The organism is Pseudomonas sp. Irchel s3a18 (assembly GCF_900187535.1).
In the GTDB taxonomy this organism is placed as follows: domain Bacteria; phylum Pseudomonadota; class Gammaproteobacteria; order Pseudomonadales; family Pseudomonadaceae; genus Aquipseudomonas.
Map to the genome: position 1 here is coordinate 173015 of NZ_FYDV01000003.1, position 56365 is coordinate 229379.

Consider the following 56365-nt stretch of genomic DNA (forward strand, 5'->3'; position numbering starts at 1 on the left):
CCCCCGCAACGATCAGCCGTGAACCCGGTCAGGCCTGGAAGGGAGCAGCCGCAGCGGTGACATTGTGTGCCGGGGTGTGGCTGGTGGGGTCGCCACCTTAACGCCAGTTCGTTCTTCAGAAACGGGCTGATCCTCGAAAAATCCTCAAAATAGAACGCCATCGCAGTTGACCCAAACGGGCCCGTGCGAAAGTCTGCTCGTTGCAAACGTCTTCTTTGTCAGTCTCCCTACTGATTGCCCTCTGAGCGCTCCTTGGTTCAAGGTGTCTGCTGTTGTCAATGCGTTCTCGTTATTCCCCCCCCCGGTTGGAAAAAACTGCATCTATCAACAGGCATCTGATTGAACTCTTTGCGCCGGCGGGTTGCCAGTCGCGCGCCCAGGTGTTCGACGATGACGACTCACCGAGGCTGCCAATTCCGGGTCATGGTTTTTCGGGTGCGCTGGTTTCCAGGGGCAATCAAACAAAACAGGCGGGCAACGATCAGTCGTTACTCCGCCTGTTTCTGTTTCTGTTTCTGGCTCTAAGGCTTGGACAAGGCTTGATCTACCGCTGCGATCAGCTTTCCCAGATCCTTTGGGGGGGCTTTGTGTATGACACCGAAGAGATAGGCGCGCTGCTCTTCTTCGTCGCCCAGGTCGGCAAAGAACGCCTTGGGCTTCACGCCCAGTACGTCGGCAAAGCTGAACAGGGCTTCGACGCTGGGGGCGTAGGTGCCGGTTTCGAAGCGGCTGATGGTTTTGGGGTCAAAACCGGTTTTTTCGCCAAGTTCAGCCTGAGTAAGCCCGGCTACCTTGCGGTAGCGTTTGATGGCTGGACCCAAACTTGAAATGTGCATCGCTCGATTCCCATTTAGAATCAAGAACTTAACGACAGTTTTTCGCATTGAACAACTGCATGATTCATCACCTTGCTTTTAAAAACGTGATGTATTTCGTAGAATTGGCGTTTGGCTCGCGTATTGGCCGGCCTGGTGTCAGGCGTTCGGGTGATGCGAAACGGCCATCATTGCGTCAGCCCTGAACCTGTCTGGAGGGCGTGTCGATGACACCCGGGGCCGTCGAACCTTGCCAGAACCGGACGCTCGTCTGAGTGTCGCGAGGTCTTCAAGACTAGTCGATCTTTATATGTCACGGGGCCATCACCTGCTGTTCATGGAGTTTTAAAGTGCATCTGAATTTGCTGGTCCGCACGCTTGCAAGGACGTTACTCCCGCCGCTTCAAAGGCTGCACGATCCCCGGCATCGCACCTCCTACTCCTTCATCTCTGCCAGGCATTGCGCACTGGTCGAGCGGTGCAGCCGCTAGATGGGGCACGCTCATGGATGAGAAATACCGCAGGGCAGTGGATGCTGCCGCCATATTTTCCGAGACCGACCTGAGTGGGCGGATTATTCACGTCAACGACCGGTTCTGCGCGATATCGGGCTATAGCCGTGAAGAGTTGCTGGGCGCCGATCATCGCCTGCTGAACTCGGGACTGCACCCTGGCGATTTCTTCGCGACCATGTGGCGCACCATTGCCCTGGGCAAGGTCTGGAAAGGGGAAATCTGCAACCGGGCCAAGGATGGGAGCCTGTACTGGGTCGACAGCACCATGGTACCGGTGCTGGATGAAGTGACCGGCCGGGTGATGCGCTATGTGTCCATTCGCTTCGATGTCAGTGAAAAGCGCCAGTTGCTGCACTCCCTGGAGTGGCGGGTGGGACATGATGTGCTGACCGGCTTGCCCAATCGGGCGTTTCTCTTTGATTTGCTCGACCAGGCCCTGACGTTCTCTCGTGCGGAGGACGTCCCGCTGGCGGTCTGCATGCTCGATCTCGATGGCTTCAAGGCCGTCAACGACGGCTATGGTCATGCCTGTGGCGACTTGTTGCTGGTGGAAGTGGCCAAGCGCCTTCGCGAGATTGTGCGGGGCGAGGATGTGGTCGCGCGGTTGGCCGGGGACGAGTTCGTGCTGATCTTGCGCTATGTGAGCGACGTGTCGGAGTTGCGTGCGGCCCTGAACCGGGTGCTGGGGGTGATCTCGGCGCCGTATTCGATCCTGGGCAAGGAGCTGCATGTGTATGCCAGTGTCGGCGTCACGCTGTTCCCGGTGGACAACGAAGACGCAGAAACCTTGCTGCGTCATGCCGACCAGGCCATGTACGTGGCCAAGCAAAGCGGGCGCAATCGGTTTCACTTGTTTGATGTGGTGCATGACCGCGAGGTCAAGGCGACCTACCAGACCGTGGCGCGGGTTCGGCAAGCTTTGCTCAATCACGAGTTGCGCCTGCATTTCCAGCCCAGGGTCAATATGCGCAGCGGCACGGTGGTGGGCTTTGAGGCGTTGCTGCGCTGGGAGCACCCGGAGAGGGGCGTGGTGCCGCCCAGGGAGTTTTTGCCGTGGGTGGAGGAGACGGACCTGATCGTCGACATCGGCGAGTGGGTCATGGAGCAGGTGCTGGTGCAGTTGTCCCGGTGGCAGCGGCTCGGGTTGCAGTGGCCGGTCAGCATCAATATCGCGGCACGACACTTTCAGCGTGCCGACTTTTTCGAACGGCTCAAGGGCGTGCTCCAGTGTCACGCCAGCGTCTCCCCGCGGCTACTCGATCTTGAGATTGTCGAGTCGGTGGCAATCGAAAACATCCAGCATGTCAGCACCTGCCTGCGCGCCTGCCAGGCGCTGGGCGTGAGGTTCTCGCTGGGGGATTTTGGCACCGGTCACTCGTCGCTCAGTTACCTCAAGCGCCTGCACACCCAGACCATCAAGATCGACAAGTCGTTTGTGCGCGACATTCTGCATGACCGTGACGACCTGGCGTTGACCACTGCCGTGATCGGCCTGGCCCGGGCCTTTGGGCGAGAGGTGGTCGCCGAAGGCCTGCACAGTGTGGAGCACGGCCAGTTGTTGCTGCGCCTGGGGTGTGAGGTGGCGCAGGGGTATTTCATTGCCCGGCCGATGCCGGCCAGCGAGGTCCCGGGCTGGGTTGCAGGGTTCGCCGCTCCGATGCAGTGGCAGGCGCTGGACCAGGTGGTCTGAGGTTCATGGCGAGGGGGAGGCCAGGACCGGTTCGCGGGTGCCGGTGTAGAGTTGGATGATGTCGTCGATTTCCCCGGACATTTTCATTTTGAGCAAGGTGCCTAGAATTCGTTGTACCGGCACTTTCGGGTCATTGCGCACGTAGCAGCCGACATTCAATTCCTGCAGCACCGTGGCGGTGTGCAATTGCTGGTCGGGCATCAGCCGTTGATTGAACCAGTCCAGGGTCCATTGATTGCTCACGGCATACTGATAGCGTCCGGCCTGCAGCTTGCGCAGGACCTGGTCCTGGTTGCGCGCATCGTCGCGTTGCAGCTGCCCGCTGTCGAACAGTGGCTGCAGGGTCGGGTAGTAATACCCGAGTACGGTGCCGATGGGCTGCGCGGTGAGGCGGGCCGGGGCCACTGGGGCGGGAGTGCCGGGCCGGGCGATCAACAGGTCGCGCTGGAGCCACAACGGGACACTCCAGATGTAGTTTCCGGACTGGTCGGGCAGCCAGGCCTGCGCCGCATAACAGCGGACATCGATTTCCCCGTGTTCCATGCTGCTTTGCACGCGTGCGCGGGCCAGCACCTTGAACTCGGCCGGCACGCCGACCTGGGTGGCCAGGCTGAGCATCACGTCGTACAAAATGCCCTGGATGGGGCGGCCGCGCTCGATCTGCGCCATGGGCATGGCCCAGCTGTCGGTGATCGCGAAGCGTATTGGTGCGGGCGCGGCAATAGTGCTGGCGCTGATCAACAGCAAAGCCCCCAAGGCTGAACGCATAAATTCTCCAGCAGAATGCCGCCAGACACCGATTAAAGCATCCCCAAAGACCAGCTTAGACAGATTAGCCGAGCACACCGGATGCAATTTTGCCCTTGCTCCGCTAGCATTAGCCGCTTCAGCTTCCTTCGTTGCGACGGTTTTCGATGAGTTATCAGGTTCTTGCACGTAAATGGCGTCCGCGCTCGTTCCGCGAAATGGTCGGCCAGACCCATGTGCTCAAGGCTCTGATCAATGCCTTGGACAGCCAGCGGCTGCACCATGCCTACCTGTTTACCGGCACCCGCGGTGTGGGCAAGACCACCATTGCGCGGATCATTGCCAAATGCCTGAACTGTGAAACAGGTATCACTTCGACGCCGTGCGGCACGTGCTCGGTATGCCGTGAAATCGATGAGGGGCGCTTTGTCGACCTGATCGAGATCGACGCCGCGAGCCGGACCAAGGTCGAGGATACTCGCGAGTTGCTCGACAACGTCCAGTACGCGCCGAGCCGTGGGCGCTTCAAGGTCTACCTGATCGACGAAGTGCACATGCTCTCCAGCCATTCCTTCAATGCGCTGTTGAAAACCCTCGAAGAGCCGCCGCCCTACGTCAAGTTCATCCTGGCGACCACCGACCCGCAGAAACTTCCAGCAACGATTCTTTCCCGGTGCCTGCAGTTCTCGCTGAAGAACATGACGCCGGAGCGCGTGGTCGAGCATTTGAGCCACGTACTGGGTGTCGAGAATGTGCCGTTCGAAGACGATGCACTCTGGTTGCTGGGGCGTGCCGCGGACGGTTCGATGCGTGACGCCATGAGCCTGACCGACCAGGCCATCGCCTTCGGTGAAGGCAAGGTCATGGCGGCTGACGTACGGGCGATGCTGGGTACCCTGGATCATGGGCAGGTCTATGACGTCCTGCATTCGCTGATCGAGGGTGATGCCAAGGCATTGCTCGAAGCAGTGCGCCATCTGGCCGAGCAGGGTCCGGACTGGAATGGCGTGCTGTCGGAAATCCTGAACGTGCTGCACCGGGTGGCGATTGCCCAGGCTTTGCCTGAGGGCGTGGACAACGGCCATGGCGATCGTGATCGGGTGTTGGCGCTGGCCCAGGCCTTGCCGGCCGAAGACGTACAGTTTTATTACCAGATGGGCCTGATCGGTCGCCGCGACTTGCCGCTGGCGCCGGACCCGCGTGGTGGTTTCGAAATGGTCCTGCTGCGAATGCTTGCCTTCCGGCCGGCAGACACCGCGGATGCACCGAGGCAGCCGCTAAAGCCAGTGGGGATCAGCCAGGCCACAGTTGATTCCGCGAACTCGGTGGCTGGCGCGCAGCGTGTTGCGCCGGTAGTGGCGGCTGCTCCTGTCGTTGAGGCTGCAGTGCGGCCTGTTGCCGAGGCGGTAACGCCTGCACCTGCTCCGGTTGCGCCCCAGGTGGTGCCTGCGCCGGTGGTTGAGGCCGTGGCAGCAACCGCGGCCATTGCCGAAGAGGTTGTCGACCTGCCGTGGAACGACCCGGTAGAACCGGCTGTCGTGCAGCAGCCGGCTGCCGAGCCCGTGCTGGAAACGACCGCCGAACAGCCTGACCTGACGCCGATGCCAGTGCCGGTTCCAGACAGTGTCGTGCCGGATGCGCCGGCCTGGGCTGCCGAGTCGATTCCCGAGCCGAGCGTGGCGCAGGTCGATGCCGCCACGCCGGGCATGGACCTGGACGACGAGCCGCCGCTGGATGAGGACTATATCGAGCCGGACCAGGATTCGGCCTACAGCTACCTGGATGAGCTGGCCAGTGAGCATGCCGCGGAACCGGCGCCGGAGCCTGAGCCGGAACCCGCTGCGATGCCGGCCACCGGTCTGGCGCTGCAATGGCTGGAGCTGTTCCCGAAGCTGCCGATTTCCGGCATGACCGGCAGCATCGCCGCCAACTGCACGCTGATTGCCGTTGATGGCGATCACTGGCTGATGCACCTGGACCCGGCCCACAGTGCGCTGTTCAACGCCACCCAGCAACGCCGGCTCAACGATGCGCTGAACCAGTATCACCAGCGTACCCTGACGGTGAGCATCGAACTGATCAAGCCCGAGCAGGAAACCCCGGCCCAGGCAGCCTCGCGTCGACGTGCCGATCGCCAGCGCGAGGCCGAGGATTCGATTCACGGCGATCCGTTCATCCAGCAAATGATGCAACAGTTCGGCGCGGTGATCCGTAACGATACTATTGAACCTGTCGAGGCTCTGGCCAGCCAGGGCTAATAACTGAAGGCGCTCGGCCCGGTTGGCCGGGCGCTGTTTTGATCCAAGTACTTTTGAGGTGATTCCCATGATGAAAGGTGGCATGGCCGGCCTGATGAAGCAGGCGCAGCAGATGCAGGAAAAAATGGCCAAGATGCAGGAAGAGCTGGCCAACGCCGAAGTCACCGGTAAAGCCGGTGGCGATATGGTCACCGTGGTGATGACCGGTCGTCACGACGTCAAACGCGTGACCATCGATCCAAGCCTGGTGGAAGGCCTGAGCGAAGACGACAAAGAGATGCTCGAAGCCGTGTTCGCCGCCGCCGTCAACGACGCGGTGCGCAAGATCGAAGCCAACAGCCAGGACAAGATGTCCGGCATGACCGCAGGCATGCAATTGCCACCGGGCATGAAACTGCCGTTCTGATTCGCCAAGGCGCTTCGGATGGGCTACAAAAAATGCCAGGCATCGCGCCTGGCATTTTTGTTTTTGCGGCACACTGATCGTTCCCATGCTCTGCGTTGGAGCGCCGCCACGGACGCTTCGCGTCTAGACAGGCACCGGCCCTGAGAAACATCGAACGCCAGCCCCTGGCCACGGTCTGCTCTCTATACCACCGAACTCATCGTCAAGGAGATGCTCACATGCCACACGCATTGACCCTCAACCAACGTATCGTCCTGGTGTCGCGGCCCACGGGGGCGCCGGTACCGGAGAACTTTCGCCTGGAGCGGGTGGCGCTCCCGGAGCTGAGCGAAGGTCAGGTGCTGCTCAAAACCCTCTACCTGTCGCTCGATCCCTACATGCGCGGACGCATGAGCGATGCACCGTCCTATGCAGCGCCCGTGGCGCTCGGCGATGTGATGACCGGTGGTGCCGTCAGCCGGGTCGAGCGTTCGCTGAACCCGAAATTCCAGGAGGGCGACCTGGTGGTGGGCACCACGGGCTGGCAGAGCCATAGCATCAGTGATGGCCGGGCGCTGGTCCCCGTGCCGTCGGGCTGGCCGAGTCCTTCCCTGGCACTGGGTGTACTCGGCATGCCGGGGATGACCGCCTACATGGGCCTGATGGACATCGGCCAGCCCAAGGCCGGCGAGACCCTGGTGGTTGCCGCAGCGTCCGGTGCCGTGGGTTCGGTGGTGGGGCAGGTGGCTAAAATCAAGGGCCTTAAGGTCGTGGGGGTTGCAGGGGGTGCCGACAAGTGCCGTTACGTGGTCAGGGAGTTGGGCTTCGATGCCTGCATTGATCACCGCAGTCCGACCTTTGCCGATGAGTTGGCGCAGGCCTGCGGCGACGGCATCGATGTGTATTTCGAAAACGTCGGTGGCAAGGTGTTCGACGCGGTCTTGCCGCTGCTCAATCCCAAGGCGCGGATCCCGGTGTGCGGCCTGATTGCGCAGTACAATGCCCAGGAGCTGCCACCCGGCCCGGATCGCTTGCCACTGCTGCAACGCCTGCTGCTGACCAAGCGTGTGCGGATGCAGGGCTTTATCGTCTTTGACGACTACGGTGATCGGCAATCGGAATTCATCAAGGCGATGGCACCCTGGGTACGCGAGGGTAAGGTGAAGTTTCGTGAGGATGTCGTCCTCGGTCTGGAACAAGCACCCGAGGCATTTATCGGGCTGCTGGAAGGACGCAACTTCGGCAAGCTGGTGGTGCGGGTCGCTGAAGACTGACGCCTGGATGAGTATTTGACGCTGGCCAGAGGCGCGGGTATAAACCGCGTCTCGTTGATTTGTCGGACCTTTCTACCATGAGCTTCAGCCCTTTGATTCGCCAACTGATCGACGCCCTGCGTACTTTGCCCGGTGTCGGTCAGAAAACCGCCCAGCGCATGGCGCTGCAACTGCTCGAGCGTGACCGTAGCGGCGGTTCGCGGCTGGCATTGGCGTTGAGCCAGGCGATGGAAGGGGTTGGCCATTGCCGGCTGTGCCGCACGCTGACTGAAGATGACTTGTGCCCGCAATGCTCGGACACTCGGCGTGACGACACATTGTTGTGTGTGGTTGAAGGGCCGATGGATGTCTATGCCGTGGAGCAGACCGGTTTTCGCGGTCGTTACTTCGTGCTCAAGGGCCATTTGTCGCCCCTTGACGGCCTGGGCCCCGAAGCCATCGGTATCCCGCAACTGCTGGCGCGGATCGAAGAGGCGGGCACCTTCACCGAAGTCATTCTGGCAACCAACCCAACCGTGGAAGGCGAAGCCACCGCGCACTACATCGCCCAGTTGCTCAGCAACAAGGGCCTGATCGCTTCGCGCATTGCCCATGGCGTGCCTTTGGGTGGCGAGTTGGAACTGGTAGACGGCGGTACCCTGGCTCATTCCTTTGCGGGGCGTAAGCCGATCGCTCTGTAGCGTCTGGCTTGACGTTTCTGGCCTCTCGCTTCGCCGTCTTCGCTGAAGACGCTTGAAAACCAAGCAAGCGCTCGGTTAACTTCGCTGAACCTTCAGTGGAGTTCGCCGATGCCTGCCTTCCAGGAATACTTCGACCCAAGCCATGAATTGGTCCGTGACAGCGTGCGACGCTTCGTCGAGCGCGAGATTCTTCCGGACATTGATCAGTGGGAGGAGGCCGAGGGCTTTCCCCGTGAGCTCTACCTCAAGGCCGGCGCGGCGGGCATCCTCGGCATCGGTTACCCCGAGGCGCTGGGTGGCAGCCACGAAGGCGATCTGTTTGCCAAGATCGCCGCCAGCGAAGCCTTGATGCGCTGCGGTTCCGGCGGGCTGGTGGCAGGGCTCGGCTCGCTGGACATCGGCCTGCCGCCGATCGTCAAGTGGGCCAGGCCCGAGGTGCGCGACCGGGTGGTGCCGCACGTCCTGAGTGGCGAGAAAATCAGCGCCCTGGCGGTCACCGAACCCGGCGGCGGTTCGGATGTCGCCAACCTGCAGACCCGCGCTGTGCGTGACGGTGACCATTACCGGGTCAATGGCAGTAAAACCTTTATCACCAGCGGTGTGCGTGCGGATTTTTATACCGTTGCGGTGCGCACCGGTGAGCCGGGGTTTTCCGGCATCAGCCTGCTGTTGATCGAGAAGGGCACGCCGGGATTCACCGTCGGTCGCCAGTTGAAGAAAATGGGCTGGTGGGCGTCGGACACGGCCGAGCTGTTTTTCGACGACTGCAAGGTGCCGGTGGGCAACCTGATCGGTGTCGAGAACATGGGCTTTGCCTGCATCATGGGCAACTTTCAAAGCGAGCGCCTGGCCCTGGCGCTGATGGCCAATATGACCGCGCAACTGGCACTGGAAGAGAGCCTGAAGTGGGCGCGGCAGCGCGAAGCGTTCGGCAAGCCGATTGGCAAGTTCCAGGTGCTCAAGCATCGTCTGGCGGAAATGGCCACGGCGCTGGAGGTGTCCCGGGAGTTCACCTATCGCCAGGCCGCGAAAATGGCGGCGGGCAAGAGTGTGATCAAGGAAATATCCATGGCCAAGAACCTCGCCACCGACACTGCCGACCGCATCACCTACGACGCGGTGCAGATCCTCGGTGGGCAGGGTTACATGCGCGACAGCCTGGTGGAACGGCTGTATCGCGATAACCGGATCCTCTCCATTGGCGGCGGTACCCGGGAGGTGATGAATGAAATCATCAGCAAGCAGATGGGGCTATAGATTGCGGTATGGCGGCTGACGTGCCCGCTCCCACTGGGGATTGTCGCGAGACACAAATCTTGTGTGCGAAACAGATCCCTGTAGGAGCGAGCGTGCTCGCGATGGTCGGCAACGATAACGCGTGCTGCCTGACACCCCGCGTCGCGCTCACGGTCATCGCGAGCAAGCTCGCTCCTACATGGGCGCCGCCTGCATTGCCCTGTAGGAGCGAGCGTCGGGCGGTGTTCCGCTTGCCCGCGAAGGCGTCAGTGCAAGCGCTTACTTTTCGGACAGCGCAAACTGCGTCAGGCAGAACGTCGGGATGCCCATGTCTTCCAGGCGCTGGGAGCCGCCCAGTTCCGGCAGGTCGATAATGGCCGCGGCCTCGAAGAGGCTGGCGCCCATGCGTCGCACCAGATTGGCGGCGGCGATCAGGGTCCCGCCGGTGGCGATCAGGTCGTCGAACATCAGCACCGAGTCCCCTTCACAGAGGCTGTCGGCGTGGACTTCGAGGAAGGCTTCGCCGTACTCGGTCTGGTAACCCTCGGCCAACACGTCGGCCGGCAGTTTGCCTTGCTTGCGAAACAGCACCAGTGGCTTGTTCAGTTGGTAGGCGAGCACCGAGCCGATCAGGAAACCACGGGCATCCATGGCACCGATGTGGGTGAAGTCGGCCTCGACATAGCGGTGCGCAAAGCTGTCCATCACCAGGCGCAAGGCCTTGGGCGACTGGAACAGCGGGGTGATGTCGCGGAAGATTACGCCCGGCTTCGGGAAGTCGATCACGGGGCGGATCAGGGATTTGATGTCGAAGGAGTCGATGACCATCGTCGGGATGTCCTGGCAGGCTACAAACGCGACAGTATAACCGTGGCTGAGCGGGGCCGCTCAGCCACCTGCGGATCGTCAGCCTTCGACTGAACCACCGGCCAGCGCGCACAGCTGGATCGGGTCGAGGATGTGCACTTCCTTGCCTTCGGCGGCGAGCAACTCGTTTTGCTGGAAGCGCGTGAACACCCGGGACACGGTTTCCACCGCCAGACCCAGGTAGTTGCCGATTTCGTTGCGCGACATGCTCAGGCGGAACTGGTTGGCCGAGAACCCGCGAGCGCGGAAGCGTGCCGACAGGTTGACCAGGAAGGTGGCGATGCGCTCGTCGGCGGTCTTCTTCGACAGCAACAGCATCATTTGCTGGTCGTCGCGGATTTCACGGCTCATCACCCGCATCAATTGACGGCGCAATTGCGGCAGTTGCAGGGCCAGTTCATCAAGGCGCTCGAAGGGGATTTCGCAGACCGAGGTGGTTTCCAGCGCCTGGGCGGACACCGGATGGCTCTCGGTGTCCATGCCGGACAAGCCGACCAGTTCACTCGGCAGGTGGAAGCCGGTGATCTGCTCTTCGCCGCTGTCGCTCAGGCTGAAGGTTTTCAAGGCGCCCGAGCGTACTGCAAAGACGGAATCGAAAACGTCGCCCTGGCGGAACAGGAATTCGCCTTTTTTCAGTGGGCGGCCACGTTTGACGATGTCGTCCAGCGCATCCATGTCTTCCAGATTCAGAGAAAGTGGCAGGCAAAGTGGTGCCAGGCTGCAATCCTTGCAATGAGCCTGGTTATGAGCGCGCAGTTTAACTGGCTCGGACATTTCTTAGATCCTTGTGGGAAAACACACATAAGGCGTAAGGGTAACCTACGCAAGGACCTTGAAGCCAGTCTGCGGCAACATGGCGCAACCTCGTGGGTGCGCCCAGTGCTTTAAATAACCCGAGAGAAGCGTTGGCGGTTCTGCTGCTCCAGATAGGCATCGAACACCATGCACACTGAACGCACCAGCAGTCGCCCGGCGGGCAGGACCAGGATTTTTTCACGGTCGAGTTCGATCAGGCCATCCTCGGCCATGGCCTGCAACTGTGGCCAGAGCTGTGCGAAGTAGCCGCGAAAATCGATGTTGAAGTCCTGTTCGATGGTGGCGAAGTCCAGGCGGAAATTGCAGATCAGTTGCTGGATCACCGCCCGGCGCAACCGATCGTCCTGATTGCACAGCAGGCCACGGCTGGTGCCGAGCTGGGAACTGGCCAAGGCGTTCTGGTACTCGTTCAGGTCGCTGCTGTTCTGGCAGTACAGGTCACCGATCTGGCTGATGGCCGACACGCCGAGGCCGATCAGGTCGCAATGGCCGTGCGTGGTGTAACCCTGGAAATTGCGTTGCAGGGTCGATTCTTCCTGCGCGATGGCCAGTTCATCGTCGGGCAGGGCGAAATGGTCCATGCCGATGTAGCGATAACCGGCGGCGGTCAGTTGCTCGATGGTGCGCTCAAGCATTTTCAGCTTTTCGGCAGGCGCCGGCAGGTCGTCGCTGTTGATTCGCCGCTGCGGCATGAAGCGCTCGGGCAGGTGGGCGTAGTTGAACACCGAAAGGCGGTCGGGCTGCAGGCTGATGACTTCTTCGACAGTGCGGGCGAAGTTTTCGGCGGTTTGCTTGGGCAGGCCGTAGATCAGGTCGATGTTGATCGAGCGGAACTGCAAGGTGCGCGCGGCATCGATCACCGCTCGGGTTTCCTCCAGGCTTTGCAGGCGATTGACCGCCCGTTGTACCGCCGGGTCGAGATCCTGCAGGCCGATACTGACGCGATTGAAGCCCAGTTCGCGCAGCAGGCCCATGGTCGACCAGTCCGCTTCCCGGGGGTCGATTTCGATGCCGTAGTCGCCCGAATCGTCATCCAGCAGGTTGAAGTGCTTGCGCAGTTGCGCCATCAACTGGCGCAGTTCGTCATGGCTGAGAAAGGTCGGGGTGCCGCCACCGAAGTGCAGTTGTTCGACTTTCTGGTTCGGGTCCAGGTGGCAGGCGACCAGCTGGATTTCCTGTTCCAGGCGTTGCAGGTAGGGCTGGGCGCGGCCGCGATCCTTGGTGATGACTTTGTTGCAGGCGCAGTAGTAGCAGATGTTCGCGCAAAACGGCACGTGCACATACAGCGAGAGCGGGCGCCGGGCCTTGCGGCTGTCGCGCAGGGCGTGGAGCAGGTCGAACGTGCCGACCTGGCTGTTGAATTGCACCGCGGTCGGGTACGAGGTGTAGCGTGGTCCCGCCAGGTCGTAACGGCGGATCAGGTCTGTGTCCCAACGAATGGCGTCGAGCATGCGGGCGTTCCCCCGGATAGGCTGGCAGTGTCAGCGAGTCTAGGGGGTTGCCACGAGGGGAATCTTGATTTGTATCAAGAGTGTACGGGTGTACACCGTCGAGCCGGGGTAAATGCCCTGTATGCGGTTACATGGGGGCTCTTCAAGCCTTCAATCGCGGCGGCCCTAGTGCCCCATGAGCCAATGCTGGTGTGGCCCGGGCAGGGTCCAGATACCGAACAGGATCACCAGCAGGCCGCCGGTCATGCGCACGCTGCGTTGGCGTAACAGCGCCGTGACGCGTTCGGCGGCGAGCCCCGTGGCCAACAACACCGGCCAGGTGCCAAGGCCAAAGGCGAGCATCAACAGCGCACTGTCGATGGCATCGCCCTGGCTGGCGGCCCACAACAGGGTGCTGTAGACCAGGCCACATGGTAGCCAGCCCCACAGCGCGCCCAGCAGCAAGGCGCGCGGTACGCTCGATACCGGCAGCAGGCGGTTGGCAACGGGCTGGATATGGCGCCACAGGCCGCGGCCCAGGCTTTCGATGCGGGTCAGGCCGCTCCACCAGCCCGCCAGGTACAGCCCCATGGCGATCAGCAGCAAACCGGCAAGCACGCGCATGAACATCGCCGCCGGACTGTTGGCCAGGGCCCAGCCGGCGAGGCCGATCAGCAGGCCGGCGGTGGCGTAGCTGAGGATTCTGCCCAGGTTGTACGCCAGCAGCAGGCGAAAGCGTCGGCTGCGTTGTTCCTTGGGGATCGCCAGGGTCAGTGCGCCCATCAACCCGCCGCACATGCCCAGGCAATGACCGCCACCGAGCAGGCCCAGGATCAGCGCTGACACCAGCAGGGGTGCCAGCTCAAGCATCGGGTGGCGCCTTGTCGGTTGGCTTGGCCGGATCCGCTGTTGGCTGGCCGTCGGCTTCGTCGATGGCAGCCTTGTGGTTCGGGTCCTGGTCGTCGAACAGGATGCTGTGGGCCGGCCCGTCGAGGTCGTCGTACTGGCCGCTGTCGACGGCCCAGAAGAAGATGTAAATGGCGATGGCGACGATCAGCAGCGCCGCCGGGATCATCACGTAGAGAGCTGGCATCTTTACTCCATGCCCGCGCGGCTCAGGCCGGCAGCGGGCGGGTTTCTGGCGTGGTGCCGGTGCCCGGAACACTCGGCATGCGAGTCAGGCGCAAGGCATTGAGTACCACGGTCAACGAACTGATGGACATGCCGACCGCGGCCCACACCGGAGTGATCCAGCCGAGGGCGGCAAACGGCAACATGAGGCCATTGTACAGCCCCGCCCACAGCAGGTTCTCGATGATTACCCGGCGGGTGCGGCGGGCCAGGCTGAAGGCTTGTACCAGGGCATCCAGGCGGTTGGACAGCAGCACGGCATCGGCGCTGGTTTTCGCAAGGTCGGTGGCCGAGCCCATGGCCACGCTGATGTCGGCCGCGGCCAGTACCGGCACATCGTTGACGCCGTCGCCAAGCATCAATACTTTGCGACCTTCCTGGTGCAGTTGCTTGAGCACCTGCAGTTTGTCGTCCGGACGCAATCCGCCACGGGCTTCGTCGATGCCCAACTCTGCCGCAACGCTGGCCACCATCGGCGAACTGTCGCCCGACAGCAACAGGGTGCGCCAGCCGCGTGCCTGGCAGGCGGCGAGCAGGGCCGGTGCGTCGCTGCGCAGGCGGTCGTCGAGGACCAGCCAGGCCAGTGCGCCGTTGCTGTCGCCCAGCAGCAGCCATTGACCGGCTTCGTCGGGCATCGGGGGGACGGCGCAACCGCTGAGTTCGCAGACGAATCCCGGCTGGCCGATGCGCAGGCGCTGCGAGCCGACCAGACCTTCAAGGCCCAGGCCGGGGGTGCTCAACACTTCTTCGGCGGCCACGGGGGCTCGACCAAAGGCCCTGGCAATCGGGTGTTCCGAGCGGTTTTCCAGGGCGGCGGCAAGCGCCAGGCACTGGTTGCTGTCGAGGGCTGCCAGTGGGCGGATCGAGCGCAACGCCAGCCGACCTTCCGTGAGGGTGCCGGTCTTGTCGAAAATCACCGTGTCGATCTGGTTCAGGCCTTCCAGCACATGGCCTCGGGTCAGGAGCAGGCCGAGTTTATGCAGGGTGCCGGTGGCGGCGGTGAGGGCGGTGGGAGTGGCCAGCGACAAGGCGCAAGGGCAGGTCGCGACCAGCATGGCCAGCACGATCCAGAACGCACGGGACGGATCCAGCTCCCACCAGATCAGGCCAATGACCGCCGCGGCCACCAGCGACAGCAGCAGGAACCATTGCGCCGCGCGGTCGGCGATTTGTGCCAGGCGTGGTTTCTCGGCCTGGGCGCGGTCCAGCAGGCGGACGATGGCTGACAGGCGTGTGTCCTGACCCAGCGCCAGCACTTCGACGGTCAGCGCACCCTCGACGTTCAGGGTGCCGGCGGTGACGGCATCGCCAGCGGTGCGCGGTTGTGGCAGGTATTCGCCCGTCAGCAGCGACTCATCGATACTCGACTGGCCGTCGAGGATCTTGCCGTCGGCCGGCAGGATGGCGCCGGGATGGACCAGCACCCGGTCACCCAGGCGCAACTCGCTGAGCAGAATGCGCTCGCTCTGGCCGTCCGGGCTTAATCGCAGGCACGATGCGGGCAGCAGGTTGACCAGTTGGGCGGTGGCGGCAGCCGTGCGTTCGCGGGCACGGCGCTCCAGATAGCGACCGGCCAGCAGGAACAGGGCGAACATGCCGACCGCGTCGAAGTACAGCTCGCCGGTGCCGGTGATCGAGGTCCAGATGCCGGCCAGGTAGGCGCCACCGATCGCCAGCGAGACTGACACGTCCATGGTCAGGTGACGGGTGCGCAGGTCGCGCATTGCCCCTTTGAAGAAGGGTGCGCAGCTGTAGAACACGATCGGGGTGGTCAGGAACAGCGCGACCCAGCGCAGGATCGCATGCAGCTCGGGGCTGAGGTCGATGTTGAACTCCGGCCAGGTGGCCATGGTTGCCATCATCGCCTGGAACCACAACAAGCCCGCCACGCCCAATTGGCGCAAGGCCAGGCGGTTTTCGCTGGCCAGTTGCTCGCTGGCGCGGTCCGCTTGATAGGGGTGGGCGGCGTAGCCGATGTGGCGCAGCTCGCCGAGCAGCTGGCTCAACGGCAGCTGGCTGTCGACCCAGCGTACGTGCAGGCGATGGTTGGACAGGTTCAGGCGCGCCTCCGCCACGGCGGGCAGGTTGCGCAGGTGTTTCTCGATCAGCCAGCCACAGGCGGCGCAGCTGATGCCTTCCATCAATAGCGTGGTTTCGGCCAGCTCGCCTTCGTGGCGTACAAAGGGCTGTTGCACGTCGGCGCGGTCATACAGCGCCAGTTCGTCCACCAGTTGCACCGGCAAGGCGTCGGGGTTGGCCGAGGCCTCGCTGCGGTGGCTGTAATAGTGTTCCAGGCCACCGGCGACAATCGCTTCGGCCACCGCCTGGCAGCCCGGGCAGCAGAGCTCGCGCGTCTCGCCAAGGATGACGGCGGTGAACCGGCTGCCGGGTGGGACGGGCAGGGCGCAGTGGTAGCAGGGAGTTGGGGTGGTGGTCATGGAGTAATCACTAGTACCGCTGGATCTCTATCGTCGGATAGGGCCTCTTCGCGGGCAAGCCCGCTCCCACGGGGATCGTTGGTGAACTCAGGTGCTATGTACGACCCTGATCAACGGTGGGAGCGGGCTTGCCCGCGAATGCGCGAAGCGCAGTCTTTACTGCTTCAGGTCTTCGGCGCCTTGCAGCGGTTCGTCACCCAGCAGCAGGTCTTTGTCGTGGCTGACCTGTTCTTCTTCGAACATGCGCCAGATGTGGTCGTCCTGGGTGCCCAGCAGCTCGACGAAGCGGCGACCTTCAATCTTGTCGTTCACCTGGCCGATGTAGCGGCCTTGTTCGGTTTCACTGCGGGTCAGGATGATCTTGCGGTCTTTCTCCGGCTGGGTGGGCGAGATCAGGTTCAGCTCCAGGGTCTTCGGCTGGCTGTTGCCGGTCAGGTGCAGGTCGACTTCACCGGTCACGCCGTCCAGGTGCATGCTGGCGCGCATCAGCAGGGTCTGGGCCAGCAGCTCACGGTCCAGTGAGCGGTTGATGCCCTTGCCAGCTTCGTAGTAGTTGTCGTTGACCAGGTTGTCCGGGTTGTTCACCGCGATGGTCACCATCGACAGGGTCAGCGTTACCGAACAGGCCAGGATAGCGATGATGATCCATGGCCAGAGGTGCTTGTACCAAGGGCTGGTGGCAGTTGCTGCGGGCATGATGACTTCTCTCAACGAATTTGTGGGCCGATGAATCGGCTCTTGGCTTCAACGTGGACGCTGTCGTCATCGGCATCCTTGAGGATGAATTTCACCTCGTTGGTGCTCGACGGCAGTTGGTCCGGTGCGCTCGACAACTCGACCGGCATGCTGAAAATATCACCCGCGGCTACCTTGATCTCACGCTTGCCTTGCAGCTTGAGGTCGGGCAGGCCGGCGGCGTCCAGCACGTAGGTATGGTCGTGCTGGTCCTTGTTCATGATTTTGAGGCTGTAGACGTTCTCGATCCGGCCTTCGGCGTTTTCGCGGTACAGCACGCGGTCCTTGCTGACGTCGAAACCCACCAGCGAGCGCATGAAGAACGCGGTGACCAGCAGGCTGATCATGGCCAGCAACACCAGGGCGTAACCGATCAGGCGCGGACGCAGTTTATGGGTTTTTTGCCCGGACAGGTTGTGCTCGGTGGTGTAGCTGATCAGGCCGCGAGGGTACTCCATCTTGTCCATGATGCTGTCGCAGGCGTCGATGCAGGCCGCGCAGCCAATGCATTCGATCTGCAGGCCGTCGCGGATGTCGATGCCGGTCGGGCAGACCTGGACGCACATGGTGCAATCGATGCAGTCGCCCAGCCCCAGGGCCTTGTAGTCAGCGCCTTTCTTGCGCGGACCACGGCTTTCGCCACGGCGCGGGTCGTAGGAGACGATCAGGGTGTCCTTGTCGAACATCACGCTCTGGAAGCGTGCGTAGGGGCACATGTAGATGCACACTTGCTCGCGCAGCCAGCCGGCGTTGCCATAGGTGGCGAGGGTGAAGAAACCCACCCAGAAGTAGGACCAGCCATCGGCTTGCCCGGTGAAAAACTCGATCACCAGCTCACGAATCGGCGAGAAGTAACCGACAAAGGTCATGCCGGTGACGAAGCCGATCAGCAGCCACATCGTGTGCTTGCTGAATTTGCGCAGGAATTTGTTGGCGCTCATCGGCGCCTTGTCGAGCTTGATGCGTTGGTTGCGGTCGCCTTCGGTGACCTTCTCGCACCACATGAAAATCCAGGTCCAGACGCTCTGCGGGCAGGTATAACCGCACCAGACGCGCCCGGCGTACACGGTAATGAAGAACAGGCCAAAGGCGGAGATGATCAGCAGGCCCGACAGCAGGATGAAATCCTGTGGCCAGAAGGTGGCACCGAAGATGAAGAACTTGCGCTCCGGCAGGTTCCACCAGACAGCCTGGTGGCCGCCCCAGTTGAGCCACACCGTACCGAAATACAGCAGGAACAACCCGGCACCGCCCATCATCCGCAGGTTACGGAACAGGCCGGTGAAGGCGCGGGTGTAGATTTTCTCTCTGGAGGCGTAAAGGTCGACGCTGTTGTTCGCGTTCTTGGTGGGCGGGGTGACGTCGTGTACCGGAATCTGGTTGCTCATCATTGCATCCCACGGCAGTGGAAAAATGCCGCGGTCAGTACGTGCCGACCGCGGTCAAAAAGGGCTGTAACAGTGGCGCAATGATACGCCTGTCGCTCTAGTTCAAGGGTGCGACCTTTGGTCGCGTTGGGGAAAAAACCTGGATGGTGTAGCAAATGTAACAAATCGTGATGCAGGTCAATTGACTATAGCCGATTCCCCTTTTTCCTTGGCTGCCTGCGCATGATCTGGTTCGGGGAGGGGTATGCAGCGGGCTGGCGCGGCACACCGGTTACTTGCGTAGTTCACTCCGATGATGCGCTGGCGTCAAGGAGGGTTGCCGCCTCCCGGGGAATCCCGCCCACCGGTACGGCGTATTCAAATAACCGGGAAATGCAAACGGCCCCGCCAATTCTCATTGGCGGGGCCGTTTTTTACTGCTTCAAGCGTTTGCCTTACTCGGCGTCCGCTGCCTTCTCACCGTGAGACAGGCTGTAGACGTAAGCGGCCAGCAGGTGAACCTTGTCGTTACCCTGCATTTGCTCTTGCGCAGGCATCTGGCCCTGACGGCCGTAACGGATGGTCTGCTGCAGTTGAGCGAAGCTCGAACCGTAGATGAACGCTGCCGGGTGGGTCAGGTTAGGTGCGCCCATTGCCGGGGTACCTTTGCCTTCCGGACCGTGGCAGACCGCGCAGTTGGTGGCGAACAGCTTCTGGCCGGCAGCCGGATCGGCTTTCGCGCCTTCTGGCAGTTTGCGGCCATCGAGGTTGGTCAGGACAAATGCAGCCACGTCGCTGACGCCTTGCTCGCCGATCACGTCGGCCCAGGCTGGCATTACCGCGTGACGACCGGCCATGATGGTGGCCTTGATGTCTTGCGGTGCGCCGCCCCAGCGCCAGTCGGCGTCGGTCAGGTTAGGGAAGCCATAAGCGCCCTTGGCGTCGGAGCCGTGGCAGACCGAGCAGTTGGAGGCGAACAGGCGGCCACCCATCTTCAGGGCTTGCGGGTCCTTGGCGACTTCTTCAATCGGCATGGCGGCGAACTTGGCGAAGATCGGACCGAACTTGGCGTCCGACTTGGCCATTTCCTTTTCCCACTCGTGAACACCGGTCCAGCCAGACTGGCCGTTGGCGAACTCGGTTTTCTTGTCGTTATCCAGGTAGGCGTAACCTGGCAGCAGACCTTTCCAGTTGCCCAGGCCCGGGTACAGGACCAGATAGCCGAGGGCGAAGACGATGGTGCCGACGAACAGCATGAACCACCATTTCGGCAGCGGGTTGTCGTACTCCTCGATCCCGTCGAAGGAGTGGCCAACCTTCTCATCTGTCTGTTCGCTGCGCTGGCCCTTGCGGGTCGACAGCAACAGCCAGGTCAGGGCGAAGATGGTACCCAGACTGAGGACTGTGACGTACAGACTCCAGAACGTAGTCATTCTTTGTTACTCCTAGAAGCTTGCTCGACGTGCTTGATGGCTTCGGGATCATCCGCGAAAGGCAGCAAGGTCGCGTCTTCAAACTCGGACTTGCGCTTGGGGCTGAACACCCACAGGGCCAGACCGATAAAGGCAACCATCACGACAACGGTGCCCAGGCCACGAATCATCCCGATATCCATCTAAATCACCGTTTGCTTTTGATGATGGTGCCCAGGCCTTGCAGATAGGCCACCAGCGCGTCCATTTCGGTTTTGCCCTTCACTGCGTCTTTTGCACCGGCGATGTCTTCGTCGGTGTAAGGGACGCCGAGCGTGCGCAAGACTTCCATTTTCTTCGCGGTGTCTTTGCCGTCGAGCTTGTTTTCCACGAGGAACGGGTAACCCGGCATTTTCGACTCGGGTACAACGTTGCGCGGGTTGTACAAGTGCGCACGCTGCCAGTCATCGGAGTAACGACCGCCTACGCGGGCCAGGTCCGGACCGGTACGCTTGGAACCCCACAGGAACGGGTGGTCCCAAACGCTTTCACCGGCTACCGAGTAGTGGCCGTAACGTTCGGTTTCAGCGCGGAACGGACGGATCATCTGCGAGTGGCAGCCGACACAACCGTTGGCGATATAGATGTCACGGCCTTCCAGTTCAAGGGCGGTACGAGGTTTCATGCCCTCGACCGGCTTATTGGTGACGTCCTGGAAAAACAGCGGAACGATCTGGGTCAGGCCGCCAATGCTGACGGCGATGACCATGAAGAAGGCCAGCAGGCCAATATTCTTCTCGACTGCTTCATGCTTCATCAGTGAGCTCCAACTACGGCAATCTGTTCGGCGGCTTTGGCTTCAGCCGGGTTCGAGGCGCGTACGGTACGGAATACGTTGTAGGCCATGAACAGCATGCCGGTGGCGAAGAATGCACCGCCCAGGGCGCGGACGATGAAGCCCGGGTGGCTGGCTTGCAGCGCTTCAACGAACGAGTAGGTCAGGGTGCCGTCGTCGTTGATTGCACGCCACATCAGGCCCTGAGTGATGCCGTTTACCCACATCGAGGCGATGTAGAGCACGGTACCGATGGTCGCGAGCCAGAAGTGGGTGTTGATCAGGCCGGTGCTGTGCATCTGCTGGCGACCGAACAGTTTCGGGATCATGTGGTAGATCGCGCCGATCGAGATCATCGCTACCCAGCCCAAGGCACCGGCGTGTACGTGGCCGATGGTCCAGTCAGTGTAGTGAGACAGCGAGTTGACGGTCTTGATGGCCATCATCGGGCCTTCGAAGGTCGACATGCCGTAGAACGCCAGGGATACGACCAGGAAACGCAGGATCGGGTCGGTGCGCAGCTTATGCCAGGCGCCCGACAGGGTCATCATGCCGTTGATCATGCCGCCCCAGCTCGGTGCCAGCAGGATGATCGACATCGCCATGCCCAGGGACTGAGCCCAGTCCGGCAGTGCGGTGTAGTGCAGGTGGTGAGGACCGGCCCAGATGTACAGGGTGATCAGTGCCCAGAAGTGCACGATCGACAGGCGATAGGAGTAGATCGGACGCTCGGCCTGTTTAGGCACGAAGTAGTACATCATCCCCAGGAAGCCGGTGGTCAGGAAGAAACCTACCGCGTTGTGGCCGTACCACCACTGGATCATGGCATCGGTCGCACCGGCGTAGGCCGAGTAGGACTTGAAGAAGCTGACCGGCAGGGAGGCGTGGTTGACGATGTGCAGCATCGCCGTCACGACGATGAAGGCACCGTAGAACCAGTTGCCCACATAGATGTGCTTGGTCTTGCGCTTGACGATGGTGCCGAAGAACACCAGACCGTAGGTGACCCAGACGATGGCCAGCAGAATGGCAATAGGCCATTCCAGTTCGGCGTATTCCTTGCTGGTGGTGTAACCCAATGGCAAGGAGATGCCTGCACCGACAATCACCGCTTGCCAGCCCCAGAAGGTGAAGGCCGCGAGGCTGTCGGAAATCAGTCGCGTTTGGCAGGTTCGCTGCACGACGTAATAAGAAGTGGCAAACAATGCACATCCACCGAAGGCGAAAATCACCAGGTTGGTGTGCAGTGGGCGCAGGCGTCCAAAGCTCGTCCACGGCAGGTCGAAGTTCAACTCCGGCCAGACCAGTTGCGAGGCGATGAAGACACCGAGCCCCATGCCAAGGATCCCCCAGACCACCGTCATGATGGCGAACTGGCGGACTACCTTATAGTTATAAGCAGTCGGACTGATTGCTGTGCTCATTCTAAGGTTCCACGGTTTGGGTGTTTTATTAGGGATAAAAATCGGCCGCAAGTATGGAGAAAGCGGGGGGTCATTGCAACGCGCCATGACCTGGGTCAATGCTTTCAAAAGCTGATTCTGCGGCCTTTCCATGCGCCGCGTAGGGACAAAATTGCCTGGGGGCAAAATGTCTCGGCGGACGAAAAAGGCGAGGGGGGTCGGGTCGGTTGTAACTGGGCGTGTTCAAACGAAGCGCGCAGGTGACAGACGGCAACTTGCGCGACAGCCGGTAACTACCAGCCTTTGCGGCCTGTCATCGAACAGATTCGTCGAACGCATCCGGTACGGTTGACCTGTGACCGGCTGTTGCCAGTCCGCTTCGGAGCAAGCTTAGACGTGAATTCAGAGAATCGAAAGGAGGGGGTGCGCGGGGTGCGACAATGGGTCGCAAAGGGGCAGCTGCAAGCTTCAAGCTGCAAGCTTCAAGAGGGGGTCTTGTCGCTCGCAGCTTTTGCTTTTGCTTTTGCTTTTGCTTTTACTTGCGGCTTGTAGCTTACCGCTTGCTGTCACTGCTCTCGCTTGTAGCTTGAGGCTTGGCGCTCAGGCTATACACATAAGCGGCCAGCAGTTGCACCTTGTCGTTGCCCAGCAGTTCGTTCTGCGCCGGCATGTGCCCCTGGCGACCATGGCGAATGGTCTGTTGCAGCTGGGCCAGGCTAGTGCCGTAGATGAACGCCGCCGGTTGTGTCAGGTTGGGCGCGCCCATCATTTCCATGCCCTGGCCTTTTGCCCCGTGACACGCTACGCAAGTGGTGCTGAACGCTTGCTGTCCGGCGACAAGGTCGGCGCCGCTGTCTGCCGGCAGCGGCAGGCCGGCCAGTTCGTGACGAACATATGCCGCGACGTTTTTCACCCCTGCATCGCCCAGCACTTCACCCCAGGCTGGCATCGCTGCCATCCGGCCACCCATGATGGTGGTCTTGATGGCTTCGGCACTGCCGCCCCAGCGCCAGGCGCTGTCGGCCAGGTTAGGGAAGCCGAACGCACCCTTGGCGTCCGAACCGTGGCACACCGAGCAGTTGGAGGCGAACAGGCGACCGCCCATTTTCAGTGCTTGTGGGTCTTTTGCCACTTCTTCCACGGGCATGGCTGCAAACTTGGCGAAGATCGGCCCGAACTTCGCGTCGGCCTTGGCCATTTCCTTTTCCCACTCGTGGGCGCCCGTCCAGCCGTTCTCGTAACCGGGCAAGATGCCTTTCCAGTTACCCAGGCCCGGATAGAGGATCAGGTAGCCGACGGCAAACACCAGGGTGCCGGCGAACAACAGGAACCACCATTGTGGCAATGGATTGTCGTATTCCTCGATGCCGTCGAAGGCATGGCCCATGGTCTGGTCGACACTGCCCTTGGTTTCGCCCTTGCGGGTGCCGATCAACAGCCAGGTCAGGCCGATCAGGCTGCCGATGGTCAGTACGCAGATCCACGTACTCCAGAAGGTCGTCATGGCCGAATGCTCCTTGTTGCAGGCTCTTGAGAGTGAGCGTCATCTGGTTGAATCAGCGGCTCGTCGGCGAACGGCAGCAGCCGTGCCTGGGCGAACTCCGGATTGCGTTTGCTGTTGAACACCCACAGCGACAGGCCGATGAAGGCGATCATCACCACCAGCGTACCCAGGCCGCGGATCATTCCTGTATCGAGTTCAAAACCCATGGCTCACCTCTTGCTCTTGATCGCAGTGCCCAGCACTTGCAGGTAGGAGACCAGTGCGTCCATCTCGGTCTTGCCCTTGAGGGTCGCGACTGAGCCTGCGATGTCTTCGTCGGTGTACGGAACGCCAAGGGTGCGCATGACCTTGATCTTGGTTTCGGTGTTGCTGCTGTCCACCGGCTGGGTGACCAGCCACGGGTAGGCGGGCATCTTCGATTCCGGTACCACGTTGCGCGGGTTGTACAGGTGCGCGCGGTGCCAGTCATCGGAGTAGCGGCCGCCGACACGGGCCAGGTCCGGACCGGTGCGCTTGGAACCCCACAGGAACGGGTGATCCCAGACGCTTTCACCGGCCACCGAGTAGTGGCCGTAGCGCTCGGTCTCGGCGCGGAACGGGCGGACCATCTGCGAGTGGCACTGTACGCAACCCTCGCGGATGTAGATGTCACGGCCTTCCAGTTGCAGGGCGGTATAGGGTTTCATGCCGGCGACCGGCTTGTTGGTGACGTCCTGGAAGAACAGCGGGACGATCTGGGTCAGACCGCCGATGCTCACCGCAAACACCATCAGCAGCAGGAGCAGGCCGACGTTTTTCTCAATCGTTTCGTGTTTCATGGCGGACTCCTCAGGCCATCTGCGCTGCGGCGGCGATTTCGGCTGGTTGTGCCTCACGCACGGTGCGCCAGGTGTTGTAGGCCATCAGGAACATGCCGCTCAGGAAGATAGCGCCACCCACCAGCCGCACGATGAAGCCAGGGTGGCTGGCCACCAGGGTTTCGACGAAGGAGTAGGTCAGCGTGCCGTCTTCGTTGATCGCGCGCCACATCAGGCCCTGGGCGATGCCGTTGACCCACATCGACGCGATGTAGAGCACGGTGCCGATGGTGGCGAGCCAGAAGTGCGCGTTGATCAGGCCGAGGCTGTGCATCTGCTGGCGGCCGAAGATTTTCGGGATCATGTGGTACAGCGCGCCGATGGAAATCATCGCTACCCAGCCCAGGGCGCCGGCGTGTACGTGGCCGATGGTCCAGTCGGTGTAGTGGGAGAGGGCGTTGACGGTCTTGATGGCCATCATCGGGCCTTCGAAGGTCGACATGCCGTAGAACGCCAGGGACACCACCAAAAAGCGCAGGATCGGGTCGCTGCGCAGCTTATGCCAGGCACCCGATAGGGTCATCATGCCGTTGATCATGCCGCCCCAGCTTGGTGCCAGCAGAATCAGCGACATCACCATGCCCAGGGACTGGGCCCAGTCCGGCAGGGCGGTGTAGTGCAGGTGGTGAGGGCCGGCCCAGATGTACAGGGTGATCAGTGCCCAGAAGTGCACGATCGACAGGCGATAGGAGTACACCGGGCGCTCGGCCTGTTTCGGCACGAAGTAGTACATCATCCCCAGGAAGCCTGCGGTCAGGAAGAAACCGACCGCGTTGTGGCCGTACCACCACTGCACCATCGCATCGGTTGCACCGGCGTAGGCGGAGTAGGACTTGGTCAGGCTCACCGGCAGTTCGGCATTGTTGACGATGTGCAGGATGGCGACGGTGATGATGAAGGCACCGAAGAACCAGTTACCGACGTAGATGTGCTTGGTCTTGCGCTTGATCAGCGTGCCGAAGAACACGATGGCGTAGGCAACCCAGACAATGGTGATCAGGATATCGATCGGCCATTCCAGCTCGGCGTACTCCTTGGAGCTGGTGTAGCCCAGCGGCAGGGTGATGGCCGCCAGTACGATCACCAGTTGCCAGCCCCAGAAGGTGAACGCCGCGATTTTCGGCGCGAACAGCTGGGTCTGGCAGGTGCGTTGCACGGAGTAGAACGAGGCGGCAAACAGGGCGCAGCCGCCAAAGGCGAAGATCACCGCGTTGGTGTGCAGCGGGCGCAAGCGACCGAAGCTGGTCCAGGGTAAATCGAAGTTCAGTTCGGGCCAGACCAATTGAGCTGCGAGAAAAACCCCGAGCCCCATGCCGACGATGCCCCACACCACCGTCATAATGGCGAATTGGCGGACCACCTTGTAGTTATAGGCGGTACTTAAAGAAGTGTTCATGGTTCCCCATCCACGGTTCAGCCGAAGTGAAGCGTCCGCGCAAGGCGATGACGCTCCCTTCGCCTGGAGTTATAGGCAGATTAAAAGCGAGGCAAGCATGGACAAAGAGCACGGGGCCAGTATTGACGGGGATCAATGGGCGCAGTGTGTGCGAGAGCAGGGATGGCTGTGGAATCGCGCCTGCGGACCGCTGCCGGACGCGGCGCCGACCCTGATCCTGGCCCATGGCGCGGGCGCGCCGATGGGCAGCGATTTCATGACTGACATCGCTGCGCGCCTTGCTGCCCGTGGCGTCAACGTACTGCGCTTCGAGTTCCCGTACATGGCCCAGCGACGTATCGACGGCGGCAAGCGCCCACCCAACCCTGCACCGAAACTGCTGGAGTGTTGGCGCGAGGTGTATGCCGTGGTGCGACGCCATGTCACTGGGCGTCTGGCGATCGGTGGCAAGTCCATGGGCGGGCGGATGGCCAGCCTGCTGGCCGATGAATTGGGCGCGGACGGGCTGGTGTGCCTGGGCTATCCGTTCTATGCGGTGGGCAAGCCGGAGAAACCCCGGGTGGAGCATCTGGCCGAGCTCAAGACCCCGACCTTGATTGTGCAGGGGGAGCGGGATGCGCTGGGCAACCGCCAGGCGGTGGAAGGCTACACACTGTCGCCGAACATCGAGCTGATGTGGCTGGTGGCGGGGGATCATGACTTGAAGCCGTTGAAGGCTTCGGGGTTTAGCCATGAGCAGCATTTGGAAGCGGCGGCTGCGAAGGTCGCAGGTTTTTTACAGGGTTTGTGATGATCGTTCCCACGCTCTGAACTGACCCCCAAAGGTTGGACACAACCTTTGGGGGGTGACAGGCCTAGCGGTTAAACCGTTCCACCAGCGAGTACTGGGTATTCGCTGTCCTGGTCAGCTCTTCACTCAACAGTGCCGAGCTCTGTGCCTGTTCCGAGGTGTGGTCGGCCAGTTGGGAAATGTTGCTGATGTTACGGCTGATCTCTTCGGCAACCGCGCTCTGCTCTTCAGTCGCGGCGGCGATCTGGGTGGTCATGTCGGTGATGTTGGCCACCGCTTCACTGATGCCGACCAGCGCCTGGTCTGCTTCCAGGACCCGTGCCACACCTTCTTCAGCCTGACGGTGCCCGGCTTCCATGGTCTGTACCGCGGTGCTGGCGGTTTGCTGGAGCTTGGCGATCAGGTTGTGGATCTGCCCGGTCGATTCAGCGGTGCGTTGTGCCAGTTGTCGAACTTCGTCGGCCACTACCGCAAAGCCACGTCCCATCTCGCCGGCGCGAGCCGCTTCGATGGCGGCGTTCAAGGCCAGCAGGTTGGTCTGGTCGGCAATGCCTTTGATCACATCGACCACGCCACCGATTTCGTCGCTGTCCTTGGCCAGTTGGGTGACGGTGAGGCCGGTCTCTCCCACCACCGCCGACAGGCGCTGGATGGCGTCGCGGGTTTCGCCGGCGATGTCACGCCCGCGCCCGGTCAGGCGGTTGGCTTCCTGGGTGGCGTCCGCCGTGCGCTGCACGTGGCTGGCAACTTCCTGGGTGGTCGCGGCCATCTGGTTGACGGCAGTGGCCACTTGTTCGGTTTCGACGCGCTGGCGCTCCAGGCCGCTGGAACTGTTGTGTGCCAGGGTATCGGACTGGCGCGCCTGATCGGTCAGGTGCTCGGCGGTGTCCTGCAGACGGGTCAGGCAGGTCCTGAGGCGAGCTTCCTGGCTGAGGATCGACATCTCCAGGCGCGCCTGGGCGCCGCGGCTGTCGGTGTACATCTGGGCGATCAGCGGGTCGGAGGTGGTCTGTTCGGCCAGGCGCAGCAGGCGCTTGATGCCGCGTTGTTGCCAGCTCAGCCCCAGCAGACCCAGCGGCACGCAAAGGCCGGCGGCCAGGGCAAAGCCCCATTGCGAGTTCAGCGTGGCGCCGATCATGAAGCTCAACTGGCTGACCAGAATGAACGGAAGCCAGTCCTGCAACACCGGCAGCCATGTGTCGCGTTTAGGGATAGCCGACTTGCCCTGGTTGATGCGTTGATAGAGCGCTTCGGCGCGGCGGATCTGTTCGGCGGTGGGCTTGACCCGCACCGACTCGTAACCGACCACCTGATTGCCGTCGAACACCGGTGTGACATAGGCGTTCACCCAGTAGTGGTCACCGGTCTTGCAGCGATTCTTGACAATGCCCATCCATGGCAAGCCTTGTTTCAGTGTGCCCCACATGTGCGCGAACACCGCTGCCGGAACGTCAGGGTGACGGACCAGGTTGTGCGGTGCACGGATCAGCTCCTCGCGAGAAAACCCGCTGATCTCGACGAAGGCGTCGTTGCAGTAGGTGATCACGCCCTTGGCATCGGTTGTGGAAATCAACCGTTGCTGAGCCGGGAAGGTCCGTTCGCGTTGTGTAATGGGCTGGTTATTACGCATGGCTTTTTCAATCCGCAAGGCTTTGACAGGGTGTCGGCATGGCGGGCGAATTATTGAAAATTTTTTTCAATTGTTGGCACTGCGTCGCAAAACGACCGATGCGTCAGCGGGCGAGCATCGGGTAGCTGAACAGACCGAAATGCAGCAGGTTCAGGCCAAAATGCGTGGCGATCGCAGCAGCCAGTCCGCCGAAGCGGTAGGCCAGGCCATAACCGACGCCGGCCAGGCCCGCGAGCAGCACCCACTGCCAGCCCGCGCCCAGGTGCGCCAGGCCGAACAACAACGAGGCGAGCAGCAACGCCAGGTGCTCGCCATAAGGCAGGTGCTTGAAGTGCCGGCTCAGGCCACCTTGAATGTAGCCACGAAACAGGGCTTCCTCGACCAGGGTCACCAGCAACAGATTGTTGAGCACCCACAACCAGGCCTGGTCTGGCCATTTTGGTGCCCAGTTGATCATGCCCAGCAACAGTGCGCCGCCAAGACCCAGCGTTGCGCTCAAGATCAATGCCGCGGCTGTGGCGCGAATGGCCTGGGGCAGCGAGCGCCGGCCGAGGATCCACGGGCAGGCCAGCAACAGCCAGAAGCCGATCAGTGGCTTGTCCAGATTCAGGTACAGGACGAAGGTGACGGCGTCGTCCGTGAAGCGCTGCGGGTTGATCCCGCGGCCATTGTAGAAACCGGGCAGCCAGTGCAGCGCCAGCGCCAGGGTCATCACGATGAACAAGGCGTGGCCCAGGTAGCGACCGATGAGCACCTGTCGCTGATGTACGGCATAACCGGCGAACAGCAACAGGCTGAAGGAGATGACGGCCAACCCGCCGAGTCGACCATAGGCCAGCGCCATGCCGTAACCCATGGAGAGGAGTGCCAGGTACGTCCATGGCAAGGCAAGCATGTGCAGTCCTTACGCGCCTACGGGGCGGGGGTGTTTGCGGGGGCGCAATTATAAACAGCGAACCTACAAAAACACCGCCCTGAGGCGGTGTCTTTGTGGGAGGGGTGTTATGAGGCAATCAATTGTCGCAACACGTAGTGCAAAATCCCTCCGGCCTTGAAGTATTCCACTTCGTTGAGGGTGTCGATCCGGCACAGCACTTCGATTTTTTCGCTGCTGCCGTCCTCACGGGTGATCACCAGGGGCAGGTTCATTCGTGGCGTGAGCTCGACCTGGCTCAGGCCCTCAATGCTGAATGTCTCTTTGCCCGTGAGGTTGAGGCTCTTGCGGTTCTGGTCGAGCTTGAACTGCAGCGGCAGGACGCCCATGCCCACCAGGTTGGAGCGGTGGATCCGCTCGAAGCTTTCGGCGATGACCGCCTTGACCCCCAGAAGATTGGTGCCCTTGGCGGCCCAGTCGCGGCTGGAGCCGGTGCCGTATTCCTGGCCTGCGATTACCACCAGCGGGGTGCCCTCGGCTTGATAGCGCATGGCGGCATCGTAGATGGCCAGCTTCTCGCCACTGGGAATGTGCAAGGTGTTGCCGCCTTCTTCGCCGCCGAGCATTTCGTTGCGGATCCGGATATTGGCGAAGGTGCCGCGCATCATCACCTCATGGTTGCCGCGCCGTGAGCCATAGGAGTTGAAGTCTCGCGGCTCCACGCCTTGTTCGCGCAGGTAGTGGCCGGCCGGGCTGTCGACCTTGATGTTGCCAGCGGGGGAGATGTGGTCGGTGGTTACCGAGTCGCCGAGCAGGGCCAGGACCCGGGCGCCGCTGATGTCCTGAATCACCGGCAGGGGGCCGGCGATGTCGTCGAAGAACGGCGGGTGCTGGATGTAGGTCGAGTCCTTCTGCCAGACATAAGTGGCGGCCTGCGGCACCTGGATGGCTTGCCACTGTGCGTCGCCGGCAAAGACTTCGGCGTACTCCTTGTGGAACATGGCGGTGTTGACCTGATTCACCGCGTCGGCAATCTCCTGGGTGCTGGGCCAGATATCCCGCAGGTACACCGGGTTGCCGTCCTTGTCATTGCCCAGGGACTCGCTGCTGATATCGATGCGTACGGTGCCGGCCAAAGCATAGGCCACCACCAGGGGCGGGGAGGCCAGCCAGTTGGTTTTCACCAGCGGATGCACCCGGCCTTCGAAGTTGCGGTTGCCGGACAGGACCGAGGCCACGGTGAGGTCAGAGCTCTGGATGGCTTTTTCAATCGGTTCGGGCAGCGGTCCGGAGTTGCCGATGCAGGTGGTACAGCCATAGCCGACCAGGGCAAAACCCAGTTGGTCGAGGTACTGGGTCAGGCCCGCAGCCTTGTAGTAGTCGGTGACCACCTTGGAGCCGGGGGCCAGCGAACTCTTGACCCAAGGTTTGCGCTTGAGGCCTTTTTCCACGGCCTTTTTTGCCAACAGGCCTGCCGCCATCATCACGCTCGGGTTGGAGGTGTTGGTGCAGGAGGTGATGGCGGCAATCACCACGGCGCCGTTTTTCAGGCGGTGGGTGTAGCCCTCAAAATGGTAGTCAGCCTCACCGATCAGGTCGGCATTGCCCACGGCAACGCCACCGCCGCCTTCGCTCTCCAGGCGACTTTCTTCCTTGCTGGTGGGTTTGATCTGTAGCCCGAGGAAGTCGTTGAACGCCTGGCCGACATTCGGCAGCGACACCCGGTCCTGTGGACGTTTCGGCCCCGCCAGGCTGGCTTCGACGCTGCCCATGTCCAGCGCCAGGCTGTCGGTGAACACCGGTTCCTTGCCCGGCAGGCGCCACAGGCCCTGGGCCTTGCAGTAGGCCTCCACCAGCTTGACCACCGCCGTGGGGCGGCCGGACAGGCGCAGGTAGTCCAGCGTCACCTCGTCCACCGGGAAGAATCCGCAGGTGGCGCCGTACTCCGGGGCCATGTTGGCGATGGTCGCGCGGTCGGCCAGCGGCAGATCGGCGAGGCCGTCACCATAGAATTCGACGAATTTGCCCACCACGCCTTTCTTGCGCAGCATCTGGGTGACGGTCAGCACCAGGTCGGTGGCGGTGATGCCTTCCTTGAGCTTGCCGGTGAGTTTGAAGCCGATCACTTCCGGGATCAGCATCGACACGGGCTGGCCGAGCATCGCCGCCTCTGCCTCGATGCCGCCCACGCCCCAGCCGAGTACGCCGAGGCCGTTGATCATGGTGGTGTGGGAGTCGGTGCCCACCAGGGTGTCCGGGAAGGCATAGGTGCGACCGTCTTCGTCCTTGGTCCACACCGTGCGCCCCAGGTATTCCAGGTTCACCTGGTGGCAGATACCGGTGCCGGGGGGGACCACGCTGAAGTTGTCGAAGGCACTTTGCCCCCAGCGCAGGAAGGCATAACGCTCACCGTTGCGCTGCATCTCGATGTCGACGTTCTGTTCAAAGGCGCGGCTACTGGCAAACTTGTCGACCATCACCGAGTGGTCGATCACCAGGTCAACCGGCGACAGTGGATTGATCCGCTGCGGGTCGCCACCGGCCCTGGCCATGGCGGCGCGCATGGCGGCCAGGTCGACCACGGCCGGGACGCCAGTGAAGTCCTGCATCAGGACCCGTGCGGGGCGGTACTGGATTTCCCGGTCGCTGCGGCGTTCCTTGAGCCAGTCGGCGAGGGCCTTGAGGTCGGCACCGGTGACGGTCTTGTCGTCCTCCCAGCGCAGCAGGTTTTCCAGCAGGACTTTGAGCGACATCGGTAGTTTGTCGAGATCGCCCAGGCTCCTGGCGGCGTGCGGGAGGCTGAAATAGTGGTAGGTCTTGTCGTCTATTTCCAGTGTCTCAAGGGTTTTCAGGCTATCGAGGGACGGCATTGAAATGACTCCTTTGGGTCCGCACGGCTACGGACTGACGGAACGGACAGAGCTTTAAACCTAGCCCTGTTTCAAGTAGCTGGCTAATAACCGGACTCTATGGGCAGGTCCAGCGTTGCGAAGTCAGCTATCATGCGCCGGTTTTCGTGACAGGCTTTGCTACAGGGCAAGTTTGCGCGCATTTGCCCAGGAGATTTAATGAACATCCTCTTTATGCATTGCCGGCCAGGCTTCGAAGGTGAAGTCTGCTCCGAGATAGCCGAGCACGCCGCGCGCTTGAACGTGGCCGGTTATGCCAAGGCCAAGACCGGTGCTGCGTGCGCCGAGTTTGTCTGCACGGAAGAAGACGGCGCCGAACGATTGATGCGCGGCCAGCGTTTCTCGCAGTTGATCTTTCCACGGCAATGGGCCCGTGGGATGTTTATCGACCTGCCGGAAACCGACCGCATCAGCGTGATCCTGGCGCACATGGCGGATTTCCCGGTGTGCGGCAGCTTGTGGCTGGAAATGGTCGACACCAACGACGGCAAAGAGCTGTCGAACTTCTGCAAAAAGTTCGAAGTCCATCTGCGCAAGGCACTGATGGCCGCCGGCAAGCTGGTGGAAGATGCCCAAAAACCGCGTCTGTTGCTGACTTTCAAAAGCGGTCGTGAAGTGTTCATGGGCCTGGCCGAGTCCAACAACTCGGCCATGTGGCCGATGGGCATTCCGCGCTTGAAGTTCCCCCGTGAAGCGCCAAGCCGCTCCACCCTGAAGCTGGAAGAGGCCTGGCACCACTTTATCCCGCGTGATCAGTGGGACGAGCGCTTGCACAGTGACATGACTGGTGTCGACCTGGGTGCCGCCCCTGGCGGCTGGACCTGGCAACTGGTCAACCGCGGCATGCTGGTGACCGCCATCGACAACGGCCCGATGGCCGAAAGCCTGATGGACACCGGGCTGGTGCAGCACTTGATGGCCGACGGTTTTACCTTCAAGCCCAAACAGCCGGTGGACTGGATGGTCTGCGACATTGTCGAGAAACCGGCGCGCAACGCGGCGATGCTGGAAGAGTGGATCGGCGACGGACATTGCCGCGAAGCGGTGGTCAACCTGAAGCTGCCGATGAAACAGCGTTACGCTGAAGTGAAGCGCCTGCTCGAGCGTATCGAGGAAGGCTTCAAGGCACGTGGCATCAAGGTCGACATCGGCTGCAAGCAGCTGTACCACGACCGTGAGGAAGTGACCTGTCATTTGCGTCGGCATGATGTGAGCAAGCCGAAGAGACGCTGATTTCCGCGGACCAGGCTTTTGTGGCGAGGGGAGCCAGCTCCCTCGCCACAGGTACAGTTTGCATGCGCTGTTAACGCATCCGGTTTTGCGCGACAATGCCGGCCAGTTTCAGGAGTTAACCATGAGTGAAATGATCAATGCGCCGGTAGACGGCACCCTCGACGCCACTGGCCTCAATTGCCCGGAACCGGTGATGATGCTGCACCAGCACATCCGCGACCTGGTGCCTGGCGGCCTGCTCAAGGTGATTGCCACTGATCCGTCGACCCGTCGCGACATCCCCAAGTTTTGCGTGTTTCTGGACCATGAGCTGGTCGGGCAGCATGAAGATGCCGGGACCTTTCTGTACTGGATTCGCAAGAAGTCCGTTTAGCGAGCGCTTGTAGGGCTGTCAGTCAGACGTGTAGGAGCGAGCGCGCTCGCGATGGACGTCAACGATAACGCGTATTTTCTGGGTAAACGCGTTGCTCTGGAGTTCATCGCGAGCGCTCGAACGTCGACCGGCTGCTCCTACAAGGGTCAGCGTTCGTTCAATTGACTGATGCGTATCCGCTTGCGTGAACTGCGCACCAGCCGGATCGACAGCATCAACGCCGCGCAACTCAAGCCGGCAATCAACCCCTCCCACAGTCCGCTCGGGCCGCTGGCCGGGCCGAACCAGTCGGTCAGCCCCAGTACGTAGCCCACCGGCAAGCCAATGCCCCAGTAGGCAAACAGCGTCAGGATCATGGTCACCCGGGTGTCCTGGTAGCCGCGCAAGGCGCCCGCGCAGATCACCTGGATCGCATCGGAGAACTGGTACAGCGCCGCATACACGATCAGCATCGAGGCGATCTGGATCACCGCCTTGTCGGGGGTGTAGATCGAGGCGATGGGCTCGCGCAGCAGCAGGATCAGGCTCGCCGAGAACGCCGCGAACACCAGTGCCGCGCCCAGCCCGACCTTGGCCGCGAAGCGCGCCTGATACGGGTCACCGGCCCCCAGTGCCTGGCCCACTCGCACGGTGACCGCCATGCCCAGTGAATAAGGAATCATGAACAGCAACGAACTGATGTTCAGGGCAATCTGGTGCCCGGCCACCACAGTCGAGCCGAGGCTGCCGATCAGCAGGGCAATGACCGCGAAGATGCTGGACTCGGCGAAGACGGCGATACCAATTGGCAAGCCGATGCTGACCAGGCGCTTGATCACGGCCCACTGCGGGCGATCGAAACGCACCAGCACGCGGGTACGGGCATAGACGGGCGCCCAGCGGGTCCATCCGGCCATGCTCAGGGCCATGAACCACATGACGATGCCACTGGCCCAGCCACAGCCGACGCCACCCAGGGCAGGCAGGCCGAAATGGCCATAGATCAGCGCATAGTTCAGCGGGATGTTGAGCAGCAGGCCGCACAGGCCAATGACCATGCTTGGGCGGGTGCGGCCCATGCCATCGCTGTAGCAGCGCAGTACGTAATAGAAGGCAATGCCCGGCAAGCCGAAGGCGATACCGTGCAGGTAGCCCATGCTCGGTTCGATCAGCTGTGGGTCGACTTTCATCCAGTGCAGGATCGGCTCTGCGCTGAGCAGCAGGCCGCTGCCCATCAGTCCGACACAGAGTGCCAGCCACAAGGCCTGGCGTGCCAGCGGACCGATCTCGTCGAACTGCTCTGCACCAAAGCGTTGGGCAATCTTGGGTGTGGTCGCCAGCAGCACGCCGGACATCAGCAGGTAAATCGGGATCCAGATCGAATTGCCCAGGGCCACCGCAGCCAGGTCCCGTGGGCTCACCCTGCCGGCCATCACCGCATCGACGAAACCCATGGCCGTGGTGGCCAGTTGCGCGATGATGATCGGCACGGCCAGGCCAAGCAGTCCTTTGAGCTCCAGGCGAACCCGGGCCGGGCGGGGGAGGGAAGTAGCGGCGAGGCTTTCAGTCACAGAGTTCACAGGCGAAGCGTCCAGAAGGTGTTGATGCGCAAAGCGACGCATTCTACGCCTTTGACACAGCGGTCAGGAAAACTCCCGTGTTAGGGATTTGTAAACCTCGACTGACGGGAGCTGCGCTACACTGCCGATCCGCCAAAGGAGCCTGCCATGCTGATTGTTGCCGACGAAAATATCCCGCTGCTCGATGCCTTTTTTCAAGGGTTCGGCGAAATCCGCCGTGTGCCGGGACGCTCCATCGACCGTGCCACGGTCGAGCAGGCCGATGTGCTGCTCGTGCGCTCGGTGACCAACGTCAGTCGCGCGTTGCTCGAAGGCAGCAAGGTACGGTTTGTCGGCACCTGCACCATCGGCACGGATCACCTGGATCTGGATTATTTCCAGCAGGCCGGCATCACCTGGTCCAGTGCGCCGGGTTGCAATGCGCGAGGGGTGGTCGATTACGTGCTCGGCAGTCTGCTGACCCTGGCCGAGATCGAAGGCGTGACGTTGACCGAGCGCACCTATGGCGTGGTCGGGGCCGGTGAGGTGGGCGGGCGACTGGTCAAGGTGCTCAAGGGGCTGGGCTGGAACGTGCTGGTCTGCGATCCGCCGCGCCAGGCCGTCGAAGGCGGTGATTACGTCAGTCTGGAGCAGATCGTTGCACAGTGTGACGTCATCAGCCTGCACACCCCGCTGACCAAGAGTGCCGAGCAGCCTACCTGGCACCTGTTCGATGAGCCACGTTTGCGGCAGCTCAAGCCAGGCGCCTGGCTGATCAACGCCAGCCGTGGCCCGGTGGTGGATAACAGCGCGCTGCGCGAAGTCTTGCTGGAGCGCGAGGACCTGCAGGCGGTGCTGGATGTGTGGGAGGGCGAGCCGAGTGTGGATATCGCCCTGGCGGAACTGTGCGTGATCGCCACCCCGCATATCGCCGGCTACAGCCTGGATGGCAAGCAGCGCGGGACCGCGCAGATCTACCAGGCGCTTTGCCAGTTCCTCGGCCAGCCCGCGACGGTTTCCCTGGATGATCTGCTGCCGGCGCCGTGGCTGGCACAGGTCAGCCTGAACGCCAGCAGTGATCCCGCCTGGGCCCTGGCAATGCTGTGCCGCGGGGTGTACGACCCGCGCCGTGACGATGCGGACTTTCGTCGCAGCCTGGTCGTCAGCGGTGCCGAACAACGCACGGCATTCGACCTGTTGCGCAAGCACTACCCTGAGCGACGCGAAATTGACGGGCTGAAGGTGCGGATCGAGGGTGATTCGCCGGCATTGCGGCAGATCGTGACGGCGCTGGGTGCGCAAGCAGTCTGAGTTATTTACGCCCATAAAAAACCCGGCCGATAGGGGCCGGGTCGGAAGACGTAAGGCTATGTATCAATCTTGCTTGGCAGGCTTGACCAATCGCTGTTCCAGTTCGCGGCAAGCGCTCTGGATCATGGCTTCAGTGATCGGTACTTCGCGGCCCTGAGCATCAATAATCGAGCACCCCAGAGACTGGTCTGGCTGCGTGCGGATCACTTGAATCTTGTCATCGCTGCTGTGTTGCAAGGACATGGCCTGTCTCCTCATCAGGTTGTGCGCATAGTGTAGATCCGCCAAATGACCACGCTGTGACAGCTCCCCACAGGCGATGAGGCGGTCTATTCAGTCCATCAGAAATAACCTCTGACTGCCAGCCGGACTTTAGACCAATAACAACTAGGCTCTAGTGTCAGCGGTCATATTCAAACCGACTCATTGTGATTTACATCAGTTCAAACGGATTGACCGGTGTAGGCTCATCCTGTTGATCCTTACCGTTGGTCTTTTCGGATGATCCTGATGCTGTCTGCCCGTCACCGCCGCGCCATTCGTCTTTCCGTGCGGTTTATCGCGCCCTATCGTTGGCAGGCGTTGGGCGCCTTGCTGGCGCTGGTCGTCACGGCGGGCATTACCTTGTCTATGGGGCAGGGGATCCGCCTGCTGGTGGATCAGGGCTTCATGACCCGCTCGCCCCACCTGCTCAACCAGAGTATCGGCCTGTTCCTGATGTTGGTGGTGGGGCTGGCGATAGGCACCTTTACCCGGTTTTACCTGGTGTCATGGATCGGCGAGCGCTGCGTGGCCGATATCCGCCGGCAGGTGTTCAACCACTTGATCTACCTGCACCCGGGGTTCTACGAAAACAACCGAAGCTCCGAGATCCAGTCGCGCCTGACGGCCGACACCACGCTGTTGCAAACGGTGATTGGCTCCTCGCTGTCACTGTTCCTGCGCAATGGGTTGATGGTGATCGGCGGCATTGTGCTGCTGTTCATCACCAACCCAAAACTCACCAGCATTGTGGTGGTCGCCTTGCCCCTGGTGCTGGCGCCGATCCTGATTTTCGGGCGGCGGGTGCGTAGCCTGTCGCGCCAGAGCCAGGACCGTATCGCCGATGTCGGCAGTTATGTCTCGGAAACCCTGGGCCAGATCAAAACCGTGCAGGCCTACAACCATCAGGGGCAGGACGAACAACGCTTCGCGGTGACCGTGGAGCAGGCCTTCGATACGGCGCGCAAACGTATCCTGCAGCGGGCCTGGCTGATCACCCTGGTGATCGTCCTGGTGCTGGGGGCGGTCGGGGTGATGCTCTGGGTCGGCGGCATGGACGTGATCGCCGGACGCATCTCCACCGGCGAATTGGCGGCGTTTGTGTTTTACAGCCTGATCGTCGGCGGTGCCTTCGGGACTTTGAGCGAAGTGATTGGTGAATTGCAGCGGGCAGCCGGGGCGGCGGAGCGGATTGCCGAGTTGCTGCGCTCGGAAAACATCATCCAGCCGCCCGTGACTGGCCGGGTGACATTGCCGGATCGGGTGCGCGGCGAGCTGCAACTTGAGGAACTGCGCTTTTGCTACCCGTCACGCCCTGAAAGCTACGCAATCGACGGCTTGAGCCTGGCGATCAAGGCGGGCGAAACCCTGGCGCTGGTCGGCCCTTCGGGTGCGGGCAAGTCGACGGTGTATGACTTGCTGCTGCGCTTCTACGACCCGGCGCAGGGGCGCATTCTGCTCGATGGTGTGCCGCTGACCCGGCTCGACCCTCTGGATGTGCGCCGTTGTTTTGCCCTGGTGTCACAGGCCCCGGCACTGTTTTTCGGCAGCATCGAAGAGAACATTCGCTACGGTAAACCCTCGGCGACGCTGGAGCAGGTCCGGGAGGCGGCGAAGATTGCCTACGCCCACGACTTCATCGAGCAGATGCCCAACGGTTACCAGACCCATCTGGGCGATGGCGGGCTGGGCCTCTCCGGCGGTCAGCGCCAGCGCCTGGCCATCGCTCGGGCGCTGCTGGTGGACGCGCCGATCCTGTTGCTCGACGAAGCCACCAGCGCCCTCGATGCGCAGAGTGAACACCTGATCCAGCAAGCACTGCCCAGCCTGATGAAAAACCGCACCACCCTGGTCATCGCCCATCGCCTGGCCACGGTGAAAAATGCCGACCGGATTGCGGTGATGGATCAAGGCCGGCTGGTGGCGGTGGGGACGCATCAGGAGCTGGTCGTGAGCAATCCGTTGTACGCGCGGCTGGCGGCGCTGCAGTTCAGTGACGGACAGACTGCCCTCACCGACCAGGCAACCGACTAAGTAGAACCCCACAAAAAATGCCCACATCTCGCGATATGGGCATTTTTCTTACGGCCAACCAGAGCGGCTTACAGCTTGCTGCTCTTATTGATCGTCAAAATACCGCTCATGCCAATCCACCAGCGGTTGCGGTGAATTGAGTTTCTGGCCGTAGATCACCGAGTACGACAACACGTTCTGCACGTACTGGCGGGTTTCGTCGAACGGGATGCTCTCCACCCAGACGTCGAAGCTCAGGTGGTCGGCGCCGCGCAGCCATTGGCGGACGCGGCCGGGGCCGGCGTTGTAGGCCGCGGAGGCGAGCACGCGGTTGCCATTGAACTGGCTGTGCACCTGGCTCAGGTAGGCGGCGCCGAGCTGGATGTTTTTCTCCGGATTCAGTACTTGCTGTGGCGAGGCCAGCGGAATGCTGAACTTGCGCGCGGTTTCCTTGGCGGTGGCGGGCATCAACTGCATCAGGCCGCTGGCGCCGACACTGGAGCGGGCATCCTCCATGAAGGCGCTTTCCTGGCGGGTAATGGCGAACACCCAGCTCGAATGCAGGCCACGGACCTTGGCTTCCCTGACCAGGGTGCCGCGGTAGGCCATCGGGAAACGGATGTCCAGGTCGTCCCAGTACTGCGCCTGACTGATGGTACGAATAGCCGGGAAGTACCACTTCAGGTCGTAGGCCAGCTTGGCCTGGGCAACCATTTCGTCACGGTTGAAGCGGCGACTGACGTGGTACCACTCGCGGCGCCCGTCGACGATCTGCCCGCGGGCATGGAACTCCAGTGCGCGGCGAATGCCCGGTGTGTTGCGCACCTTGTTGATCAGTGCCTGGCTCATCACCAGCGGCTTGTGGTTCAGGGAGTACGGTGATTGCGAGCGATCGGCCGCCAGGAAACCGTAGAAGTCCCGCTCGCGGGCGAGGTTGCGGTACAGGGTCTGTGCTTCCGGGTTCTTTGGCTGGGCCAGTTCCAGGCTGCGGGCCTGCCAGTAGCGCCAGCGGTTGGTGGTGGCCAGGTCCTGCGGCAGGCGGAGGGTCAGCTGATAGGCATCGTCCCAGCGGGCCAGGCGCAGCAACAGGCGCAGGCGCCATTCGGATACGGTGTTGTCACGCAGTTCCGGGTCGTACTTGGTCATGACATCAAGGGCGCGGCTGTCGTAGCGACGCGCCAGGGTCAGGCCGATTTCCCGGGCAATGGCGACTTTTTCGTCGCGGGAAAAATGCATGCGGCTGGCGTAATCGTCGAGCAACGCCATGGCCCGCTCCGGATCCTGGCGTGCCAGGCGCCGCAAGCCAAGGCTGACCACATCGCCCATGGCTTCATCGGCGGGGGTAAAGCGCGACGGCTGGTTAAGCAGCTCCGGCTTTTGCGCCACGTCCACCAGCAGGCGGCCACGGGGGGCCAGGGTGGTCATGTTGTTGATCAGACTGTTGGCCAGGGCATAGTTACGGCTCTGGGCGGCCAGTTTGGCGCGTTCCCAGCGCTTCTGCTCGGTCAGTTGGCCTTGGGCGGCCCACTGGGCAAACAGCGCATCACAGGCCGCCGGCTGGGATTTTCCAGTCAGCCAGAGTTTTTCGGTGTTGGCATAGCCTTCAGCCTTGAGATTGTGGCTGATCTGGTATTGGGCGTTGAGGCAGTCCAGCTCAGTGAAGTTGAGCTTGGGGTCGTAGTATTTGACGAAGGTCGACCAGTCGCCGCGCTCGGCCAGCCAGCGCAACCAGCGCAGCTTCATCCAGTTGGCCTGTGGCAGGTCACCGTGTTCGGCGAGGAACTTTTCGATTTCGGCATTGCTCGCGCTTTTCAGTCGCGCGGTCAGCTCGTCATAGGCCAGATAAGGTTCGAGCGGGTAGTCGGCGAGCGCCTGGCTGTAGCGAAAGTACGGGCCGGTGTCACCCTTGGCCAGGGCACGCTTGGCTTCATCGTAGTACTGGCGTTGGGTGGACAGGTCCACCGCCTGAGCGGATTGAGCGGCAGTGGCTGTAAGAAGCAGGCAGGATAAAAAACTGAAAAGGCGACTGCGCATGAGACATCCGGGCAGAGAAATCATGACAAGTGCCGGCTGGTGCCGGCACTGATTACTTGTAGCTTAGCCTTTTGCCAGCAACGGGTGAAAGCTTTGCCGGTTCGGCGGCACAAGTTCGCAACAATTAATGTGCAGAGTGCTTCGGCAGTGAAAATGCCGGCCTTCTGGAGCCTCAAGTCAGGTAGAATGCGCGCCCGGTTTTTGGAGAAGCTCATGACCCTGCTCAAATTCAGCGATGTGTCCCTTGCTTTCGGCGCTATGCCGTTGTTGGACAAGGTGTCCTGGCAGATCGCCCGTGGTGAGCGGGTGTGCATCATCGGCCGCAACGGCACAGGCAAGTCCAGCATGATGAAGCTGGTCAAGGGCGATCAGAAGCCCGATGACGGCTCTGTATGGCGTGCCCCTGGCCTCAAGATCGGCGAATTGCCGCAAGAATTGCCAGTGGCCGACGAGCGGACAGTGTTCGACGTGGTGGCCGAAGGCCTGGACGGTGTGGGCGAGCTGCTTGCGCAGTACCACCACCTGAGCCAGAACATCGTCACCGACGCCGACCTGGACAAGCTGATGCACGTCCAGCACGACCTCGAAGCTCGCGACGGCTGGCGTTTGCAGCAACTGGTCGACAGCACCCTGAGCCGTCTGCAGTTGCCCGCCGACAAGACCCTCGCCGAATTGTCCGGCGGCTGGCGTCGTCGCGTCCTGCTGGCGCAAGCCCTGGTTTCCGAGCCGGACCTGCTGCTGCTCGACGAACCGACCAACCACCTGGACATCGGTGCGATTGCCTGGCTTGAAGAAGCCCTGAAGGATTTCCAGGGCGCCGTGCTGTTCATCACGCACGACCGTTCCTTCCTGCAGAACCTTGCCACGCGCATCCTGGAACTGGATCGTGGCGGCCTGATCGACTGGAACGGCGACTACGCCAGTTTCCTGGTGCACAAGGAAGCCACGCTGGCGGCCGAAGAAACCGCCAACGCGCTGTTCGACAAAAAGCTGGCCCAGGAAGAAGTCTGGATCCGCCAGGGCATCAAGGCCCGTCGCACCCGTAACGAAGGCCGCGTGCGTGCCCTCAAGGCCCTGCGTGTTGAGCGCAGCGAGCGTCGTGAGCGTACCGGCAAGGCCAATATCCAGCTGGACACCGCCGACAAGTCTGGCAAGCAAGTGATGGTCCTCGAGAACGTCAGCTTCGCTCACCCGGACGGCCCGTTCCTGATCAAGGATTTCTCCATGGTCTTGCAGCGCGGCGACCGTATCGGCCTGCTGGGCGCCAACGGTACCGGCAAGACCACCTTGCTGAAACTGATGCTCAACGGCTTGCAGCCGACCAGCGGCACCGTGGAAGAGGGGACGCGCATCGACGTGGCCTACTTCGACCAGTTGCGCCACCAGTTGGACCTGGAAAAGACCGTGATCGACAACGTGGCCGAAGGCCGCGATTTCATCGACATCGACGGCCAGAGCCGCCACGTGCTGAGCTACCTGGGCGACTTCCTGTTCAGCCCGCAGCGTGCCCGCACGCCGGTCAAGGCGCTGTCCGGTGGTGAGCGTGCCCGTCTGTTGCTGGCCAAGCTGTTCAGCAAGCCGGCCAACTTGCTGGTCCTCGACGAACCGACCAACGACCTGGACGTGGAAACCCTTGAGCTGCTGGAAGAGGTCCTGCTGACCTTCAACGGCACCGTGCTGATGGTCAGCCACGACCGGGCATTCCTCGATAACGTGGTCACCAGCACCCTGGTCTTCGAAGGTGAAGGCAAGGTCCGTGAATACGTCGGTGGTTACCAGGACTGGCTGCGTCAGGGTGGCTCGCCGCGCCTGCTGGGCGTGACCGAGAGCAAGTCCGGCAAGGCCGACCTGAACTCTGCCGTGGTCACCGCGGCACCTGCGCCGGCACCGGCTGTTCAGGAAGCACCGGCGGCGAAGAAGAAGCTCAGCTACAAGCTGCAGCGCGAGCTGGAAGCCTTGCCAGGGCAGATCGAGGCCATGGAACAGCAGATCGCTGTGGTTGAGGCCCAGATGGCCGACGCCGGGTTCTATCAGCGTCCTGCTGCCGAAACCGCGACGGTGATCGCCCAGTTGGAGCAGTTGCAGGCTGAGCATGACGTGATGGTCGAGCGTTGGGCCGAGCTGGATGCCTGAGTGATCCTGCGATAAAAAAGCCCGGCGTTCAGTGATGAACGCCGGGCTTTTCATATGGGATGGGATCTGGCGCGTTCTCCCTGTAGGAGCGAGCGCGCTCGCGAAAAACCCAAGGTAAATGCGGTTCTTCGGTTTCACCGCGTTATTGTTGGCGCCCATCGCGAGCGCGCTCGCTCCTACAGAGAGGGTGGATCAGCTTTTGATCAGGCGCACCGCCAATACATCGCAAGGCGCACCGTGCAGCACGTCGTTGGCGGTGGAACCCAGCAGCAATGCCAGGCCGTGACGACCATGGCTGCCGACGACAATCAGGTCACAACCTTGCTCCTTGGCGAAATGGTGGATTTCCTGGCGTGGCTGGCCGTAGGTCAGGTGGCTGTTTTCCTTGGAAAGCTCGGGGTATTTGTTGATCAGGCGCTCGAGGCGCTCCTTGGCCTGGTCGAACTGCTGTTGTTGCAATTGCGACAGGTCCATCGGCACGTCACCACCAAAGGCCATGGCCATCGGTTCGACGATGTGCACCAGGGACAGTTTGGCGCTGTTGCTGACCGACAGCTCGCGAGCGCGGTGAATCACAGGATCGCACTCTTCGGTTAGGTCTACGGCGACCAGAATATGGTGGTAGGGCATGAGGTGCTCCTCCTGAGGATTGCGATAAGGGTAAGTATGGCTGGTTTCAAGCGAATGGTTTTCGACAGGGATCAATTCGCTCATCAAGAATCGGGAGTACAGATATGACGGTCTGGATAGTGGTGTCAATCCTTGCAGTGGTGCTGAGCCCCTTGGCGTGGCTTCGGCCATCACGTCGCCAGGGTGGCCAGATGGCGCTGCGCATGGAGGCTCGGCGCATTGGCCTGGCCATGCAACTGGCGCCCCAGGTGTGGCCCCACTGGCTGGCGCCCGAGCCGCCCAGCCCCTGTGCGCAGTACCATCGGCCACGGCGCGGCAATCGGCCGGCGTGCTGGAGTTACTGGCAAAAGACCCCGGGGGTTTGGGTCAATCAGTGGCAGGAGGTCTGCGAGGATCGGGCGTTACTGATTCATTTCGAGAAGTTGCCGGCCAACGTGTACAAGGTCGAGGCCGACAAACAGATGATTACTCTGTATTGGGGCGAGAAGGGCGAGGTTGAGGTGTTGCAGCACATCGATGCCACGCTCAAGGCGCTCGCCTGAATACTTCGCTCCCCGTGGCGGCAGGCTTGGCTGGCCGCCGCGGGGGGCGTGTTTATGGCGGGGCATAAAAAGCCCGACATCATCATCGGGCTGGAGTTGGCCAGGCAGGCCGGCAATCGGGTTCGGTCCGATCTCACGCCGGGTATTCGCCCAAAGCGTTGATCTTTTTCTTTCAAGTCCTGCCAGCGTAGCTGCTTGAGCGCACGTTGCGTCGGATTAGGGCGACGTTTCTAAATATTGATTCTATGAATGTCTGTACAGGCTTCGGCGTGTTGCGGCTCTTCGCGTTACGGAAATGACTGCAAAGTCGAGTTTCAACCCGCATTTTGGGCGATTGACAATTGTCGGAAATTCCGTGAAGGTGGCGTACCCAAATCAAACGGGCGTATGAATTGAGCGTTTGTATTTCAGACCGCTCCTACAGAATCCCGACTATCGCGTTGGCGGGTGTGCCTGGTGGAATGGTGTCAGCATCGACGTATATGTCCATGCCGAGCCAGAACATCAGCGTCCGACGTGTACTGTTCAGCTTCCATATCGTGGAGATCAGTTGATGATTTACGAAGGTAAAGCCATCACGGTTACGGCTCTTGAAAGTGGCATCGTCGAACTGAAGTTCGACCTCAAGGGTGAGTCCGTCAACAAGTTCAACCGTCTAACCCTGAACGAATTGCGTCAGGCCGTGGACGCCATCAAGGCAGATGCGTCGGTCAAGGGTGTGATCGTCAGCAGCGGTAAAGACGTCTTCATCGTCGGCGCCGACATCACCGAATTCGTCGACAACTTCAAGCTGCCGGATGCAGAGCTGGTTGCTGGCAATCTCGAAGCCAACAAGATCTTCAGCGATTTCGAAGACCTCAATGTTCCGACCGTCGCCGCGATCAATGGCATCGCCTTGGGTGGCGGTCTGGAAATGTGCCTGGCGGCGGACTTCCGCGTCATGGCCTCCAGCGCGAAAATCGGCCTGCCGGAAGTCAAGCTGGGCATCTACCCAGGTTTCGGCGGTACCGTGCGCCTGCCGCGCATCATCGGTGCCGACAACGCCATCGAGTGGATTGCCGCTGGCAAGGAAAACCGTGCTGAAGACGCGCTGAAGGTTGGCGCCGTCGATGCCGTGGTTGCTCCCGAGAAGCTGGCGGACGCCGCATTGAGCCTGATCAAGGGCGCCATCAGCGGCGAATTTGACTACAAGGCCAAGCGTCAGCCAAAGCTGGAAAAACTCAAGCTCAACGCCATCGAACAAATGATGTCGTTCGAAACCGCCAAGGGTTTCGTGGCCGGCCAGGCGGGCCCGAACTACCCGGCACCGGTTGAAGCGATCAAGACCATTCAGAAAGCCGCGAACTTCGGTCGCGACAAGGCACTGGAAGTCGAAGCTGCAGGTTTCGTCAAGCTGGCCAAGACCTCTGCCGCGCAGAGCTTGATCGGTCTGTTCCTGAACGATCAGGAGCTGAAGAAAAAGGCCAAGGCCTACGACGAAATCGCCAAGGACGTGAAGCAGGCCGCCGTATTGGGCGCCGGCATCATGGGTGGCGGTATCGCCTATCAGTCGGCGTCCAAAGGCACGCCGATCCTGATGAAGGACATCAACGAGCACGGTATCGAGCAGGGTCTGGCCGAAGCCGCCAAGCTGCTGGTTGGCCGCGTTGACAAAGGCCGCATGACCGCCGCGAAAATGGCTGAAGTGCTCAACGGCATTCGTCCGACCCTGTCCTACGGTGACTTCGGTCACGTGGACCTGGTGGTTGAAGCCGTGGTCGAGAACCCGAAGGTCAAGCAAGCCGTACTGGCTGAAGTTGAAGACAAGGTCAAAGAGGACACCATCCTCGCCTCGAACACCTCGACCATTTCCATCACCTTGCTGGCCAAGGCCCTCAAGCGTCCGGAAAACTTCGTCGGCATGCACTTCTTCAACCCGGTGCACATGATGCCGCTGGTGGAAGTCATCCGTGGTGAGAAGTCCAGCGAGCTGGCTGTTGCTACCACCGTTGCCTACGCCAAGAAAATGGGCAAGAACCCGATCGTCGTCAACGACTGCCCGGGCTTTTTGGTCAACCGCGTGCTGTTCCCGTACTTCGGCGGTTTCGCCAAGCTGGTCAGCGCCGGTGTGGACTTCGTCCGTATCGACAAGATCATGGAAAAATTCGGCTGGCCGATGGGCCCGGCGTACCTGATGGACGTAGTCGGCATCGACACCGGCCACCACGGTCGTGACGTGATGGCCGAGGGCTTCCCGGACCGCATGAAGGACGACCGTCGTTCGGCCGTTGACGTGCTCTACGAAGCCAAGCGCCTGGGCCAGAAGAACGGCAAGGGCTTCTACGCCTACGAGACCGACAAGCGCGGCAAGCAGAAGAAAGTGGCCGACCCGTCGGTGCTGGAAGTGCTCAAGCCGATCGTTTACGAGCAGCGCGAAGTCACCGACGAAGACATCATCAACTGGATGATGATCCCGCTGTGCCTGGAAACCGTGCGTTGCCTGGAAGACGGCATTGTCGAAACCGCTGCCGAAGCCGACATGGGTCTGGTCTACGGTATTGGTTTCCCTCCATTCCGTGGTGGCGCGCTGCGCTACATCGATTCGCTCGGTGTTGCAGCATTCGTTGCCCTGGCTGACCAGTACGCTGATTTGGGCGCGCTGTACCACCCGACCGCGAAGCTGCGCGAGATGGCCAAGAACGGCCAGAGCTTCTTCGGTTAAGCGCCCAAACGACTAGAGCGAGAATATTTATGAGCTTGAATCCAAGAGACGTCGTGATTGTCGACTTCGGTCGTACTCCGATGGGCCGCTCCAAGGGCGGCATGCACCGCAACACCCGCGCTGAAGACATGTCGGCGCACCTGATCAGCAAATTGCTGGAACGCAACGTCAAGGTCGACCCGAGCGAAGTCGAAGACGTGATCTGGGGCTGCGTGAACCAGACCCTGGAGCAGGGCTGGAACATCGCCCGCATGGCATCCCTGATGACCCAGATCCCGCACACCGCTGCCGGCCAGACCGTCAGCCGCCTGTGTGGCTCCTCCATGAGTGCCCTGCACACCGCGGCGCAAGCGATCATGACCGGCAACGGTGACGTATTCGTCGTGGGCGGCGTCGAGCATATGGGTCACGTGAGCATGATGCACGGTGTCGATCCTAACCCGCACATGTCGCTGTACGCGGCGAAAGCCTCGGGCATGATGGGCCTGACCGCGGAAATGCTGGGCAAGATGCACGGCATCACTCGCGAGCAGCAGGATGCCTTTGGCGTGCGCTCCCACCAACTCGCCCACAAGGCGACCGTGGAAGGCAAGTTCAAGGACGAAATCATCCCGATGCAGGGCTACGACGAGAACGGTTTCCTGAAACTGTTCGACTACGACGAAACCATTCGTCCGGAAACCACCCTGGAAAGCCTGGCGGCTCTGAAGCCGGCGTTCAATCCGAAGGGTGGCACCGTGACAGCTGGTACTTCGTCGCAGATCACCGATGGTGCTTCGTGCATGATCGTGATGTCGGCGCAGCGTGCCCAGGACCTGGGTATCCAGCCAATGGCGGTGATCCGTTCGATGGCGGTGGCGGGTGTGGATCCGGCGATCATGGGCTATGGTCCAGTACCGGCTACACAGAAAGCATTGAAGCGCGCGGGTCTGGGTATTTCCGATATCGACTTCTTCGAGCTCAACGAAGCTTTTGCAGCGCAGGCCTTGCCAGTGCTGAAAGATCTGAAAGTGCTCGACAAGATGAACGAGAAGGTTAACCTGCACGGCGGCGCGATCGCCCTGGGCCACCCATTCGGTTGCTCTGGCGCGCGTATCTCCGGCACGTTGCTCAATGTAATGAAGCAAAATGGCGGCACCTTCGGTGTGTCGACCATGTGCATTGGCCTCGGCCAGGGCATTGCCACCGTCTTCGAACGCGTTTAAGCGTTGCGTTGACGGAAGCCGGGGCCAAGTGCCCCGGTTTTTGTTTTTCTGAAGATTTTTTTGTTTTTTATTTGATTGGATTTCAGCGAGGCCCAAAGCATGCCGATACAACCAGGGCTCTACCAGCATTACAAAGGTCCGCAGTACCGTGTTTTCAGTGTTGCGCGGCACTCCGAGACCGAAGAAGAAGTGGTCTTCTACCAAGCCCTGTATGGTGATTACGGCTTTTGGGTGCGTCCCTTGAGCATGTTCCTGGAGTCGGTCGAAGTTGACGGCGAGCAGGTCCCACGCTTTGCTTTGGTGCAGGCCGAGCCGAGCCTTTTTTCAAGGCCATAAGGGCAGGGCGCGCAGAACCCTGCGCTTGACCTCACCTTGTTGCCACTATATATAGCGGTGCCGCGTCAGGCGCCAACCGCCTTTCACTTCTAGAATTCAGGAATTTTCTGATCCATGGGCAAATCGCTGGTCATTGTGGAATCCCCGGCTAAGGCCAAGACCATCAACAAGTATTTGGGCAACGAATACGTGGTGAAGTCGAGTATCGGCCATATCCGAGACCTGCCCACCAGCGGTTCGGCTAGCGCCAGCAAAGAGCCTGCCGCCAAGCGTGGCAAGGCGGCTGCTGGTGAAGTGCCGGCGCTATCGCCCAAGGAAAAGGCGCGCAAGCAGCTGGTCGCGCGCATGGGTGTCGATCCGGATCATGGCTGGAAAGCCAAGTACGAGATCCTCCCGGGCAAGGAAAAGGTCATCGAAGAGCTGCGCCGGCTCGCCAAGGATGCTGACACCATCTATCTCGCAACCGACTTGGACCGCGAGGGGGAAGCCATTGCCTGGCACCTGCGCGAAGCCATTGGGGGGGACGACAGCCGCTACAAGCGCGTGGTGTTCAACGAAATCACCAAGAAGGCGATCCAGGAGGCCTTCTCCCAGCCAGGCGAGCTGGACATCGATCGTGTCAACGCCCAGCAGGCACGTCGTTTTCTCGACCGCGTGGTGGGTTACATGGTCTCGCCGCTGCTGTGGGCCAAGATCGCCCGTGGCCTGTCGGCTGGCCGTGTGCAATCGGTTGCCGTGAAGCTGGTGGTGGAGCGTGAGCGCGAGATTCGCGCGTTCAACCCGGAAGAGTACTGGGAAGTCCACGCTGACCTCGGCACTGCCAAGGGCGCCAATGTGCGCTTTGAAGTGGCCCGTGAAAACGGCGAAGCCTTCAAGCCGCTCAACGAAGCCCAGGCCATGGCCGCGCTGGAGAAGCTCAAGGCATCCAGCTACACCATCGCCAAGCGCGAAGACAAGCCGACCAGCAGCAAGCCGTCGGCCCCGTTCATCACGTCTACCCTGCAACAGGCCGCGAGTAACCGCCTGGGCTTCGGCGTGAAGAAAACCATGATGATGGCCCAGCGTTTGTATGAAGCCGGCTACATCACCTATATGCGTACCGACTCGACCAACCTCTCGGCCGATGCCGTGGCGATGGCCCGTACTTATATTGAAGGCGAATTCGGCGGCAAGTACCTGCCGGAAACCCCGAATGTCTACAGCAGCAAGGAAGGCGCGCAAGAGGCTCACGAAGCGATTCGTCCTTCTGACGTGAATACCGACCCAAGCAAGCTGTCGGGCATGGAGCGTGACGCTGAGCGTCTCTACGAGCTGATCTGGCGCCAATTCGTCGCGTGCCAGATGCTGCCTGCCAAATACCTGTCGACCACCGTCAGCGTCGCTGCCAGCGGCTTCGAGCTGCGCGCCAAGGGCCGCATCCTGAAGTTCGACGGTTACACCCGCGTCATGCCGCAAATCGCCAAGCCGGGCGACGACGACGTACTGCCGGACATGGCTCAGGGCGACGTGCTCAAGCTGATCAAGCTCGATCCAAGCCAACACTTCACCAAGCCGCCGGCGCGTTACTCGGAAGCGAGCCTGGTCAAGGAAATGGAAAAGCGCGGTATCGGTCGTCCGTCGACCTACGCGGCAATCATCTCGACCATCCAGGACCGCGGCTACGTCGCCCTGCATAACCGTCGTTTCTATTCGGAAAAGATGGGTGACATCGTCACCGAGCGTCTGTCCGAGAGCTTCTCGAACCTGATGGACTACGGCTTTACCGCCGGCATGGAAGAGAACCTCGATGACGTCGCCCAGGGCGAGCGTGACTGGAAGAGCGTGCTCGACGAATTCTACGGCGACTTCAAGAAGAAACTCGAAGTGGCCGAGAGCCCGGAAAGCGGCATGCGTGCCAACCAGCCGGTCATGACCGATATTGCGTGCCTGACCTGCGGCCGTCCGATGCAGATTCGCACCGCATCGACCGGCGTGTTCCTCGGTTGCTCGGGCTACAGCCTGCCGCCGAAAGAGCGCTGCAAGGCCACCGTCAACCTGGTGCCGGGCGACGAGATCGCCGCGGACGACGAGGGTGAGTCGGAGTCGCTGGTGCTGCGTGGCAAGCACCGTTGCCCGATCTGCAGCACCGCGATGGATGCTTACCTGCTGGATGAGAAGCGCAAGCTGCACATCTGCGGTAACAATCCTGATTGCGACGGCTACGAAATCGAACAAGGCAGCTACCGCATCAAGGGCTACGAAGGCCCGAGCCTGGAATGCGACAAGTGCGGCAGTGAAATGCAGCTCAAGACCGGTCGTTTCGGCAAGTTCTTCGGGTGCACCAACGCCACCTGCAAGAACACCCGCAAGCTGCTGAAAAGCGGTGATGCGGCGCCGCCGAAGATGGACCCGGTGAAGATGCCTGAGCTCAAGTGCGAGAAGGTCAACGACACTTACATTCTGCGTGACGGTGCTTCCGGCCTGTTCCTGGCGGCCAGCCAGTTCCCGAAAAACCGCGAGACCCGTGCTCCGCTGGTGATCGAGATCGTGCCGCACAAGGATGAGATCGATCCGAAGTACCACTTCCTGTGCGAGGCGCCGAAGAAGGATCCGGAGGGTCGTCCAGCGGTGATTCGCTACAGCCGCAAGACCAAGGAGCAGTACGTGCAGACCGAAGTCGAAGGCAAGCCTACCGGCTGGAAAGCGTTCTACGACGGCGGCAAGTGGGTGGTTGAAGACAAGCGCGTAGCCAAGTAACCAGGCAGCGTGATACCAAAGGCCGCATGCAAACCCTCGGGTTGGCCTGCGGCCTTTGTTTTGGGCTTGCAGTCAGCTCGTCCGATCCACGACACTGTCTGACCTGCATCATGCGTCTTATTTCGTTGTGGAGACTGCCGTCATGGCCTTTGAGCTCTATACCCGCACCAATCAGAAAATTTACTTCGCCGGCCTGTCGCTCGAGGCGTTGGCCCGAGCGGAAGAGGGGCGGGCGATGAACTCCCTGGCGCTGATTCAGGCCGGGCGCGAATCGGCGCTGTTTCATTTGTATGGTGCGTTGCTGGGTTTGTGCCATGAGATTGCCGGTTTTTACCGGTTGCCTCAGGCCAATGCGCCACGGGCAGAACTGCTGCTGACCCGTGAGGTGCTCGAGACCATTGCCATTCCGGAAATGGCTGAAATGGTCGAGTTGGCGCATAACCCCGAAACCTGGCTGGCAAAGCTGATAGCCGCCCATGCCGCGCTGTTTCAGCCACCCCGCGCACCGCACAAACCTAAAGGCGACGTGACGCAGCCGTTGATTGTGGCGGTGAGCCTTGATGACGAAGCGCCGACGGAGTTGAGCAGGGAAGAACTTGAGAGCTGGCGCCAGAACCTTAAAAGCCTGGCATTACGCTTTCGCGAAGGGCTGAACGAGTGTTGAGTGTCCGCGCGATGCGCTGATCGCTCAAGTGTGGCCATGGATCAGGGATGATCGCAAACAGTGGTTTCGGTGACATGCAGCCGGTCAAGATCCCGAGCGAAGCAGCGTCGATGCCTATATAATCCCCGCCTTTCGTGGAGAACAGACCTTTATGCCAACGTCCTTTCTAGAAATTGTCGAACTGCCAGACGGCCGTATTGAGCTGCGTAGGGCTGAGGACGAGGGTTCTCTGGTGACGCTGGACTTCTCTGAAGACGCCAAGGCGTTCCTGCAAGGCCAGCACGTCGAGGTCGCCAAGGCGATGTTGAGCGTGGGCGTGCAGATGGCCGGGCGCTTGGTCGAAGGCGAATTCGAGAAGGAAGAAGGGCCGCGGATTCTTCATTGATTCCGTTTGTCGGTTTTTCCTGAAGCATCATTGCACGTTATTGTGACAGATCGGCTTCTCTGTTCTGGAGAAGCCCTGCATCCTTCAAGTACGCATTGCGCGTCACTTAACCCAAGCGAATATTCAGGCTCTGTGCATCCCCGATACGGGCGGCGCTGATCAACTGTTGCCGTGCGCTGCCATTTAGCGGGTTCAGCCAGCTGACGACCGTGTGGCTGCGGCCCAGGCGCAAGGCTTCGCAGGCCAGTTGCTGGGCGCTTTGTGTTCCGCTTGGCTGCAACAGAAGAATACGCTCGCGGTTCAGGCCGGCATCACGTAGCCAGGCTTGGGTCAGGCTGGCCGGTGGCGCAATCAGCGTCAGCCAGCGGGCGTCCTGGTCCTGGCTAAGCTCCCTGAGGATAGGGGCCAGAAGGTTCAGGCAGTTCCCGGCCGCACCACGTAACGACAGCTCACTGAAGGCTTCGGGTTCGGCACTCCAGGGTGTCTCGGCCACCTCTTTGAGGATCGGCGCCAATGGCTGGGCCAGAAACGCTTCGAACAGCGGAAGTTGTGCGTGTTGTGGTGTGTGTGGAAACTGCATAACGCCTCCTTTAGCGGCGAATGACGCCGACACTCAAGCCTTCGATCACCAGTTCCTGGTCTTTCAGGTTCACTTCGATCGGGGCAAACTCCGGGTTTTCGGCAAGCAGCCAGACCTTGCTGCCATCGCGCTTGAAGCGCTTGACGGTGACTTCGTCGCCGATCCGCGCGACGACGATCTGGCCATTGCGGGCTTCGCGAGTGGTGTGTACGGCGAGCAGGTCACCGTCGAAAATCCCCACGTCCTTCATGCTCATGCCGTGGACCCGCAGTAGGTAGTCGGCGCGTGGATGAAAGAACGCCGGGTTGATGTTGCAGGACTCTTCGATGTGCTGCTGGGCGAGAATCGGCGCGCCTGCAGCGACCCGGCCGATGATCGGCAGGGAGGACTCGTCGGCCTTGGCTTCGAAGCCCGGGATACGAATGCCCCGCGATGCACCGGGGGTCATTTCGATAGCGCCCTTGCGGGCCAGGGCTTTGAGGTGTTCTTCCGCCGCGTTGGGCGACTTGAACCCCAGTTCCAGGGCGATTTCCGCGCGGGTGGGCGGATAGCCGTTGTCTTCGAGGCAACGTTTGATGAAGGCCAGAATCTCAGCTTGGCGTGGCGTCAGTTTTAGCATCTCGATCGCTCTGTCTTTTTATACAGTGACTGGAATTATATACAGTGGAGTGGGCTTGGCAATCCTCCATTTGCGCAGGGTCGCCGGACGGTCACCGACAGGTCGTTGGCCCGCAAGGTGCGGGGGCGGCTACAGCCGGCGGTTTATATGGTTAAATGGCTGACTGGGCGTTCGCAAAACGAACCGGTAGACTTGACAAGATACAGACTGAAACGTATGTTTCAAACAAGTGTTTGTCAGGCGGAGTAGCCATGGCCCAGTCGGAAACCGTTGAACGCATTCTTGATGCCGCCGAGCAGTTGTTCGCGGAAAAAGGGTTTGCCGAAACTTCATTGCGTCTGATCACCAGCAAGGCTGGGGTCAACCTGGCGGCGGTGAACTATCATTTCGGCTCGAAGAAAGCCTTGATCCAGGCGGTCTTCTCGCGTTTTCTCGGTCCGTTCTGCAGCAGTCTCGAGCGTGAGCTGGAGCGTCGTTCCGCCCGGCCGGACAACAAGCCGAGCCTGGAAGAGCTGCTGGAAATCCTCGTCGAGCAGGCCCTGGTGGTGCAGCCACGCAGCGGCAATGACCTGTCTATCTTCATGCGCTTGCTGGGCCTGGCATTCAGCCAGAGCCAGGGGCACTTGCGGCGTTATCTGGAAGATATGTACGGCAAGGTGTTCCGCCGCTACATGATGCTGGTCAACGAAGCCGCCCCGCGTATCCCACCGATCGAACTGTTCTGGCGCGTGCACTTCATGTTGGGTGCGGCGGCGTTCAGCATGTCGGGGATCAAGGCCTTGCGGGCTATCGCCGAAACCGATTTCGGGGTCAACACCTCCATCGAGCAGGTCATGCGCCTGATGGTGCCGTTCCTGGCCGCGGGCATGCGCGCTGAAACCGGCGTGACCGACGACGCCATGGCCGCGGCCCAATTGCGTCCGCGCAGCAAATCGGTACCGGTGGCCGCCAAGGTTTAACCGCGTACGGGTGGGCGCGGCAGCTGACATCCGCTAAGCTAGCCGCCCATGCCGACTCTCGTTTCAGACCTGCTCCCGTTTCCCTCTACCGACTCCGTTGCGCCGGGCATTACCCTTGGCGGCGTGGTCGTGTGTCTGCCTCGAGCCGGGTCCTTCAAAGACGCGCCGTGCGCGCATTTCGTTATCAAGGAATCTCTATGACTGCTGGCCTGCAAGGCTCGTTGATGGTGGACGTCGCCGGTACCTGGCTGACGGCCGAAGATCGCCAGTTGTTGCGTCAGCCCGAAGTGGGCGGCCTGATCATTTTTGCGCGCAACATCGAGCATCCACGTCAGGTGCGCGAGTTGAGCGCGTCGATCCGCGCGGTGCGTCCGGACCTGCTGCTGGCGGTGGACCAGGAGGGCGGTCGGGTGCAGCGCTTGCGTCAGGGCTTCGTCCGTCTGCCAGCCATGCGGGCGATAGCCGACAATCCGAACGCTGAATACCTGGCTGAGCAGTGTGGCTGGATCATGGCCACCGAAGTATTGGCCGTGGGCCTGGACCTGAGCTTTGCGCCGGTGCTGGATCTCGACTACCAGCGCAGCGCGGTGGTGGGTACCCGTTCGTTCGAGGGCGATCCGGAGCGTGCGGCCCTGTTGGCCGGTGCTTTCATCCGCGGCATGAACAGCGCCGGCATGGCGGCCACTGGCAAGCACTTCCCGGGCCACGGCTGGGCGGAGGCGGATTCCCATGTCGCGATCCCGAATGACGAGCGCAGCCTGGATGACATCCGCGCCCATGACCTGGTGCCGTTCGCGCGCTTGAGCAAGCAATTGGCGGCCGTGATGCCGGCCCACGTGATCTACCCGCAGGTCGATTCCCAGCCTGCCGGTTTCTCGCGACGCTGGTTGCAGGACATTCTGCGTGGCGAGTTGCAGTTCGATGGCGTGATTTTCAGCGATGACCTGTCGATGGCCGGCGCCCATGTGGTGGGCGATGCCGCCAGTCGCATCGAGGCGGCCCTGACGGCCGGTTGCGACATGGGGCTGGTGTGCAATGATCGTGCGGCGGCCGAACTGGCCCTGACGGCGGCGCAGCGCATGAAGGTCAAGCCGTCGGCGCGGATTGCGCGGATGCGTGGCCAAGCCTTCGCCAGCACCGATTACCGACAGGATCCCCGCTGGCTCGCAGCCATCGGCGCCCTCAAAGACGCCCAACTGATTGATTAAGGACTTTTTGCAATGACGGTTTACGCAATTATCGGTGGCACCGGCCTGACCCAGCTCGAAGGTCTGGACATTCGTCGGTCGTTGGCCCTGGATACGCCGTATGGCGCGCCGTCGGCCGAGATTCAGGTGGGCGAGTACGCAGGGCGTGAAGTGCTGTTCCTGGCCCGTCACGGCCACCCGCACCGCTTCCCGCCGCATCAGGTGAACTATCGCGCCAACCTGTGGGCGCTCAAGCAAGCCGGCGCGCAGGCGATCCTGGCAGTCAATGCGGTGGGCGGGATTCACGCGGCGATGGGCACCGGGCATTTCTGCGTGCCCCATCAGTTGATCGACTACACCAGTGGTCGTCAGCACACCTACTTTGCCGATGACCTGGAGCAGGTCACCCATATCGACTTCAGCTATCCCTACAGCGAGCCCTTGCGCGAACAGTTGATCGCTGCGCTGGCTGCCGAAGGCTGTGCCTACAGCAGCCATGGCGTATACGCCTGCACCCAGGGCCCGCGCCTGGAAACCGTTGCCGAGATCGCTCGCCTGGAGCGCGATGGTTGCGACATCGTCGGCATGACCGGTATGCCGGAAGCCGCGCTGGCCCGTGAGCTGGAGCTCGATTACGCCTGTCTGGCGCTGGTGGTGAACCCGGCGGCGGGCAAGTCGACGGCGGTGATCACCATGGCCGAGATCGAGCAGGCCCTGCATGACGGAATGGGCAAGGTGAAGTCGACATTGGCGCGGGTGCTCAAGGGCTGAGTCCGGCTTTCCATTGGGTTGATCCCATCGCGGGCGAGCCAGTTTAAGGTGGGGCGCATTTGTAGGAGCGAGCGTGCTCGCGATGAACTCAAGAGCAACGCGTTTAATCAGAAAGCACGCGTTATCGTTAGCGTCCAACGCGAGCACTCGAGCGTCGACC

At 61.4% G+C, this 56365-nt stretch carries 49 protein-coding genes and 1 other RNA gene (1 of these 50 only partly in view); 23 read left to right on the forward strand and 27 right to left on the reverse strand.

Annotated elements, in window-relative coordinates; genetic code table 11:
* Positions 1-89, forward strand: an RNA gene (gene ffs, locus CKW29_RS05935) — signal recognition particle sRNA small type (it extends 8 nt beyond the left edge of the window).
* Between the two features lie 432 nt (positions 90-521).
* On the opposite strand, the gene CKW29_RS05940 is transcribed toward ffs, so the two are convergent.
* The gene (locus CKW29_RS05940) at positions 522-836 is read right to left on the reverse strand and encodes a helix-turn-helix domain-containing protein (RefSeq protein ID WP_095082209.1); all 315 of its coding nucleotides are present in this window, start codon (positions 834-836) and stop codon (positions 522-524) included.
* A 483-nt stretch (positions 837-1319) separates the two neighbouring features.
* Here CKW29_RS05940 and CKW29_RS05945 point away from each other — a divergent pair, with 483 nt between their 5' ends.
* Entirely contained in the window at positions 1320-3020 is a 1701-nt protein-coding gene (locus tag CKW29_RS05945; RefSeq protein WP_095143093.1) for a bifunctional diguanylate cyclase/phosphodiesterase, read from the forward strand.
* Positions 3021-3023: 3 nt separating this feature from the next.
* Here CKW29_RS05945 and CKW29_RS05950 read toward each other — a convergent pair whose 3' ends face one another.
* Entirely contained in the window at positions 3024-3788 is a 765-nt protein-coding gene (locus CKW29_RS05950) for an ABC transporter substrate-binding protein (protein WP_095148078.1), read from the reverse strand.
* 146 nt (positions 3789-3934) lie between these two features.
* On the opposite strand from CKW29_RS05950, the gene dnaX reads away from it, so the two are divergent.
* The 5 genes from dnaX (at position 3935) to CKW29_RS05975 (ending at position 9621) form a co-directional block, all read left to right on the forward strand.
* A complete protein-coding gene (gene dnaX, locus CKW29_RS05955; protein ID WP_095148079.1) occupies positions 3935-6025 on the forward strand; it encodes a DNA polymerase III subunit gamma/tau in 2091 nt (696 codons plus the stop codon).
* 67 nt (positions 6026-6092) lie between these two features.
* On the forward strand, positions 6093-6431 hold the full coding sequence (locus CKW29_RS05960) for a YbaB/EbfC family nucleoid-associated protein (protein WP_008028561.1): 339 nt from the start codon (positions 6093-6095) through the stop codon (positions 6429-6431).
* A gap of 218 nt (positions 6432-6649) precedes the next feature.
* Complete coding sequence (locus CKW29_RS05965; protein WP_095143096.1) at positions 6650-7684, forward strand: NADP-dependent oxidoreductase; 1035 nt, start codon at positions 6650-6652, stop codon at positions 7682-7684.
* 77 nt (positions 7685-7761) lie between these two features.
* Entirely contained in the window at positions 7762-8364 is a 603-nt protein-coding gene (gene recR, locus CKW29_RS05970; RefSeq protein WP_095143097.1) for a recombination mediator RecR, read from the forward strand.
* A 108-nt stretch (positions 8365-8472) separates the two neighbouring features.
* Positions 8473-9621 carry an acyl-CoA dehydrogenase family protein gene (locus tag CKW29_RS05975; protein WP_095143098.1) on the forward strand — a complete coding sequence of 383 codons (1149 nt, stop codon included), beginning with the start codon at positions 8473-8475 and terminating at the stop codon, positions 9619-9621.
* Positions 9622-9879: 258 nt separating this feature from the next.
* Here CKW29_RS05975 and CKW29_RS05980 read toward each other — a convergent pair whose 3' ends face one another.
* The 16 genes from CKW29_RS05980 to ccoN (CKW29_RS06055) form a co-directional block, all read right to left on the reverse strand.
* Positions 9880-10428: an adenine phosphoribosyltransferase gene (locus tag CKW29_RS05980; protein ID WP_095143099.1), complete on the reverse strand. Its 549-nt coding sequence runs from the start codon at positions 10426-10428 to the stop codon at positions 9880-9882.
* A 78-nt stretch (positions 10429-10506) separates the two neighbouring features.
* Complete coding sequence (fnr, locus tag CKW29_RS05985; RefSeq protein WP_095143100.1) at positions 10507-11241, reverse strand: fumarate/nitrate reduction transcriptional regulator Fnr; 735 nt, start codon at positions 11239-11241, stop codon at positions 10507-10509.
* A 110-nt stretch (positions 11242-11351) separates the two neighbouring features.
* The gene (gene hemN, locus CKW29_RS05990) at positions 11352-12734 is read right to left on the reverse strand and encodes an oxygen-independent coproporphyrinogen III oxidase (RefSeq protein WP_095148080.1); all 1383 of its coding nucleotides are present in this window, start codon (positions 12732-12734) and stop codon (positions 11352-11354) included.
* Positions 12735-12899: 165 nt separating this feature from the next.
* Positions 12900-13583, reverse strand: coding sequence for a sulfite exporter TauE/SafE family protein (locus CKW29_RS05995; protein WP_095143102.1), 684 nt, complete (start codon positions 13581-13583; stop codon positions 12900-12902).
* Complete coding sequence (ccoS, locus tag CKW29_RS06000) at positions 13576-13806, reverse strand: cbb3-type cytochrome oxidase assembly protein CcoS (RefSeq protein ID WP_095143103.1); 231 nt, start codon at positions 13804-13806, stop codon at positions 13576-13578. Before ccoS ends, CKW29_RS05995 begins: the two co-directional genes overlap by 8 nt.
* Positions 13807-13828: 22 nt before the next feature.
* A complete protein-coding gene (locus CKW29_RS06005) occupies positions 13829-16282 on the reverse strand; it encodes a heavy metal translocating P-type ATPase (protein ID WP_095148081.1) in 2454 nt (817 codons plus the stop codon).
* Between the two features lie 156 nt (positions 16283-16438).
* Positions 16439-16978 carry a FixH family protein gene (locus CKW29_RS06010; RefSeq protein WP_095143105.1) on the reverse strand — a complete coding sequence of 180 codons (540 nt, stop codon included), beginning with the start codon at positions 16976-16978 and terminating at the stop codon, positions 16439-16441.
* Positions 16979-16989: 11 nt separating this feature from the next.
* Positions 16990-18405: a cytochrome c oxidase accessory protein CcoG gene (gene ccoG, locus CKW29_RS06015; RefSeq protein ID WP_095148082.1), complete on the reverse strand. Its 1416-nt coding sequence runs from the start codon at positions 18403-18405 to the stop codon at positions 16990-16992.
* Positions 18406-18839: 434 nt separating this feature from the next.
* On the reverse strand, positions 18840-19817 hold the full coding sequence (gene ccoP / locus CKW29_RS06020) for a cytochrome-c oxidase, cbb3-type subunit III (RefSeq protein WP_095143107.1): 978 nt from the start codon (positions 19815-19817) through the stop codon (positions 18840-18842).
* Positions 19814-19999 carry a CcoQ/FixQ family Cbb3-type cytochrome c oxidase assembly chaperone gene (locus CKW29_RS06025; RefSeq protein ID WP_003175465.1) on the reverse strand — a complete coding sequence of 62 codons (186 nt, stop codon included), beginning with the start codon at positions 19997-19999 and terminating at the stop codon, positions 19814-19816. The genes ccoP (CKW29_RS06020) and CKW29_RS06025 overlap by 4 nt, the downstream gene beginning before the upstream one ends.
* 5 nt (positions 20000-20004) lie before the next feature.
* On the reverse strand, positions 20005-20613 hold the full coding sequence (gene ccoO / locus CKW29_RS06030) for a cytochrome-c oxidase, cbb3-type subunit II (protein WP_095082242.1): 609 nt from the start codon (positions 20611-20613) through the stop codon (positions 20005-20007).
* Entirely contained in the window at positions 20613-22055 is a 1443-nt protein-coding gene (ccoN, locus tag CKW29_RS06035) for a cytochrome-c oxidase, cbb3-type subunit I (protein ID WP_095143108.1), read from the reverse strand. Before ccoN (CKW29_RS06035) ends, ccoO (CKW29_RS06030) begins: the two co-directional genes overlap by 1 nt.
* A 532-nt stretch (positions 22056-22587) precedes the next feature.
* A complete protein-coding gene (gene ccoP / locus CKW29_RS06040) occupies positions 22588-23538 on the reverse strand; it encodes a cytochrome-c oxidase, cbb3-type subunit III (RefSeq protein ID WP_095148083.1) in 951 nt (316 codons plus the stop codon).
* Positions 23535-23744 (reverse strand): cbb3-type cytochrome c oxidase subunit 3, encoded by a 210-nt coding sequence (locus CKW29_RS06045; protein ID WP_095082245.1) that lies wholly within the window; start codon positions 23742-23744, stop codon positions 23535-23537. The genes ccoP (CKW29_RS06040) and CKW29_RS06045 overlap by 4 nt, the downstream gene beginning before the upstream one ends.
* 3 nt (positions 23745-23747) lie before the next feature.
* Positions 23748-24356 (reverse strand): cytochrome-c oxidase, cbb3-type subunit II, encoded by a 609-nt coding sequence (gene ccoO / locus CKW29_RS06050; protein WP_095143110.1) that lies wholly within the window; start codon positions 24354-24356, stop codon positions 23748-23750.
* Positions 24357-24366: 10 nt separating this feature from the next.
* Positions 24367-25791 carry a cytochrome-c oxidase, cbb3-type subunit I gene (gene ccoN / locus CKW29_RS06055; protein WP_095143111.1) on the reverse strand — a complete coding sequence of 475 codons (1425 nt, stop codon included), beginning with the start codon at positions 25789-25791 and terminating at the stop codon, positions 24367-24369.
* Between the two features lie 97 nt (positions 25792-25888).
* Between ccoN (CKW29_RS06055) and CKW29_RS06060 the strand changes: the two genes are divergently transcribed.
* The gene (locus CKW29_RS06060) at positions 25889-26581 is read left to right on the forward strand and encodes an alpha/beta family hydrolase (RefSeq protein WP_095148084.1); all 693 of its coding nucleotides are present in this window, start codon (positions 25889-25891) and stop codon (positions 26579-26581) included.
* Positions 26582-26645: 64 nt separating this feature from the next.
* On the opposite strand, the gene CKW29_RS06065 is transcribed toward CKW29_RS06060, so the two are convergent.
* From CKW29_RS06065 to acnA, 3 genes are all read right to left on the reverse strand, one after another.
* Positions 26646-28211, reverse strand: a complete 1566-nt coding sequence (locus CKW29_RS06065; RefSeq protein WP_095148085.1) for a PAS domain-containing methyl-accepting chemotaxis protein — start codon at positions 28209-28211, stop codon at positions 26646-26648.
* A 103-nt stretch (positions 28212-28314) separates the two neighbouring features.
* On the reverse strand, positions 28315-29106 hold the full coding sequence (locus tag CKW29_RS06070; RefSeq protein ID WP_095148086.1) for a CPBP family intramembrane glutamic endopeptidase: 792 nt from the start codon (positions 29104-29106) through the stop codon (positions 28315-28317).
* A 107-nt stretch (positions 29107-29213) separates the two neighbouring features.
* The gene (acnA, locus tag CKW29_RS06075; protein ID WP_095148087.1) at positions 29214-31955 is read right to left on the reverse strand and encodes an aconitate hydratase AcnA; all 2742 of its coding nucleotides are present in this window, start codon (positions 31953-31955) and stop codon (positions 29214-29216) included.
* Positions 31956-32153: 198 nt separating this feature from the next.
* On the opposite strand from acnA, the gene rlmM reads away from it, so the two are divergent.
* The gene (gene rlmM, locus CKW29_RS06080) at positions 32154-33227 is read left to right on the forward strand and encodes a 23S rRNA (cytidine(2498)-2'-O)-methyltransferase RlmM (RefSeq protein WP_095148088.1); all 1074 of its coding nucleotides are present in this window, start codon (positions 32154-32156) and stop codon (positions 33225-33227) included.
* Between the two features lie 121 nt (positions 33228-33348).
* Positions 33349-33600, forward strand: coding sequence for a sulfurtransferase TusA (gene tusA / locus CKW29_RS06085; RefSeq protein WP_095082256.1), 252 nt, complete (start codon positions 33349-33351; stop codon positions 33598-33600).
* A 146-nt stretch (positions 33601-33746) separates the two neighbouring features.
* On the opposite strand, the gene CKW29_RS06090 is transcribed toward tusA, so the two are convergent.
* Positions 33747-35159, reverse strand: coding sequence for an MATE family efflux transporter (locus tag CKW29_RS06090; RefSeq protein WP_095148194.1), 1413 nt, complete (start codon positions 35157-35159; stop codon positions 33747-33749).
* Positions 35160-35306: 147 nt separating this feature from the next.
* Here CKW29_RS06090 and pdxB point away from each other — a divergent pair, with 147 nt between their 5' ends.
* A complete protein-coding gene (gene pdxB / locus CKW29_RS06095; RefSeq protein WP_095148089.1) occupies positions 35307-36449 on the forward strand; it encodes a 4-phosphoerythronate dehydrogenase PdxB in 1143 nt (380 codons plus the stop codon).
* Between the two features lie 63 nt (positions 36450-36512).
* On the opposite strand, the gene CKW29_RS06100 is transcribed toward pdxB, so the two are convergent.
* Positions 36513-36692: a PA1571 family protein gene (locus CKW29_RS06100; RefSeq protein WP_095082259.1), complete on the reverse strand. Its 180-nt coding sequence runs from the start codon at positions 36690-36692 to the stop codon at positions 36513-36515.
* Positions 36693-36950: 258 nt separating this feature from the next.
* Between CKW29_RS06100 and CKW29_RS06105 the strand changes: the two genes are divergently transcribed.
* Entirely contained in the window at positions 36951-38744 is a 1794-nt protein-coding gene (locus CKW29_RS06105) for an ABC transporter transmembrane domain-containing protein (protein WP_095148090.1), read from the forward strand.
* Between the two features lie 84 nt (positions 38745-38828).
* Here CKW29_RS06105 and CKW29_RS06110 read toward each other — a convergent pair whose 3' ends face one another.
* Positions 38829-40757 (reverse strand): transglycosylase SLT domain-containing protein, encoded by a 1929-nt coding sequence (locus CKW29_RS06110; RefSeq protein WP_095143119.1) that lies wholly within the window; start codon positions 40755-40757, stop codon positions 38829-38831.
* 213 nt (positions 40758-40970) lie between these two features.
* On the opposite strand from CKW29_RS06110, the gene CKW29_RS06115 reads away from it, so the two are divergent.
* The gene (locus CKW29_RS06115) at positions 40971-42890 is read left to right on the forward strand and encodes an ATP-binding cassette domain-containing protein (RefSeq protein WP_095148091.1); all 1920 of its coding nucleotides are present in this window, start codon (positions 40971-40973) and stop codon (positions 42888-42890) included.
* A gap of 192 nt (positions 42891-43082) precedes the next feature.
* On the opposite strand, the gene CKW29_RS06120 is transcribed toward CKW29_RS06115, so the two are convergent.
* A complete protein-coding gene (locus tag CKW29_RS06120; RefSeq protein ID WP_095148092.1) occupies positions 43083-43520 on the reverse strand; it encodes a universal stress protein in 438 nt (145 codons plus the stop codon).
* A gap of 104 nt (positions 43521-43624) precedes the next feature.
* Here CKW29_RS06120 and CKW29_RS06125 point away from each other — a divergent pair, with 104 nt between their 5' ends.
* The 7 genes from CKW29_RS06125 to CKW29_RS06160 all read left to right on the forward strand — a co-directional run bounded on the left by CKW29_RS06125 (position 43625) and on the right by CKW29_RS06160 (position 52089).
* A complete protein-coding gene (locus CKW29_RS06125; protein ID WP_095143122.1) occupies positions 43625-44062 on the forward strand; it encodes a hypothetical protein in 438 nt (145 codons plus the stop codon).
* A 553-nt stretch (positions 44063-44615) separates the two neighbouring features.
* On the forward strand, positions 44616-46763 hold the full coding sequence (gene fadB, locus CKW29_RS06135; protein WP_095143123.1) for a fatty acid oxidation complex subunit alpha FadB: 2148 nt from the start codon (positions 44616-44618) through the stop codon (positions 46761-46763).
* Positions 46764-46792: 29 nt separating this feature from the next.
* Positions 46793-47968 carry an acetyl-CoA C-acyltransferase FadA gene (gene fadA, locus CKW29_RS06140; RefSeq protein ID WP_095143124.1) on the forward strand — a complete coding sequence of 392 codons (1176 nt, stop codon included), beginning with the start codon at positions 46793-46795 and terminating at the stop codon, positions 47966-47968.
* Positions 47969-48067: 99 nt separating this feature from the next.
* Positions 48068-48304, forward strand: a complete 237-nt coding sequence (locus tag CKW29_RS06145) for a DUF1653 domain-containing protein (RefSeq protein WP_019692748.1) — start codon at positions 48068-48070, stop codon at positions 48302-48304.
* Positions 48305-48418: 114 nt separating this feature from the next.
* Entirely contained in the window at positions 48419-51040 is a 2622-nt protein-coding gene (gene topA / locus CKW29_RS06150) for a type I DNA topoisomerase (protein WP_095143125.1), read from the forward strand.
* A gap of 142 nt (positions 51041-51182) precedes the next feature.
* Positions 51183-51704: a DUF6586 family protein gene (locus tag CKW29_RS06155; RefSeq protein ID WP_095143126.1), complete on the forward strand. Its 522-nt coding sequence runs from the start codon at positions 51183-51185 to the stop codon at positions 51702-51704.
* A gap of 151 nt (positions 51705-51855) precedes the next feature.
* Positions 51856-52089: a hypothetical protein gene (locus CKW29_RS06160; RefSeq protein WP_095082274.1), complete on the forward strand. Its 234-nt coding sequence runs from the start codon at positions 51856-51858 to the stop codon at positions 52087-52089.
* Positions 52090-52195: 106 nt separating this feature from the next.
* Here CKW29_RS06160 and sulA read toward each other — a convergent pair whose 3' ends face one another.
* Together sulA and lexA are read right to left on the reverse strand one after the other, a co-directional pair.
* Positions 52196-52669 (reverse strand): SOS-induced cell division inhibitor SulA, encoded by a 474-nt coding sequence (sulA, locus tag CKW29_RS06165; RefSeq protein WP_095082275.1) that lies wholly within the window; start codon positions 52667-52669, stop codon positions 52196-52198.
* A 10-nt stretch (positions 52670-52679) separates the two neighbouring features.
* Entirely contained in the window at positions 52680-53288 is a 609-nt protein-coding gene (gene lexA, locus CKW29_RS06170; RefSeq protein WP_095143127.1) for a transcriptional repressor LexA, read from the reverse strand.
* Between the two features lie 251 nt (positions 53289-53539).
* Between lexA and CKW29_RS06175 the strand changes: the two genes are divergently transcribed.
* The 3 genes from CKW29_RS06175 (at position 53540) to CKW29_RS06185 (ending at position 56205) form a co-directional block, all read left to right on the forward strand.
* Positions 53540-54247 carry a TetR/AcrR family transcriptional regulator gene (locus CKW29_RS06175; RefSeq protein ID WP_095143128.1) on the forward strand — a complete coding sequence of 236 codons (708 nt, stop codon included), beginning with the start codon at positions 53540-53542 and terminating at the stop codon, positions 54245-54247.
* 197 nt (positions 54248-54444) lie between these two features.
* Positions 54445-55455, forward strand: coding sequence for a beta-N-acetylhexosaminidase (nagZ, locus tag CKW29_RS06180; RefSeq protein ID WP_095143129.1), 1011 nt, complete (start codon positions 54445-54447; stop codon positions 55453-55455).
* Positions 55456-55467: 12 nt separating this feature from the next.
* Positions 55468-56205: an S-methyl-5'-thioinosine phosphorylase gene (locus CKW29_RS06185; protein ID WP_095143130.1), complete on the forward strand. Its 738-nt coding sequence runs from the start codon at positions 55468-55470 to the stop codon at positions 56203-56205.
* Positions 56206-56365 lie beyond the last annotated feature (160 nt).

What these genes read in the sequence shown, in the direction of transcription:
- CKW29_RS05940 (WP_095082209.1), bottom strand. Translation starts at nt 836, where the DNA reads ATGCACATTTCAAGTTTGGGTCCAGCCATCAAACGCTACCGCAAGGTA.
- CKW29_RS05945 (WP_095143093.1), top strand. Translation starts at nt 1,320, where the DNA reads ATGGATGAGAAATACCGCAGGGCAGTGGATGCTGCCGCCATATTTTCC.
- CKW29_RS05950 (WP_095148078.1), bottom strand. Translation starts at nt 3,788, where the DNA reads ATGCGTTCAGCCTTGGGGGCTTTGCTGTTGATCAGCGCCAGCACTATT.
- dnaX (WP_095148079.1), top strand. Translation starts at nt 3,935, where the DNA reads ATGAGTTATCAGGTTCTTGCACGTAAATGGCGTCCGCGCTCGTTCCGC.
- CKW29_RS05960 (WP_008028561.1), top strand. Translation starts at nt 6,093, where the DNA reads ATGATGAAAGGTGGCATGGCCGGCCTGATGAAGCAGGCGCAGCAGATG.
- CKW29_RS05965 (WP_095143096.1), top strand. Translation starts at nt 6,650, where the DNA reads ATGCCACACGCATTGACCCTCAACCAACGTATCGTCCTGGTGTCGCGG.
- recR (WP_095143097.1), top strand. Translation starts at nt 7,762, where the DNA reads ATGAGCTTCAGCCCTTTGATTCGCCAACTGATCGACGCCCTGCGTACT.
- CKW29_RS05975 (WP_095143098.1), top strand. Translation starts at nt 8,473, where the DNA reads ATGCCTGCCTTCCAGGAATACTTCGACCCAAGCCATGAATTGGTCCGT.
- CKW29_RS05980 (WP_095143099.1), bottom strand. Translation starts at nt 10,428, where the DNA reads ATGGTCATCGACTCCTTCGACATCAAATCCCTGATCCGCCCCGTGATC.
- fnr (WP_095143100.1), bottom strand. Translation starts at nt 11,241, where the DNA reads ATGTCCGAGCCAGTTAAACTGCGCGCTCATAACCAGGCTCATTGCAAG.
- hemN (WP_095148080.1), bottom strand. Translation starts at nt 12,734, where the DNA reads ATGCTCGACGCCATTCGTTGGGACACAGACCTGATCCGCCGTTACGAC.
- CKW29_RS05995 (WP_095143102.1), bottom strand. Translation starts at nt 13,583, where the DNA reads ATGCTTGAGCTGGCACCCCTGCTGGTGTCAGCGCTGATCCTGGGCCTG.
- ccoS (WP_095143103.1), bottom strand. Translation starts at nt 13,806, where the DNA reads ATGCCAGCTCTCTACGTGATGATCCCGGCGGCGCTGCTGATCGTCGCC.
- CKW29_RS06005 (WP_095148081.1), bottom strand. Translation starts at nt 16,282, where the DNA reads ATGACCACCACCCCAACTCCCTGCTACCACTGCGCCCTGCCCGTCCCA.
- CKW29_RS06010 (WP_095143105.1), bottom strand. Translation starts at nt 16,978, where the DNA reads ATGCCCGCAGCAACTGCCACCAGCCCTTGGTACAAGCACCTCTGGCCA.
- ccoG (WP_095148082.1), bottom strand. Translation starts at nt 18,405, where the DNA reads ATGAGCAACCAGATTCCGGTACACGACGTCACCCCGCCCACCAAGAAC.
- ccoP (WP_095143107.1), bottom strand. Translation starts at nt 19,817, where the DNA reads ATGACTACGTTCTGGAGTCTGTACGTCACAGTCCTCAGTCTGGGTACC.
- CKW29_RS06025 (WP_003175465.1), bottom strand. Translation starts at nt 19,999, where the DNA reads ATGGATATCGGGATGATTCGTGGCCTGGGCACCGTTGTCGTGATGGTT.
- ccoO (WP_095082242.1), bottom strand. Translation starts at nt 20,613, where the DNA reads ATGAAGCATGAAGCAGTCGAGAAGAATATTGGCCTGCTGGCCTTCTTC.
- ccoN (WP_095143108.1), bottom strand. Translation starts at nt 22,055, where the DNA reads ATGAGCACAGCAATCAGTCCGACTGCTTATAACTATAAGGTAGTCCGC.
- ccoP (WP_095148083.1), bottom strand. Translation starts at nt 23,538, where the DNA reads ATGACGACCTTCTGGAGTACGTGGATCTGCGTACTGACCATCGGCAGC.
- CKW29_RS06045 (WP_095082245.1), bottom strand. Translation starts at nt 23,744, where the DNA reads ATGGGTTTTGAACTCGATACAGGAATGATCCGCGGCCTGGGTACGCTG.
- ccoO (WP_095143110.1), bottom strand. Translation starts at nt 24,356, where the DNA reads ATGAAACACGAAACGATTGAGAAAAACGTCGGCCTGCTCCTGCTGCTG.
- ccoN (WP_095143111.1), bottom strand. Translation starts at nt 25,791, where the DNA reads ATGAACACTTCTTTAAGTACCGCCTATAACTACAAGGTGGTCCGCCAA.
- CKW29_RS06060 (WP_095148084.1), top strand. Translation starts at nt 25,889, where the DNA reads ATGGACAAAGAGCACGGGGCCAGTATTGACGGGGATCAATGGGCGCAG.
- CKW29_RS06065 (WP_095148085.1), bottom strand. Translation starts at nt 28,211, where the DNA reads ATGCGTAATAACCAGCCCATTACACAACGCGAACGGACCTTCCCGGCT.
- CKW29_RS06070 (WP_095148086.1), bottom strand. Translation starts at nt 29,106, where the DNA reads ATGCTTGCCTTGCCATGGACGTACCTGGCACTCCTCTCCATGGGTTAC.
- acnA (WP_095148087.1), bottom strand. Translation starts at nt 31,955, where the DNA reads ATGCCGTCCCTCGATAGCCTGAAAACCCTTGAGACACTGGAAATAGAC.
- rlmM (WP_095148088.1), top strand. Translation starts at nt 32,154, where the DNA reads ATGAACATCCTCTTTATGCATTGCCGGCCAGGCTTCGAAGGTGAAGTC.
- tusA (WP_095082256.1), top strand. Translation starts at nt 33,349, where the DNA reads ATGAGTGAAATGATCAATGCGCCGGTAGACGGCACCCTCGACGCCACT.
- pdxB (WP_095148089.1), top strand. Translation starts at nt 35,307, where the DNA reads ATGCTGATTGTTGCCGACGAAAATATCCCGCTGCTCGATGCCTTTTTT.
- CKW29_RS06100 (WP_095082259.1), bottom strand. Translation starts at nt 36,692, where the DNA reads ATGTCCTTGCAACACAGCAGCGATGACAAGATTCAAGTGATCCGCACG.
- CKW29_RS06105 (WP_095148090.1), top strand. Translation starts at nt 36,951, where the DNA reads ATGATCCTGATGCTGTCTGCCCGTCACCGCCGCGCCATTCGTCTTTCC.
- CKW29_RS06110 (WP_095143119.1), bottom strand. Translation starts at nt 40,757, where the DNA reads ATGCGCAGTCGCCTTTTCAGTTTTTTATCCTGCCTGCTTCTTACAGCC.
- CKW29_RS06115 (WP_095148091.1), top strand. Translation starts at nt 40,971, where the DNA reads ATGACCCTGCTCAAATTCAGCGATGTGTCCCTTGCTTTCGGCGCTATG.
- CKW29_RS06120 (WP_095148092.1), bottom strand. Translation starts at nt 43,520, where the DNA reads ATGCCCTACCACCATATTCTGGTCGCCGTAGACCTAACCGAAGAGTGC.
- CKW29_RS06125 (WP_095143122.1), top strand. Translation starts at nt 43,625, where the DNA reads ATGACGGTCTGGATAGTGGTGTCAATCCTTGCAGTGGTGCTGAGCCCC.
- fadB (WP_095143123.1), top strand. Translation starts at nt 44,616, where the DNA reads ATGATTTACGAAGGTAAAGCCATCACGGTTACGGCTCTTGAAAGTGGC.
- fadA (WP_095143124.1), top strand. Translation starts at nt 46,793, where the DNA reads ATGAGCTTGAATCCAAGAGACGTCGTGATTGTCGACTTCGGTCGTACT.
- CKW29_RS06145 (WP_019692748.1), top strand. Translation starts at nt 48,068, where the DNA reads ATGCCGATACAACCAGGGCTCTACCAGCATTACAAAGGTCCGCAGTAC.
- topA (WP_095143125.1), top strand. Translation starts at nt 48,419, where the DNA reads ATGGGCAAATCGCTGGTCATTGTGGAATCCCCGGCTAAGGCCAAGACC.
- CKW29_RS06155 (WP_095143126.1), top strand. Translation starts at nt 51,183, where the DNA reads ATGGCCTTTGAGCTCTATACCCGCACCAATCAGAAAATTTACTTCGCC.
- CKW29_RS06160 (WP_095082274.1), top strand. Translation starts at nt 51,856, where the DNA reads ATGCCAACGTCCTTTCTAGAAATTGTCGAACTGCCAGACGGCCGTATT.
- sulA (WP_095082275.1), bottom strand. Translation starts at nt 52,669, where the DNA reads ATGCAGTTTCCACACACACCACAACACGCACAACTTCCGCTGTTCGAA.
- lexA (WP_095143127.1), bottom strand. Translation starts at nt 53,288, where the DNA reads ATGCTAAAACTGACGCCACGCCAAGCTGAGATTCTGGCCTTCATCAAA.
- CKW29_RS06175 (WP_095143128.1), top strand. Translation starts at nt 53,540, where the DNA reads ATGGCCCAGTCGGAAACCGTTGAACGCATTCTTGATGCCGCCGAGCAG.
- nagZ (WP_095143129.1), top strand. Translation starts at nt 54,445, where the DNA reads ATGACTGCTGGCCTGCAAGGCTCGTTGATGGTGGACGTCGCCGGTACC.
- CKW29_RS06185 (WP_095143130.1), top strand. Translation starts at nt 55,468, where the DNA reads ATGACGGTTTACGCAATTATCGGTGGCACCGGCCTGACCCAGCTCGAA.